This is a genomic window from Nocardia terpenica (assembly GCF_013186535.1).
GTDB classification, from domain to species: Bacteria; Actinomycetota; Actinomycetes; order Mycobacteriales; family Mycobacteriaceae; genus Nocardia; species Nocardia terpenica.
In genome coordinates this window covers 1757748-1815418 of record NZ_JABMCZ010000003.1, presented here as the reverse complement: position 1 = coordinate 1815418, position 57671 = coordinate 1757748, and the positions used below count along the sequence as shown (strand labels likewise).

Genomic DNA, 57671 nt, shown 5'->3' with positions numbered 1-57671 from the left:
GATGCCGTCGCGCCGCCGATATACACCCGCAATGACACCCCACTCGCGGGGATCGTGACGTCGCGCAGCCGGTGTACCAGGTTGTCAGTCGCCGGTGAGGACGGCGCATGCGCCGGAACGACCGTGAGCACCGCGGCCCTGCCGTCCGGGGCGATCTCGACCGGGGCTACCCGGGCGACGTCCGGTGCCGCGCGCACCGCGGCACTCAGCCGGTCGAGATCGGTGCCCTCCTGTCGGGCCCCGGTCAACCCGGTGACCAGCAGCAGCGGGCCGTTGGCGCCGATACCGAAGTCTCGCGCGATCAGATCGTAGGCGCGGCGCTGCGTCTGTGACTGCGGCTGGACCCCCGCGTCGGCGATGCCGAGCCGCAATGCGGCCGACGGCAGGGCCAGTACCAGCAGCGTAGCCACCGATCCAATCACGAAGAACCACGGCGACTTGCTGATTCGGCCGCCCCACCTGGCCCAGCCCGCGCCGCCACGGTCGGTGGTCACCGGTATCGCCAGCCGGTTCACCGCTGTCCCGATGATCGACAGCACTGCGGGCAGCAGGGTGAGCGCGGAGAGCAACGCGGCGCCGACCGCGATAGCGCATGCGGTGCCGACCGCACCGATCACCGGCAGCCGGGTGACCCACAGCCCTAGCAGGCTCACCGTCACCGTCAGCCCAGCGACGAGGACCGATTCACCCGCGGTGGCCATCGACTCGGTGACAGCGGCCGCCACGTCCGCCCCTTCGGCGAGGAACTCGCGGAATCGGGTCACGATGAGCAGTGCGTAATCGATCCCGGCGCCGAGTCCGATCATGACCGCGAGCGGCACGGATTGCTCGGGCATCTGCGGCAGCAGGCGGCTGGCCAGCTCGGCTGTCCCGACGCCGACCAGCAGCCCCGCCACCGCGGTCAGAACCGGCAGCCCGGCCGCGACCAGCGAGCCGAACGTGATCGTCAGAATCGCCAGCGCGGCGGTGACGCCGAGTACCTCCGAGGTGCGGGGTGCGTGCAACCCGGCCAGGTCCGCGATCGGGCCGCCGACCTCGACCTGCACACCGGCGGCGCGCGCGGTCGCGGTTGCGTCGATCAGCCGGTGCAGTGGCTCGGAATCCCCGGTGCTGAATCGGGTGTCGTACTGCACGGCGGCGTAGCCTGTCCGCTTGTCCTCGCTCAACGCACCGGCAGCGGCGAAGGGATCGATGACCCGGACGATGTGGGGCAGTCCGGCGATCCGTCGCACCGCGTCATCCACCAGCGTGGCCGACAGACGATCATTCGTGGCATGGAAGACCACCACACCGCTGGACCCGGCATAGACCGGAAACCGGGCAGCCAGCAGATCCTGAGCAACGCGGGAGTCGGTACCGGGAACCGCGCCGCCGTCGTCGTAGCGCGGCCCGACGGCATGCGCGGCCAGCGCAGTGGCAATGGCACACAGCAGCCAACCGATCACGACGAGGTATCGGTGCCGGACAATCCACTCGCCACAGCGCCGCAGGGTGGATCGCTCGACCGTGGTGTGAGTCCTATCGAACATGGGATTCTCCAAAAAACGGTGCCCTCCGGGCTAACCGGCTCTACGCAGCCCGCGCAGCCATACGATCGCACCCGCCGCCAGCGCGCCGAGGACGAGCGGCTTGGCCTGGCTGCCAATGGTCTGGGCCTTGAATACAGTTCTTTCGTCGATGCCGACCCGGATGCCGAACTGCCCACCGGACACCGAGTCCAGGATTTCCCTGGTCTGGCTGAGAAATGTGGTCCCGCCGAGATAGACGTCGATGGCGGAGCGCCCGAGCTGCTCCTTCGAGATCAGATCACTCGCCATACCGCGCAGCACATCGGTCAGCGTGTCTTGGAAGACGCCGACGACGGACAGTTCCGGGGTCAGGCAAGTGACGGAGCCTTCAATGTTGCCGAACGACTTGCCGACCAGGGCGACGAGCGGACTGGACCTGATACCGCGTTTGGCTGCTGCCCGCAGCAGTGCGGTGAGCGTCACGCCGAGACTCAGGTCGCCCATGGAACGTGAGCACAACTTGGGCACCAGCAGGCTCATATCGTCAGCGAAGCCGCGAACATCGGCCCATGGCATCGGATGCCCGAGTTCCATCCACGCCTTGGCCATGGCTATACCATCGTTCTGGGCGATGCTGCTGAGTACCAGCAGCATCGCCGAGCTCAGGTGGCGGTCGAGTCGGCCGACCATCCCCCAATCCAGGAGCCAGGCTCCTTGTCCGGGATGCACGAAGATATTGCCTGGATGCGGATCGGCGTGAAAGAACCGGTGCACGAAATACCCGTTGTACATGAAGCTCAGCAGATCTCGGCCGATCTGCTCGCGCTCCCTTCCGGTGAAAGCGGTGGGATCGGCTTCCCGAATGGATATCCCAGGCGCCATACTCTGAATCAGTACCCGAGGAGTCGCGTGTAGGACTTTCGGTATCGAGAGGCACGAATATTTGGCGACCATGGCTCGTGCCTCATTCATGTTGTTGGCCTCGATGGTGAAATCCAATTCAGATTCCATCGCATCGAATACGACACGTAGCGCCGTTTCCACGTCGAGCATGGCGTGGATCCTTGGGAAGATTCTGTTCAGCAGCTTCGCTATTCGCATCGTGATCGCCATATCTGCGGTGAACGTCTCACGTACGCCTTGACGCTGAACCTTCAGTGCTGCGACCTGACCCGCAGCTGTGGTGACCCGGTAGACCTGCGCGAGTGATGCCGAACCCAGTGGTGAATCCGGGTCCACGTCGGCGAACATCTGCCTCCATTGCGCCCCGAGGTCCTCGGTGAGCACTGTTTCGAATGATGAGAACGGGCTGATCGAGCAGCGATCCTGCAGTTTCTCTAGTTCCGTTATCATGATGGTGGTCACGAAGTCCGGCCTGGTCGCCATGACCTGGCCGAGCTTGGTGTAGAAGGGGCCGAGCCGATTCAGCGCCTTGCGGGTGGCAACGGCTCGGCGCTGCCTGCGCCGGATGGCCCGTGGTGTCGGCATGCCGCGATCCTGGGCGGCCAGGAAATCGGCGGCAAGATGGCCCATCACGACCGCAACGAGGTGCAAGTGTCCCGGTTTCACGGCTTTTTGTCACGGCCGAAGACCGCGCGCACAGTATTTCGCAACCCGCGCTCGACACCGTAGGTCCTATCCAATATATCGTCGGCGCAGTCCTTGCTCGCATCCATCGTATCCTTCGCGCTGTCGATCAGATCACCGACATATTTGCGAAAGCCAATACGCTGTTCTGACATGTCATCTCTACTTTCTAAGTTTTCCGGATTCCGCACCGGAGCTGTTGGAAAAAGACGCCGACACCACGCAACTCATATTCAACGCCCGCCAATCGTCACGGCCGCAAGGCACGGCGTTCCAAAAACCAACGCAAGGGCCGACCGCAAACAAATTATCTGCCCTCTCATGCAAATCCGACAACCGCGATATCCCCCAAGGCAGTTGGGAAACCCCGGGTACGAGCTACGTATGGTGGATGAACTCCCGCAGTACGCCCGATCATGCTCAAGGAGCGGTGGTTATGCCCCATGTGATCACGCAGTCCTGCTGCAATGATGCCAGTTGTGTATTCGAATGCCCGATCGACTGCATTCGCCCACATCCCGACGATCCCGCCTTCGCAACCGCGGATATGCTGTACATCGATCCCGATTCCTGCATCGACTGCGGCGCCTGTGTAGACGTGTGCCCGGTGGACGCCATCGTCTTCGACGACGAACTGCCCCCCGCCGCTGGTCGCTTCGCCGAACTCAATGCCGCGTATTTTCAGCGCTTCCCGCTCACAGCAGCCCTCGCCGCGGCGACCCGCGCTGTACCATGCCGGTCCCCTGCGCGCGCCCCGCTGTGGGTGGCGGTGGTAGGGTCCGGGCCCGCGGCGTGCTACGCCACCGAAGAGCTGCTTCGCCGCAGCACGGCGGAGATCGATATCTTCGAGCGCCAGCCCGCGCCGTGGGGATTGCTGCGATACGGCGTGTCGCCCGATCACCCACGTACCAGGAGGATGGCGAACACCTTCGCTGCACTGCTCGACGACGAGCGTGTCCGGTTGCATCTTGATGTTCAGATCGGCACGGACATCACGCACGACGATCTGGCACGCCGCTACCATGCCGTTGTCTACGCGACCGGGGCACCCGCCAGCCGTAGCCTCGGCATTCCGGGTGAGGACCTTCCCGGCAGTCATTCGGTGGCCGAATTCGTCGGCTGGTACACCGGCAACCCGGACTACGCCGACATGAGCTTCGATCTCTCCGGCGACACCGTCGTCGTCATCGGCAACGGAAACGTCGCGCTCGACGTTGCACGCATCCTGACCGCGGATCCGGATACATTGCCGGGCACCGACATCGCCGATCACGCGCTCGACGCCCTGCGCGCGAGCAACGTGCGTGAGGTCGTCATCCTCGGCCGCCGCGGGCCGACCGAGGCCGCGTACACGACCTCGGAGTTCCTGGAGCTCGGCTACCTACCGAACATCGACGTCGTCATCGACCCGGTTGACCTCGAACTGGGCCAGACCGCCGCGCGGGCACTCGATGACGACCCGGCTTCGGCCATGAAAATGGCGTTAGCCCAAGAATATTCACGACGCTTTCCTGGACCGGGGCACCGCAGGATCGTACTCCGCTATCGGGTCGCACCGATCGAACTGTTCGGTAGTGGTCACGTCGCGGGCGTTCGCGTGCGGCCCAACGGCTTCGGTGCGGGTGACGACCCCGCCGCAAACTGTAGACCGGAATCGATCGCCGGATCGCCGGTGCTGCGCTCGATCGGCTATCGCAGCGTGCCGATTCCCGGTGTCCCGTTCGACGAGCAGCACGGAATCATTCCCAATGAACACGGCCACGTCCTCGATACAAGTGGCTTGCCCGTTGCCGGGGTGTATGTCACCGGTTGGGCCAAACGCAGGCCGCGTGGCGGTATCGGCACGAATCGGATCGATGCCGGAGAGGTCGTCGACTGTCTGCTTTCCGACTTCGCAAACGGGCTGCTTGCGACACCGCAGTGCGGCCGCGACGACCTGACTGAGCCAACGGCCGCTCGGCGACCGAGAGCGCTCGAAGACCATCCCGGCTAATCGGCGGAACACGAACCAGCGCGGATCGGAGTACGATTCTCATGGCGACAACAACCAGCGGTACGGCACCCATCGACGTAGTCGGGTGGGAACAGACGTACAGCTCGGTGCCCACCGGCCTCAAACCGGTGGTGCTCAGTGTCGACGACGATCCTGTGGTATCGCGCGCGGTCGTCCGCGATCTGCGGCAGCGATACGGACGCAAGTATCAGATCATTCGTGCGGAGTCGGGCCGCCAGGGACTCGAGGTGCTGCGCGAAGTCAAGTTGCGTGGACAGCCGGTCGCGGTGATCATCGCCGACTACCGGATGCCGGAGATGGACGGCCTCGACTTTCTCGAGCGATCGATCGATTCGCACCCTCTTGCTCGCCGGGTGTTGTTGACCGCATATGCGGAAACCGCCGTCGCCATCGATGGCATCAATATCGTCGATCTCGACCATTATCTGCTCAAACCGTGGGATCCGGCGGAGGAGAAGCTGTACCCGGTGATAGACGGCCTGCTCGAATCGTGGTGCGCCGACGATCGCAAACCGGTTGTTCAGACCAAAGTGATCGGGAGCCGCTGGTCGGCGCGATGCTCGGAGGTGCGCGAATTCCTGGCTCGCAATCAACTCGCCTACCGGTGGTACCTGGTGAACGAACCGGAGGGCGATCGGCTGCTGCGCGCTGCCGGGGTCGAAGAGGACCGGTGCCCGGTGGTGGTTACCTCCACCGGCAAGGTACTCGTGCGCCCTGGCAATGCCGAGCTGGCCGAAGTGCTCGGCCTGACCACCTCGCCTTCGACGGGCTTCTACGACGCGATCGTCATCGGCGGGGGCCCTGCGGGTTTGAGTGCGGCACTCACCGCCGCCTCCGAAGGTTTGCGTACGGTCTTGATAGAACGCACGGCGCCGGGCGGACAAGCGGGGCAGAGCAGCCGGATCGAGAACTATCTCGGCTTCCCGGACGGGGTGTCGGGTGCGCAGCTGGCCGAACGTGCCCGCAGGCAGGCGCTGAAGTTCGGAGCCGAATTGGTGACGACACAGAATGCGGTGAAGCTCGAGGTGCGCGGAGGTGCGCGGCGAGTGCGTTTCACGGACGGGAGCATCATCGACGGGCACACCGTCGTGGTGGCGACCGGGGTGAGCTATCGCAGGCACCCGGCAGCCGGAATAAGCGAATTCACCGGTCGCGGTGTGTACTACGGGTTCGCGATGACCGAGGCGACACTGTGCAAGGGGATGAACGTCCACGTCGTGGGCGGCGCGAACTCCGCAGGACAGGCCTCGGTGTATCTGTCGCGGACGGCGCGCTCGGTGGCCGTAATCGTGCGCGCGGACTCGCTGCACAAGTCCATGTCCCACTACCTGATCGAACAGATCACCAACACCCCCAACATCCGCGTCAAGCTCAACACCGAGGTGGTCGAGGTCGGCGGCAACGCACATCTCGAGCGAATCCTCGTACGTAACGGCACTTCAGGTGAGGAGGAGGAGCTCGCCGGAGAATGCCTGTTCCTGTTCATCGGTGCTGAGCCAGGCACCGACTGGCTGGCTGACGTGTTGGTACGGGACGACCGGGGCTTCCTGCTCACCGGTCCCGACTTGCTGGCGGACGGCGGTCCTATACCCGGTTGGACACTGGATCGCCCGCCGCAACAGTTGGAGACGAATGTTCCCGGTGTATTCGTGGCTGGCGACGTCCGCGCCGGGTCGGCGAAACGGGTGTCATCGGCGGTGGGCGAGGGAGTCATGGCGGTCATGCTGGTTCATCGGTATCTGGCACAGAGTTGAGACGGGGGAAGACATCATGCGCAAGCCTGTCGACGACCCGGCCGGGCTGCGGAATCTGTTCCTCTTCGAGAGCCTGGACGAGGAACAGCTGACGTGGCTGAGCCGGGCGAGCACGACAACGACTTTCGCGCCAGGGGCGGTGTATCGCGAAGGCGAATCGGCCAAGGACTTCTACGTGCTGATAGACGGCGAAATCGTGCTGACGCATCGGTCCGAGGGCGAGGAAATCGTCCTCGCCCGGACCGAGCAGACCGGTACATACGCCGGGGCATGGGACTGTTACCTGCGAGACGCCGCCGAGAAGACCTACGGCGTATCGATGTACGCTGCCAGACAGTCGACATTGCTGGTCGCCGACGCCCGCGAATTCGCATCGATGGTCCGGGCCTGGTGCCCGATGGCGGTACATCTGCTGGAAGGATACTTCTTCGGCAATCGGCAGGCACGAGGGATCCTGGCGCGCCGCGAACGCGTTGCGGCGCTCGGGTCGTTGGCCGCGGGCCTCACCCATGAACTCAATAACCCTGCGGCCGCAGCGAAGAGCGCGACGCTGGCGCTATCGAAACATCTTGCCGGAATGATGTCGACGTTGCAGGCTGTCACAGAGAATCGTTCGACATCGGTAGATCTGAACCCAGTGCTGCGCCTATGCCACGACGCAATCCAGGCGCTGCGCGAATCGCTGGAACTGAAGCCGCTCCAGGAAACCGATCGTTTGGACGCGATCGAGGAGTGGCTTCTCGATCACGGTGTCGTAGACGATGCCGACCTCATGTCCGCGTTGGCCCGAGCCGGCATCGATACGGAGTGGCTGGCGCGCACTGCGTATACCACGGAGCCAGAGATCTTCGGGCACGTGGTCCGATGGATCGGGCACACCGTACAGGCGCAGCTGCTGATCGGTGAGATCAAGGAGTCGACGTCACGCATCTGCGAACTGGTGGCCTCGGCGCGGCTGTACGCACGACCGGATGAGGTGTCGAGTCTCGCCGATCTGCACGCTTTGCTCGACAGCACACTGGTGATGCTGCGCAGCCGGATCGGCGACCGTATCAGCGTGATCCGCGAATACGACAGGACGTTGCCGAAGATTCCGTGCCATGCGGCCGATCTCAATCAGGTGTGGACGAACATCATCGTGAACGCGATCGCAGCGATGCAGGATGGAGGCACACTCACCCTTCGCACAGGCCGCGACGAAAGTTATGCACGAGTCGAGATCTCCGACACCGGCCCGGGTATCCCGGCAAAGATCCGGGAGAAGATCTTCGAACCATTCTTCACCACGAAATCGTCCGATAGCGGAACAGGATTAGGCTTGAGCATTTCCGCGCAGATCGTCGCGGATATTCACGGCGATATCAGTGTCAAATCTTCCCCCGGCGATACTTGCTTCATCGTCCGAATTCCCCTGCACCACTTCAACCCTGACATCGACATCGCCGACTACTCAATATCACCTCGCGACGGTTGAGTCAATCGAGCAGGTCCTGTGGCTCAGGAACAAAGTTGGTGGCGCTTTGGGGGATTTGGAGTCGGTCAGATCCTGATGAGCATCCGGCACCGGGCTAGGTCGAAGTTCGCCCGCCCGTACATCGCCGTTTGACGGATTTCAATTTCGTGACGGTGCCCTCGACGGCGCCGCTGCTCCATGTGAGACACCTACGGCGACTTGGTGAATTACGCTGGAGTGTCCGGAGATCCGAATCCGATTCACTGGAACGATCGCGCCGCAAAAATGACCGGATTCGAACACGGCATTGTGGCACATGGCGCGTTGACTATCGCCCTCGGTGCCGGATTCGTCACCGCATGGCTCAAAGACCCTGGTGCGCTGCTGTAATACAGCGTGCGCATGACGAGCCGGCGTATGTCAAAGCAGACGGATCCAGCGAGATCCACTACACTGGCAAGATCGAATCGGTGGATCCCGCAGCAGGCACGACCACGATTGCCATCGGCGCAACCCATGCCGGGCTCAAAATCTTCGTCCGCGCCACCGCAACAGTGCAACTGTCCTAGCACTCCAACGATTATTACGACATCACGAATACAGCCCTGCAATTTCCATAGTTCCTTCCTTTGTCTCTGCTTGAATCCACCGTTGCCCAGATGCGCCCGATTACCGGCAACAAGCTAGGTGTCGAGCCTGTCGAAGAGACTTGTCAACCCTCTTTTCTTGTAGTTCTGAATGCGGCGGCACGGAGCACGCTCGTCGAATTCCCGGTATCACTGATTTTGCCGTCCCATTCGGGGTGGCTGCGCGCCAAGAAGGGGATTTCGAAGGTGCGGTCGAATTCATTGAGTATCTCAAGAAATTGAGAACGAGAGAGAAAGTCGTAGTGCCAAAGATCGTCATAGGGCCGGTGGCCGGCATGGGACAAGCGAGCGGCAGCAGCTCCAGCCCAAGGCCATGAACGCCAGAGCTCGCGAAGGCTGTCGGCAAGGGCTCGGCCAAGCCATTCCTCGGTTTGGAGGCAGCACTGCATGACGTGACCAACAGTATCTGGAGGGAGGTCGTGGGGGGTGACGTTCGGTCCGGCAGAGTCGGAGAGCACGTAGTGCCATATGCGTTCGCCAGTGAAGGTGTCCCTGGGGGTGTCGGACTTGATTGTGGTGAAGTCGGAGAGATCGTTACCGATACGGGTCCGATAGCAGGACAGACACGCGACTTCGTGTAGCAGACGAAGCCTTGTGGCGGTCACTTCCTGCGGTGGCGCATGCAGCTGGAGGCACTTCAGCCATGGGCCGGCGCCGATGGTGCATCCTTCTTCGGCCGTGCGTAGCAAAAGCAGCAGTCGATCTCGATCGTCCGGGTCGGGCGAGGCCATCAGTTTCGGCAGGTAGCGCGCGACTGCCCCGGGCATGGTGTATTCATATCGTTGTGTGATGCTGCGCATCGCAGCCGGTATGTCGGTACTGCCGATAGCGATAGAATTTACGATCTCGACGGGGAAGGTGCGGCGGGGGCGGCAGCGGTATCGTTCCATTCCTTCGAGAAGGGCGATCAGGTTCTTACGCCAGTCGTCCAGCGCCTCCGGGTGAGCTCGCAGGCCATGGCATCGGACTATATCCTGGTATTCCCGCCCCATGGCCGCTACCATTTCTCTACCGGCGAGATCGGGTACCACCTGAGGTATATCAGGATTACACAGGCAGTCTTTGAAGTATTGCGTAGCAGCGATAACTCGGGCACACTCGGCTGTTTCGTCCTCTGCATCCAGGACCGCGTCGTAGACCTCGTAGTCACCGATGCCGACCACGAGGGGGAACCTGGTCATGAGTATTGCGAACTCGCGCCAATTCGGGACGGGAGGGTGAGCCTCGCTGAAATGAGGATCGGCCACTCCATATCCCAGTACCACATAGTTTTCCAAAGCAGTTCTACCATGGCTATCGGGACCGAAAATGCCTGCTCGCGTGGCACGACATATCGCGTCTTTAACAAAATATTCCAGGTCGGTTGCACGGTTGGTAATCTTCGGCTCGATAGGCATGTTCATCCTTTGTATAAGGGATGGAAAATGACATTATTTCGATAATCAACCTTGGACATGACACGGAGCGTGGCAGTATTAAATCCCCCATCTAAATTTGCATGCACGAAGTCTGGCCTCTGTTTCTGACATTTGTTTCTGTCGCAAGATAAAATATCCACTATGGGCTTCATCCATGATCAAGTTCCGTCGGTTCCAAGAGGCCGAAACCTAGGTTTTAGCCCTGGCTTGATTAGCTTGCCCTGCCCCCACACGCCACCAGGGAGCAGTAAACCTCGGTGTCCACCGGAGCGATCAATCCCATCGTATACATCAGGTCGAAATGGTCGCTGCGTATTTGTTATAGGTGCTCATTCTTCTGCGATGGAGTGGAGATATCGAATTCTTTCTTCGGTATTGTTCTGCCCTCCTTCTATGCCTGGCTCAACCGGTTTTTTCGATAAGGCGCTTGATTTCGCAAGAGATTGCCGGTTCGAATCATCGGCCTTCGCGGCGGATGCGGCGTGAATAGTCCTGCATCGCGATAGTGAGATCGGATGGAGTGAAGTCGGGCCAGAGGATGTCGGTGAAGTAGAGCTCGGTGTACACGGTCTGCCACGGCAGAAATCCCGAGAGTCGCTTCTCTCCGGCGGTGCGGATCACGAGATCGGGATCGGATTGACCGGCGGTGTCCAAGTAGGTGTTGACATCATCCGGAGTAACGTAACGAGCCATGTGATCAAGGGTGCCAGCCGCTCGACGGGCCATCAGGAGCTTTCGTATACCACGTGTGATCTCGTCGCGGCCACTGTAGGCAATGGCGATGTTAACCGTAGAGTCGGTGATATCCAGGGTCTGTTCGACGGTGATGAGCAGTCTGCTGCGTATATCTTGTGGCAGGCGATTCAGGTCTCCGAGAAGCCGGATGTGCCACCGGCCTGTCGCGGCGATTTTCGCGATCGTATCGACGATCACAACGAACAAGGCGTCAAGTTCCGGTCTCGGTCGGTGCAGATTTTCAATCGAAAGCGGCCACAGGGTTACCGTCTCGAGCTCTGCGATATCTTCACACCATTTCAGCAAATCCAGAATCCGCTCTCCACCCCGCTGGTATCCATCGAGCATGCTGAACCCATGGCGGCAGGCCCAACGCCGGTTGCCGTCAGGAATCACCGCCAAGTGCTGCAACGGGTAATCAGCGTGGCAATCTTTTGTCGCTGACATGAATGACTCCCTGAGTTTGCCGACGGTTCGACTCTGAGGTTACAACGCCAGCAATCGGGGAGTACAAACTCTATCGGCGCTTGATATGAGTTCGGTTCACCAACACCAAGCGATCAATCAACCTTGCCCAAAGAAAAGAGGAACTCACATTCCCGATCGAACTTGGATCGACGTGGCCCGCAGTCCGTTACTGCTTCATTCCTCTTCGGGGTGGTAGATAATTGGGGTTGGAAGTCCTTCTCGATCCGGGCGGCGGCGGTCGTGCCCAAGCCGTTGTGTGCTCGTCCAGCGGCAGATGCGGTGGAGGAGGCGAAGATTCGTCAGTTGGCCGGGGCCGGGCATGCGCCCGCGGACTGGGTTCCGTGGGCGCGGATCATAGGATGCAGTTGGCAGGGCATGCGGGTGCCGACAATCGCCGGTACGCTGAGCTTTCACGAGAAGACGGTGCAGCAGCGGATAGTACGGTTCAACGACGGTGGCGTGAACGGGTTAGGTGATCGGCCAGGTTGTGGACGTAAGCGGCGGACCACCGAAACGCAGCGATCCCGGATCATCGCGTTGGTCAAGACGATTCCGCCGGGCCGGCTATCGCCTCGGTCCTGGGATGAGAGCTGGTGGCGACGACGAGGACGGCCCGGCGTACTGGACCCTGGACACTCTAACCGAGGTGGCTCGCGCAGAAGGAATCATGCTGGGGCGCAGCCAGGTTCGGCAGATTCTGCTGGCCGAAGGCGCGCGCTGGCGGCGCACTCGGTCCTAGATGACCAGTACCGATCCGGATTTCGAGGGAAAGGACGCGGATCGTCGGGCTCTACACCGCCCCGCCGCCGGATGCCACAGTTGTCTACGCCGACGAATTGGGCTCGGTGATCCCGCGCACGTTTCCGCCCGCCCCGGGGCTAGGGTACAGGCCGATATGATGACCGCCGCGCAGATGCCGGTCGATCACCTCATCGGTCAGCGGCAGATACGACGCGTCCGTCGCGGACATGCCCTTGTGCCACTGCCCGCGGATCGCCGAAACCCATCCCGATCGGCCATCCCGGTGGTTCTCCCAGCGCACGGCGTAGGTATCCAACCGGCACCGGAACAGGTCGAGGTAGAACCGGACCTTGGCCTGCGGCGTCGCCTGCATATCGACCGGCGTACCGGTAGCGGTCTGATCCGGTGCCGCGGCACGGCGCCTGGTCCTCGGTGAGCCGCAGCAGATTCCGCAACCGGAGGTTCTCTGCGCGCAGGGCATCGAGTTCGCTGGGAATTCCTCCACGGACACCCAGTGTGCACGGCCGAACAGGCCACGATGAACCGGGTCGGAGCAATCTCGCGCACTCGCCTGGACGCACCCATGCGGTCGGGTAGACACGGCCCAGACCGTGGACGTGTCAGCCGGGCAAGTGTGCCTCGGTAATGGTGTGCAGGGGGTTGCCCGGCAGGTATGGCGGAGGTTCGCGAGGGATATGCCGCGCCGGACGCTGCCCGGAGGTCCCCTATGAATGAAAACCGCCGCCCTCGCCGGAGTCGGTCGAGAAGCCGAACTTCTGCGGAAGCGTTCAACTTTCAGACCGATGGCGGCCGGGCTGAACCAGTTCTCGCCGCAACCGTCATGGACATCGAATTCGACGGCCTGTTCGGCCGATTCGAGCCGTCGCAGCCACCGTTTCGAGGGTTGCCCGGTCTCCGGCCCGAGCCGGTCCCCGAGGCACATATCGGTGAAATATACTGTGCCACAACGACTGTCGACATGCGGGGCAGGATCGGAGATCGCTCGGTCATCAACCTCCTGTCCTGGCATCCGGGCCACAAAGTCTCGTTTCAGGTCGAGGGTCATATCGCCGTGGTCCGGCGCACGGTCGACAGAGGCTGGTCGATCACCAAGAGCGGCTACCTGCATCTTCCCGCTGCGATCAGACGGGAATGGGACGTAGGGCCGAGTGATCGTGTCCTGCTGGCAGCGACATCCAAGCAGGACGCTCTCGTCATCTATTCGATGGCGGCAGTGAGCGCGGCCTTGTGGGCGTATCGCTCGACGGTGTGGTCCGGCGATGAAGAGTGAGGACGTCGACACGGCGCTGCACCTGCTGGCCAGGCTCGGACTGACGATCGAAGACCTGAATTCCGCACCGGCCGTCGCTGCACCGGTCCCCACCTTCGCAAGCTATATCCGCATCGTCTCGGCGGCGGTGTCGCCGAGCAGTCGGCGCAACTACGGCACCTACTGGCGCTATCTCGAAAAGCACTGGGGCAGTCGGCCTCTGGATGAGCCGACCGCGACGGAGATCGAGACGTTGGTTCAGGGGTACAAGCAGGGTGTCGCTCCGCGAGCCAACTCCCGCGACGGTCAAGGCGCTGCACGGATGTTCGTCTGCGCCATCCGTTGCCTGTACGGCCACGCCGAACGGGACGGCCTGATCTCTCCGCCAGCGAATCCGGCACGCCTGATCGACAAGCCCCGTCAACCCGACAGCGGCCGACATGCGCTCAATGTCGATCAGATCCTCGATCTCGCCCGTATCGCGGCGACCACCGGCGACGACCCGGAACTCGATGCACTCATCGTCCGCCTGCATCTCGAAACAGCGTGCCGCAGAGGCGGTGTGCTCAACCTCGACATCGACGACCTAGACGCCGAGTTCTGCCTGGTCAAGCTCCGCGAAAAAGGGGGAACCACCCGATGGCAACCGATCTCCCCACAACTCACACAGCACCTCCTCCGACACGTCCAGCGGCGCGGAGGCACGGCAACCGCTCATAGACTCCTGCGCTATCGCAATGGGCGGCCCGTCGGTCGCCGTCGCTACGACACACTCACCCAGCGCCTTCGTAGTCACCTACCGTGAGCTGCCGCGCTACAGGTCACGGTCCACTGGCTACGCCACACAACCCTCACCTACGTCGAACGCGAATTCGGCTACGCCATCGCCCGCGCCTACTCCGGCCACAAACGCCCCGGCCCGAGCTCCGGCAACACCCTCACCTACGTCGGCGCGAACCTCCTCGAAGTGGTCGCCGCACTCGAAGCGCTGACCGGAGAGCCACATCCGCTCGGAATCGGTAGACGAACCGCCACCACCGGAACACCGATCCCACAGTTGAGCGAGAAACGATTCCGTCCAGAGGATAGGTCCCCAGTTCCGATGCTGCCCGAAGCGACAGGCCATCGACGTCGCGGGCCACGCACCCGACCGCGGCCCACCCCGACAAAGCGACCGGTCACACGTGCCGGTAACAACCACCGTCGGCGACGCTCCTCCGCAGGAACACCGGACACACCCAAGCGAACACGGAGGCGAAACCAGCATAACCGCCGGTGACCGTAAGCACTGCGGCCGGTCACATCACTCATTCGGTCCGCATCACTCACACCGCCCCTGTGCCGGAGAAGGCGATACCCGATCAGCCCGGAGTCAACGACAGGCACCTGTCAGCATCAGACCGTCTGGACAAGCAGGAGTGACGTCATTCACCGACGAAACGTCGACGAGGTGATCAGCCAAGATCGGATCGCCGTCGGCTGATCCTGGCGGTAGCCTGCACGGCATCGGTTCCCCGACAGTAGATCTCAGCTCGACCGCGATCGGCAGCCACACCGCCGGATCCGATCCACGCGGCGGTCCTGCGCGGCCTCCGGATCTACCGCGTCCGAAGCACTTCGGCGCTTGTCGGCCTCCCACCGGCTTCGGTCTGGCTGACTCGACTCCGATGTTCGACTGTTCGCCGACGTTCCCGAATGGGGTAGCAGCCGTTGGATTGTCCGGATTGCCGGGCGATCAGACACCTCCGGTGATGCCGGGATCGGCGAGCCGTCTCAGGAGTGCGGGCCGACGGCGGTGGCGGTCGCGGATGCCCGCGATGCGCTGGTCGAATTCGGCGGTGCCGCCGCCGCGTTCAGCCAGCACCCGCAGGTCGGTCAGCAGGTCGGCGGCAGCGTCGTAGGAACCGGACCTGCCGGTCCCGGCCAACGCGTCCACCCGGTCCCACGCCTTCTCTCCCTCCGCGGCGAGGCCGCGCAGTCGTCGTTCGCGTTCACGGGCGCGCTCGGCCTGCTGCCGGGCGCGGCCACGCTCCCGGGCGGCGACCTCCGCGCGTTCGCGGTCGGCTCGATGTCGCGCCGCGCCGTCGAGCAGGTCGGCCACCGTCCGAGTGCCGGGCGCCGACTGTCCGGTGGCCGTGGCGCTGCGGCGGCGGCCCAGCAGTTCCGCCTGCACGGCCGCCGCCCCGCCACAGGCAACCCGCAGCAGTAGCCCGTGTTTCTCCCCCGCGTCCAATCCGGCGAGCCAGGCGCTCAACGCTTCCGGGTCATCGGCGGCGAGGGTCGACTCCGGGCTCACCGCTGCCGCGATGTTCAGCACATCCGGGTCCACGCGCAGAAAGTCGGCCAGCGCCCGCTGCGGGGCGGTCAGCGTGCGCAGACCGGGCGGCACCGGCGGCTCGCGCTCGTCGTCTTCCTCGTCGAAGGCGTCGCCGGGCTCCCCTGGACCCACTCCGGCCAGCCATGCCAGGTAAAGCGGGCGCAGATCACCGGCGACCAATTCGGAACGGACCCCGCTCAGCACCGACAGCGAATCCTGCGCCGACTCCTCCCAATCACCGTCGTAATCGTCGCTGGTCATGTCGATGAGCAGATGGTCACCGGTCGTCCGGACCGTCACCTGGCCACCGATGCGATAGCGGTCGACGACGTCCGGGTCCAGTGTCGCCCGCGGCAGCCTGAGCAGGAATCGGTGTGTGCCCCAATTGGTCACGTACAGATGCGCGTCGTAGTAGCGCTCCACCATCCGCTCCGGATCGCCTGTGAAGTTCCCCCAGTGGTACTCGTTGACGAACCGGGTCGCGGTGATCGGAGCGCGGGTGGACAGCTCACGGACCTGCGCCTGCTCGCGCCGGGTCAGCGGACGGTCGATCGCGACGAACTCGTAGTACTGGTATTCGCTCAATGTCGCCTCTCGGATGCCGTGGAGTCGAATGGGACCGCACGGAAACCTGATTCGTCACCGAAGTGGAAGTACAGGCGTCCGCGCGGCGCATCCTCGTCGGGCAGCGCCCAGCCGCGGCCACTCGCCGGGTCGCCGTCGTCGTCGCCTTCCCAGCTTAATCCGACACCGTCATGACCATCGTGCTGTCCGGACGGCAATCCATACCACCGTTCACCGCGATGATCGCGAACTCACCCGCGCCGTTCGCGCGGAACTCGATGTACCCGGGACCGAGCAGATCGATCGCGTCGCGGTCCCAGTTGTCCATCTCCACGATCCGCCAGCGGCCGAGCACGTCCCCCGGAACCAGAGTGCGCCGTCTGCGTGCCATCGCCGAAAACCATACTGCCACCACGACCTTCGAGCCAGAAGACCGCTCGCGGGCAGCAGCGACCGAAACCACCGCGTGGACCGGAAGCGGCGCGGCCTCGCTTCCACCGGCCACAGCCATCACGCGATCGCACCGATATCCGCGTCGATCCACATCCAGTGTTACACATTTTTGTGACACAATAAGCGTATGACCGCCATTCCGATCCGTGAACTGTCGCATCACACCGCACGGGCATTGGCGTTGGTCAAGGCGGGCGAGACAGTCGATATCACCGAACGTGGCACGGTCATCGGCCGGATTGTCCCGGTGGATCCGGCGCGGGATGCGCGGGCTCGCATGACGGCCGACGGGCGAATGCGTCCGGCCTCGAGAGGCCGCGCGGACCTGCTCGCCGACCTTCGCCGCCGACTCGATCGGGCACCCGCCGACGATGCGAGCCGCGTCGGCACGGCGTTGCAGGAACTGCGCGACGGCGAACGGTACTGATGCTGTATCTCGACACCAGCGCACTGGTCAAGCTGGTCCACCCGGAAGCCGAAACGGATGCGCTCGTGCGCTGGCTCGACGAACGACCCGACCTCCCCTGGGTCGCCTCCGCCCTGGTCGAAGTCGAACTGGTCCGTGCCGTGCGGGTGGCCGAACCGGCAGATCTCGTCCATGTCCCCGCCGTCCTCGCACGAGTGGATACGGTGGACATCGACGGCATCGTCCGGGCGAACGCGGCTGCGGTATCACCGGCAACAGTGCGCAGCCTGGACGCGATCCACCTGGCCACGGCCCTCGAACTCGCGGCAGACCTGACCGCACTGGTCGCCTACGACAAACGCCTGGGCGAAGCGGCAACAGCCGCAGGACTGACCTGGGTGGCGCCCCACTGACCATGCGGCACCGGTCGCCCCGATCCTGCGACGGCCAACTCGCTCCGACTCGGCCTCAGTGCCCGTGCCCGTGCTTATGCATCTCGAAACAGCCTGCCGCAGAAGCGGTGTGCTCGACCTGGAGATCAACGGCTCGGCCGCGGAATTCTGCTTGATCAAGCTGCGCGAGACGGGCTGAACCCTGCCGTGGCAGATCATCTCCCCATGACTCACACACCATCACGTCCAGCGAGACCGAGGCACGAAATCCACCAACGCCGCGCTCGCGCGCCGTCACGCCCGGATCAATACTGGAGATCAGGTCTTGCTCGCCGCCCGGCCCGCGCCAGCGTGTTGGTCGTCGTCGCCGTGTCGGCGGTGGACGAGATGGTCACCGACACGATGAGCGGCATGGAGAACGGGACCGCACGATGAGCACCCGGGTACCCGCCGCCCAGGCCGATATCATCGCCGCCGCAACGATTCTGGACCGGCTCAACGTATCCGTCGACGACCTGCCGGTCAGCCGTCGCGAACGACCACCCGCGCCGACGTTCACCGAGTACGTCCCGATCGTCTACCCCACCGCCACGGGGCTGGCGCAGCTGATCAACATCGTCCCGCAGTCAACGGTCCATCCACAGTACCGATCGCGGTAGGCAGGGAGTCACTCGCTGCCACGGACGCCCTGCGATGCCTGTACCGCCATGCCGAACGGGACCGCATCATCGACATCGACGACACCCCCGCGCGTCAGCTCGACCGCGCACCGCAACAGAAGTCGAGCCGTCGCGCGCTTCCCGACACGCTCCTCGGGCAGATGTACGAGGTCACCGCCCACGACCCGGACCCCGAATTACACAGCATCCTGTTCCGACTACACCTGGAAACCGCGTACCGCCGAGGCGGCGCACCGGCCCCGCAACCCGACGACGTCAACCCGCTCGAATGCCTCATCCGACTGCGAGAGAAAGGCGGCACCGAACGCTGGCAACCCGTCTCCCCCCCACCCTCATGGGCGAATTATGCCATCACCGCAACCAGCGCATACCCACGAAAGTGTTGCCGCACAAAGCCCGTAACGGCCGACCGATCAGCACCGCCGCCAACCGGCGACTGCTGCGTACCGCAACGGCCACCCGACCACTGTCGGCTGCTACGACGCCCTCTGGCGCCGAATCCGCGCCGAAATCCCCACCGCGGCAGCTCTTCACGCCAGCACACATTGGCTGCGATACACCACTTTGAATGGGTGGAACGAAATTTCGGCGTCTCGATCGCAAAAGCCTACGCCGGTCACGCGGAAAACAATCACCACGGCGCAATCACCATCTACACCGTCGCCGACATCGTCGCCGACATCGATGAAGTCGATGAAGCCCTGTCCTGGCTCACCCGCGAACAACATCCCCGCACCACCGGCGACTACAGCGCAGGACTGAAGACCGGATAACGCACTGGGCAAGCCCTGCTACACCGACGACCTGCGACCGAGGTGAATACTCGATCCTCGGCGGACTCGTGCTGTCCCCGCTACGATTCGGCTCGACGGCACTGCTCTCCGGCGACTCCGGTCCCGATCCCTTCGCTGGTCCTGGCGCGTATCGCGGTGCGCCGAGCCCGCCGCAACGCACGAATCGACCGGGGCCGACCGGCGGCACTGAAGGCGTGGCAGCACGCGTTCTACTGCGGCGGCTGCCACCACTGCTTCTGGGCCTGGCCGCCAGCACAAGGAATCGAAGTCCCCGTCGGCCAACCCCTGTCCCCCAACCAGTTCCGACAGATCGTCTGGAACCTGGGCGGCTACGCCTACCCGTCCCCCGCACCACATTCGAAGACCCACCAGACCAGCCGCCCGGACTGATCACTGTCCGCTGTGGCCGCGGTCCGCCTCGCCTTCCCCACTCGCTCCGGAACCATGCTCCTCACCGCCACCAGACTCCACGCTCCTCGGCACACGTCCTGTACCGTCAGCTACCTCAGTGGCCTGTTCCCGGACCGGCGGAACCCGACCCACACCCGTCGAAGGTTCGTCGGGCTGGTCCTGTTCTGATCGCTCACCGGCTCGAGCCGCGGCCAACAGCCGCCGCACATGTCTCGGGGTGATTTCCAGCAGATCAGCGATGTCGTCATCGGTGTGGCCCTGCGCATGGATCCGCGCCGCTGCGCGCGCTTGAATCACCTCGTGGTCGCCGATCCTTTCGTTCGCGCGTTGAGTGACCTCGGCGATCTGCCGGTGCAGCGCGTCGACGTCGCCGTCGCGACGCCGCTGCAGTTCCACGATCGCGGCCCATGCCGCAATATAGTCGCGCACTGCCCCGGTGACGATCTTCTCGCGCTCGCGCGCCGCCGTCCGCAGATCCCGGGTCTTACGGCGCGAGCGCTGAAGCCGCGCAGCCAATTCGGGAGACCGGCCCCTCGGTCGGCTGCGGCGAGGGCGGCGATTTTCATCCATCACTAACCTCCGGACAGCGTCCGGCGCGGCAGAACCCTCGCACCGACGAGTCTACCTTCCCTGCCAACCTCGCCCGCCGGACGACCGCCGAGCCAGGACTTCGGCGCTGCCACCACGCCAGCACATCCCCGACACCCGATCCTCTACTCGCTGAAGGGAGTACGCCGTGGGTTCACCATCACCCCACGTGCGAACAGGGCACGCCGACCGCCGTCGCGTCCTGCCCAACGTCGTGGCCGACGCGACCGACATGCTGTTCGACCCTCCCTCAACTGTCCCGCCGGACGATCTGGTAGTCCCTGTCGTCTGGTCGTACGGGATGGGGTCGAAAGCACCGCCGGGGTGATTCGTATGTTGCTCGAGCCCGCTGTCCGGCCGCCGGAACTGCTTGCCGATCTGTCGAATCTCATCATCCTGACGGCCCAGACCGGCGACGAGTGGGAGTCGACCTGTGATCTGGTCGCCCAGCATGTACTCCCGGTCTTTCGAGAATATCGGTGCCGCACCGTGGAAGTCGCGCGTGCTGGGCCGCGCCGCGCGGATGGCATTGTCGTGCTGCAGGACTCGCGGGAGCCGACGCGTATGCATCCGGATCCGGAGGAGTCGGGCTACTATGCGCTCAGTCGCGAGGGCCGCGACAACGGTGTGATGCCGGTCCTGAGCAGTCGCGCGTGTTCATCCAAAGCGAAGGGCTGGCCCCTGGATTACTGGCGCGACCGCGAGCTCGGTCCCGCCCCTACCTTCATGCGGTCGGGTTCAACGCCGACGAGGGCCGCCGCATCGTCCGCGACAACTCGGTGACGCTGGGTGGTCGCCGTCGCCCGATCTACCCGCTGCACGCGGCAGGGCGGAGCCGGCAGCGCTGTTCGGACTACCTGTACGGGTTATTCGGGATACGGTGGCCGAAATCCTGCTGCCGTCAGTGTTGTTTCGTGTCGGCGGTGTCGGGCTGGCCCGACCAGCTGGCGCGGTTCCGCGCCGCGCCACAGGAATCCTACCGGCATGTGGTCGACGAGTTCGTGACGGTGGCGCTCAACCGCAACTCGCCGTTGTTCGGACGCGCCGGGACACTGGCCGATCGGCTGGCACGCGGTAACGCCAATCTCGTTCTCGCGCTGGCCGATCGCGACATGGCTGCCGCCGAGTGGGCACTGTATCGGGTCCGGCGCCTGTATTACGGCCGCGCGCAGGCGATCCGATCGCTGCACATCACCTGCCGCGGCACCCGCCAGCAGATGGCCGACGCCCTCCGATCCGTCGCCGCCGCGCTCGACATCCAACCCCTCACCGAGGCCGGACACACGCGGCTATGGCTGGCTCGGCGCCCCGATTCCGATCGCTATCCGTAGTGGGAGGATTTCTCGTCGCCGCCCCGGCCACCGCACGCCCCAAGGACGGCCCGTCCTTCGAAACCCAATGGCACACCCGGGTTCCGGGCGACGTTGTCCACTTGGGCCTTGTGGCGGGCGACATCCTCGCCGCCCTGGCCAGCTCTGCCCGGGACGAGCAGTTGTCGCCGGTACCGATGGTTCTCACCGTCTCCTGAACCAAGAGCTCCTCGTCTCCGGTCTCGATGTCGAACGCTGCCACTGCTGATCCTGAACGCCGCCGGTACTCGATAGCCACTAGGGCGTGGTGAACACCGGCGACGCCGACGTGGTCCGCTACCTGCCAGGATCCTCCACCACTTGGCCGGGGTTCGTTTCCTTGGGCCTGCCGACCGGCCGGGTCTGCGGTGGCGCCGCACCGTTCGATGTCGCGTACACGCATCCGTTCCTTACTTGTACGTCTCTTCAGTGCTGTGACGGATTCGGTTCCGTCGCAGCGTTTTTCCATTTTTCTGCCATCTTGTGGGAGGTGATCGCCTGTGCCAGCCTCGGCTGCGGGCCGGACCTGGTGGTGCGTGGGCTGCCACGGTTTGATGACCGGTGGTGACCGCTACGACACCAGCGACGGCGGGTTCGTCTGTTTCTCGTGTTTCTTGAATGCCTCGACGTGTCATTCGTGTCGTCGGGTCAGCCTGGAGTTGACCGACACCGTGGGATTGGGTCGTCTGTGCCGAGATTGCCTGACACGCCGGGTCGAGTGTGTCCAGTGCGGTGCGCTGACTACCGCGGTGTTGCGCACCGACTCCGGTGGTTGTGTGTGCGCCGACTGCGCGAACCGGTACTTCGAGGTCTGCGACCTGTGCTCCCGTTTCACGACCGCGAGCCGTTATGTGTCGGGCGGATCGCGGGCCTGTGCCCGGTGCGCCCTACGTCTGAGTCGGTGCGCCGACTGCGGCACCCTGTTGGGCGACGACAGCGCGTGTGACGACTGCGATCCCGGCTCGCTGGTGCGCCGGTACAGCTACAAGCCCGACCCACGCTTCCTCGGGGCGGGGCCGCTGTATCTGGGTGTGGAACTCGAGATCATCGTTCCCACCGATCGGTTCGACCGGTGCGCCCGCGAAGCGGCCGACGCGACCCGGGGCACGGCGTATCTCAAACACGACACGTCGATCCAGCCCAACGGGTTCGAGCTGGTCACGCACCCCATGGACTACCCGTGGGCGATGAACCGGTTCCCGTGGCCGCTGCTCGACCGGTTACGGGAGCTGGGCTGCCGGTCCGATGACCGAGTCGGGTTGCATGTGCATGCCTCCCGAGCCGGATTCTCCTCTCCCGCACATATCTTCCGGTGGGCCAAGCTGATCTACCGCAACCAGGCCCAGACCACGGCCCTGGCGCGGCGCAACTCACCATATGCGCAGTTCTCCTCGCGGGCGCGGTCGCGCACGCGAGCGACCGCGAAGGGTGAGCTGCATCGGTTCGGGCTCGACCGGTATCAGGCGATCAATCCGCATCCGCGCCACACCCTTGAGGTGCGCGTGTTCGCCGGATCCCTGGATCCGTGCCGGGTGCAGGCCGCGCTCGGATTCGTCGCGGCCTCCGTGGAATACACGCGGGCACTGACCGCGGCCGAGATCGCGCGGGCCGGTGGCTGGCAGTGGTCGCGGTTCGCGGCGTGGGTGCACACGCATGCGGAGTACGCGCCGCTGGCGCGGGAGATGGAGGCGACAGCATGTGCCTGCTGACCTTCTACCCGGCCGGTATCGCGCCGGATGCGCACGCCCTCGAGGTCGGCGCGGTCGTCAACCCGCACGGGCACGGCTATGCCGTCGCCACCGATGCCGGGATCGTCACCGGGCACGGCATGGACGCGAGGCCGGTGATCGAGGAATTCACTCGGGTCCGGGCCCGCTATCCCGATGCTCCGGCTCTGTTCCACAGCCGCTACGCCACCCACGGCGTCGTCGGCTTGAGCAACTGTCATCCGTTCCGGCTCGGCGGTGATCGGCGAACGGTGCTCGCGCACAACGGTATCCTCCCGAAGCGCGTGCACCCGGGCCCCTACGACCGGCGCTCGGACACCCGCATCGCCGCCGAGGAGTACCTGCCGCGCCACCCGTTCGGGTCACTGGACACCCGGCAAGGACGCCGGGGGCTGGAATCCTGGCTCGGCACCAGCAAACTCGTCGTGCTCACCGTCGACCCCGCCTACCAGCACACCGCGTACCTGTTCAACGAACAGGCCGGGATCTGGGACGGCAGGATCTGGTATTCCAACACCGGTTACCGGCTCGGTCTCGGCCACGGCGCGTGGTGGGATTTCGTCTGCGCGCATTGCGCCGCAGTGGATCTGCGTCGCCGGGGCCGGTACTGCGGGCGGTGTGGCTGGTGCTTCGCCTGCACCGAACCCTACCCCGACTGCACCTGCGCCCAGCCCGCCCTGCTCACCACCGCACACTCCGCCACCGCCACACCGTCGCGGGTACGAGCGCTACACGCCGCACCGTACGGGTCGGCCGACTTCGACTACTAACGCCCGGTCTCGGCAGCGCGGCCGGCGGTCGACGCCGATCCGGGATGGCCGCCAACGTCTTCCACCGACCACCGCGCCTGGCTTGCCGGGCACCGTGCGCGTCCCGGATTCATCCTCGGCAGCTCCTGAGCCCCCGGGCTGCCTTGTTCGTGTATGCCGCGCCCCGCCGATCCGACCGCTCCGGCGGTCGGGTGTCCGGGGCGTTTCCTATTCCCCTCGACCGGAAGGCGACCATTCATGCCTGCTGTGTCTGCTTGCGCCCCATGCTCGGTCTGCTCGGGCCCTGTCACCGATGACCCGCCCGTGTGTGCCGACTGCGCGTCGCTGCCGCTGTGTGATAGCTGCGGCCTGCCCGCCGCCGAACCGCGCCTCACCGTCGACGACGGGATACGCTGCCCGGACTGCCTCACCGGCTGGCACCGCTGCGAAAGCTGCGACCTCTACACCGACCACACCGGCACCCCGACCGTCGACGACGGCTACGTCTGCGACTCCTGTCGCCGCTGCAACTACCGTGAATGCGCCGACTGCGGCTTGCTCACCATCGAAACCCGCAGCCTCGACAACGGCAACGTCGTCTGCCCCGATTGCGGTACCGACTACTCCGCGTGCCCGGACTGCGGCGACTTGATCAGCGGCGAGGGTAGGTATTGCAGCTGGTGCCGAGACGACGACGCCGATGATCGTCTGCACGAATACTCCTACAAACCCGATCCCGAATTCCACGGCAGGGGCCCGCTGTTTCTGGGCATGGAGCTCGAGATCAAAACACCCCAGGCGGTATTCGGCGACTGTGTCGACCTCGCCCTCGACCGGCTCGGTGACCTGGCCTACCTGAAGGAGGACGGGTCGATCGGCTGCGGGTTCGAGTTGGTCACCCATCCGATGAGCTACGCGTGGGCGATGCGGCGGTTCCCGTGGCCGCTGCTCGGACAGCTGCACGCGCTGGGCGCCTACACCGATACCGGGGTGGGCCTGCACGTGCATGTCTCCCGCGCCGGGTTCTCCTCCCCAGCGCACGTGTTCCGGTGGATGAAGTTCTTCTACCGCAACCAAACCCACGCCACCACGCTCGCGCGCCGCGATCCCGACTATTGGGCCAGCTTCAGCCCCCGCGCGCGGGCCCGGGTCGCCGATTTCGCCAAGGGCGAGCGCTGGGCATTCGGTCGCACCCAGGCGATCAACGTGCAACCCGAGCACACCTTCGAGGTGCGGATCTTCGCCAGTTCCCTGGTCCCGCAACAGGTGCAGGCCGCGCTCGCGTTCGTGGCGGGCTCGATCGAGTACACCCGCCACCTCACCGCAGGCGATATCGCGCGGCGCCGCGGCTGGGAATGGCCCGCGTTCGTCGCCTGGATCCGGTCCCATCCCGAATACCGGCCTCTGCTTGCCGAGATGGAGGACCTGGCATGTGCATCCTGACCTTCTTCCCACCCGGTGCCACCCCGAATCTGGACGCCCTGGCCGGCGGCGCGATCGCCAACCCGCACGGCCACGGCTACGCCGTCCTCGCCGACGATGCTCTAGTCGTCGGTCACGGTCTCGATCCCGCCACGGTCATCACCGAATTCGCCGCCGTGCGAGCCGAATTCCCCGACACCCCCGCCTTGTTTCATTCCCGCCTGGCCACCCACGGCCGAGTCAGCGCCGACAACTGTCACCCCTTCGCTCTCGGCGGGGACAAGCGAACCGTGCTCGCGCACAACGGAATCCTGCCCGCCACGGTCCACCCCACGCTCGGTGACCCGCGCTCGGACACCAGGATCGCGGCCGAGGACTACCTGCCCACCGCGCCGTTCGGGTCCCTGGATTCCTGGACCGGCCGCGCCGGGCTCGAGCACTGGCTCGGCACCGACAAAATGGTGCTGCTGACCGTCGACCCCGCCTACCGGCAGCGCGCCTACCTGTTCAACGAACACCACGGCCATTGGCACAAGGGCATCTGGTACTCCAACCACAGCTACCGCTGGGCCAGCGCAGGATTCGACTACACCGATACCGACTACTGCCTCAACTGCGGCGAATTCGAGCCCGAATGGTTCGGCGCGCACTGCACGTTCTGCGGCTTCTGCCAGGACTGCCTCGCCGAATACCCCGACTGCCAGTGCCCGCCATTCGAGGGCACCGCTGACCGGTACGCCGACCTGCAATACATCCTCGACCTCGACGACTCCGAGGCCGCCTGACCGCCAACCCAGGCAAGGGGCCCCTCGCGTGCCTGCACCGACACCCAACCACCGGGCCCCGCGGACTTCCGCCTCTGGCCATCCCGAACAACCCGTTTCTCGTCGTGGAGAGGAACCGTTGCCATGAACCATGTTGTGCCCCTGCCCGATCCGGGACGATTGCCGGTTCTGGCCCGCCTGCATCATCTGCCGACCGCGGCCGGGATGACCATCCCGTTCGTTACCCGCACCCACCGCGACCCGCACCACCCCGTGTGGGGAGCCGTCGATTCGGTCCGCCACCGCGCCGCCTTCGAACGCGGTCTGTGTCAGGTGTGCGGGCTCCCGCTCGAGCACCGCGTCGTGGTCTTCGCGCGCCCCGACGACTGGCTGCGCGGCGTCGCGCTCGAACCCGGATTGCACCCCGAATGCGCCTGGTATTCCAGCCGGGTGTGCCCGATGCTCGCCACTCGCCTGTACCGGTATCGATCCAATGCGTCGACCGCCCACTACCGGCACTGCGACGACCCCGCCTGCCATTGCCGCCTCTGGAAACCACCGGACCGCGATCCCCGGCAAGCCTCCCGCGAGGGCAGACCCGCTGACGCCTGGTACGCACTGTGGATCGCCCGCGACCACTACACCGTCGTCCGCCACCCCGGCGACGAACGCACACCCCCGCACATCGGCATTCTGCTCGAAGGCGTCCCCGTTCTCGCAGTCCGCAAGATCCGCGACGCCACCGAACCCACCGACCGCACGGTGCTCGATGCCCTGGCCGCTCAGATGGCCATGACCCGCTTGCTCACCAGAGAGTGACCCGCCGTCCCCGATTCCCTTCTGCCGCACTCACTCTTCCTCACTCCCGCGCGGTCTCGCCGGACTCGGGCACGCCCGCGCTGGTTCCCCGTCACTCCATCAATTCCGCAGTGGCAGCCGTCCGTAGCCCTACGAAGTCCCGGTCCTTCTCGACGCGACCCGAATCCGGTTCCGCGCCGGTGAATCCCGGCGCCGGGCGCGCGTAGCTCGTGCCGTCACCACACCGTTGTTGTCGACCATGCGAAGGAGGTTCGGCTGTGTTTCCGCTCGAGGATCCCGGTGCGGTGATCGCGTCGCTGCCCCGCTGGATAGGTGCCATTCCGCAGCAGGCGTTGCTGCTGGTGTGGATGCGACGGGCCGGAGGGTGGCCGCGTGTATGGATGAGCGTCGAGGGCGTATCCCGCTTCGATGTCCTGGGGTCCCGCGATCTCGCCGCGCTGGCAGAAATCGCCGAGGTTGTGCGCGAGATCTGCGTTACTCGGACTCCCGACGCGGCGTGTGTCCTCGTCGTCGACGCCGAGGTCCCCGACAGCCCCATCGGCGCGTACCGCGATCTGGTGAGCGTGCTCGACGAGCAGTTGGCGCACAACAATGTGCTCCTGGCCGATGCATGGCTGATTCCTACGTTCGACCCCGGCCGACGGTGGTCGAGTCTGCGCGGCGACCGCCACGGTGTCCTGCCCGCCGTGACACCGGAGTACCGGCCGCATCCGAGTGGTCCACTGGCCGAGCAACTCGCCCACCACCTCACGCGGCTGTCGGTTACCGACAATGCGCCCGCCGACGCGGGCGAGGCCCGTGACTGGCTCCGTGGCCGAGTCGTGTTCGTCCTGCGGCGGGTGTACGAGTTGCATGCCGCCTTCGAGGTGACCGCCGCCGATCTCGCGGAGGTCGCCATCGCGTTGCGCCACACCGCGGTTCGCGACTGCTGCTATGGGCTCGCGGTCAGCTCCTACGCCGAGCCCGCCTTGGCGATGTGGCGGCTGCTATGGCAGACCCTGCCCCACGGTCACCGCGCCGAAGCCGCCTTGTTACTGGCTGTATCGGCCTACCTCGCCGCCGACGTCGCCCTCGCGACAGCCGCCATACAGACCGCCCGCATCGACAACTCCGATCCGCTCGCCACCCGTCAGATCGCCGACGCCATCGACCACCGGCTCCCGGCGCACGTGCTACGCGTCGTCGCCCAGGCCGGTGTCCGTCAGGCCGCCACCCTCGGCATCGACCTCGTCTAACCCCATCTCGACATCGTCGCCCACCTTCACCCCACCGCCGCAGCAACCGCACCGCCCACCGCCGCGTCGGATACACGACACAAGGGCGCTGTTTCGGTTGCGCGAGAAAAGGATTCCCGCATGTGCGTACCGGCCCTGCGCGTCACCTCACCGGATCAGTTACTCGCCGCCACCCCGCGATGCTCGGATATTATCCGGCCGACTCGCTGCTGCTCATCGTATTGACTCCCATCGCGGAGGCCGACGCTGTCCAGGTGCGTCTGGTGGCTCGGACCGATTTCCACGTTCCCGACGATCAACGCTCCCACACCCTCCGCGCAGCCGCGCAGGTCTGCACACGAGAGAACGCGACGGCCGCGTTGGCGGTGATCATCGACAGTGCCCTCATCCCCGACCCGACGGACCTGCTGCGCGCCCACCGTCGCCTCGCCACGGATCTTCACCGCGAACTCACCGCCGTCGACGTGCAACTGGCGTCTGCGTGGGCCACCCCAGCGATCGAACGTGATGCCCCCTGGTGGGATCTGCTCGATCCGGGCATCCGCGGGGTGATCGCCGATCCCGATGCCTCCGTGATCGCCGCCGCCCAGGTACTTGAGGGAAACCCGATCTACCGATCTCGCGCTGAGATCGCCGGTCTCGTCGAGCCCGACCCGGCTCTGCTTCGGACCGTCTCGCTGTTGCTGCCTTCCGCCGACACCCTGCCACGCTGTGTCGTCGACGACTCGGTCGATGTCGTGTGCGCCATGATCGAGCGGCTACTGGTCCACATCGACGCCGTCGCCGCGGGCATTCCGCTCACCGCGGCCGATGTCGCCGAGCTGGGTATGGCGTTGCGGGACAAACGGGTCCGCGATTGAATGCTCGCACTCGCTGTCAGCCCCCGCGCGGACGCGGCCCGGCAGCTGTGGGCGGCCGCGACGCGGGCGCTGCCCACCGGATACTGCGCCGACCCGGCCGCGCTGCTCGCCTACAGCGCCTACCTCACCGGCGACGGTACCCTCGCCGGGATCGCCCTCGACGCCGCCCTGACCGCCGACCCACAGCACACGCTGGCACTCGAACTGCTCTCCGCCCTGCACCTCGGTATCTCCCCTGACAAGCTCCGGCACCTCGCCACTTCGCTGGCCACAATCGCCGCTGACCTCGGCGTCGACCTCGACCGGGGGTGATCGCCCCCGCCGACATCTCCCGACGCGCCGCCGCGACTGTCGGTCACTGCCCCGTGCGGCGCACCGCCCATCCCCATCCGGGCGACCCGTGCCGCTCCGGATTCGTCGTCCATCTCCGCTGAAAGGACATCCCGTGAATCCTGGTGTGCCATACCGTCTTGCCCCCTGCGGGGATCGAGAGCTGGCCTGGGCGTTGCTGTCTCGCGCCGCGATGGCGGCTCCGCAGCTGGTGCGGGGGCTGCTCGCCGTCTATGGCCCGATGGAGGCGGCCGACCGGCTCGCCAGCGGCAGCGCCGATCCCCGGTTCGGCGAGCACAACCGCGGCCACGCCCGCGAGGACCTGGCCCGCATCGCCGCCCTCGGCGGCCGGTTGCTCACCCGCGACGACGCCGCCTGGCCCGCGGACCGGCTTGCCGATCTCGACACCTTCGACGCCGCCGCTATGGCGCCGCTTGCGTTGTGGACCCGCGGTCTCGGGGTCACGTGGTTGACTGCCGACCGGGCTGTCGCGGTTACCGGCTCTCGCGCCTGCACGCCCTACGGTCTGGCGGTCACCGCCGATATTGTGTCCGATCTCGCGCGCCACAAGTGGACGATCGTCAGCGGCGCGGGATATGGGGTCGATGCCGAGGCGCATCGCGTCGCGCTCGACGCGTCGGCTCCCACGATCGCTGTGCTGGCCAACGGATTACACCGTCCGTTCCCGCCCGGTAACGCCGACCTGATCGCCCGCCTCGCCGCCGACGGGCTGCTCATCAGCGAATACCCGCCCGGTGTCGAGACCGCCCCCGACCGGCTCCGGGCCCGCCAGCGGCTCATCGCGGCGCTTACCGCGGGAGTCGTCGTCTGCGAGACCGGGATCCGCGGCAGCACCCGCGGCACCGCGGCCTGGGCACAGCGTCTGGCCCGACCGCTGTTCGCGGTTCCCGGCCCGATCACCTCGCCCGCCTCGTCCGGCTGCCACGACCTGATCCGCGCCGGGCACGCCCGGCTGGTCACCACCGGCCAGCACATCCACGACGCCCTCACCCGCTGACCGACACACTAAGGTCCACGTGCCCGACCCGCCGCCGTTCCTGCTGGACGGGGCCTTCATCGCCCGCGCCGCCCACCACGCTCCCCGAACAGTCCGCACGACCAGGACCCTCACGGCTTTGCCCAATGCGTCCGCTCTGGCCGCGGCGATCGTCCACCGTCTGTCTCGTCTTGGCCCGCACGGTTGCCTGCCCGCAATCATCCCCGTCGGCCGCTGCCGGGTGACCGCCTGAGCTCCTATCATCCCAATCCCCTTCTCTGTCCGGAGGTTTCGTCATGTCTGCTGCTGTGTCTGTTGTCGAGACGGTGTCGCGTGCGGAGTACGAGCGCCTGGTGTATCGGGGGCTCGCGGGCGAGGCACCGGCGATCGAGTCCTCGGCGGTGCTCGACCGCTGGCGGGCCGACCACCCACAGTGGCGTCGCCGGTACTGGGCCTACACCCCGGACGAGCATGGTGTGCTGCGTCTAGGGCCGCTCAACGTCGGTCGCACCAGCCATGCCCACGCCGCCGCCTGATCCGAATAGGCGTGGCTTGCACCATGTTTCGTTCCCCTATTCACGGCGGGGTCACCACACGACGTCTCACCCGGGGCGCTGCGGTGACCCCGCCGCCGTATGTGATGAGGAGGACCATCCATGACGTCGTCGCAAACAACCACGAACACACCGGTTGTCGACCCGGCAGAGAAGGCGGGCGATATCGGTGATCACGAGCCGGGTGGGTTCGCCGCACGGTCGGCGCCCGACGCCCCACCGCCGCGGGCGGAAGCGTTGTACTGCAACCCGTCCGAGCTGGTGATCGCCGAGAATGTCCGCAAGTCGATCGATGTGGCTTCGGTACCCGGAAGTGCGTGACTCGATTCGCCAGTTCGGTGTCAACACACCGATCCCGCCGTGCGCCAGCCCGATGGCGGCCTGCATGTGGTCGAGGGGCAGATCCGCACCCTCATCGCACAGAAGCTCGAGCTAGAGCGGGTGCCGGTCTGGGTGACCGACGCCGATCCCGATGTCGCGGACAACGAGCGCCGGATCGCGACCACGCTGATGCAGCTGAACTGCAATCATCGCCATGTTCCGATGACGCGTTCCGACGATGCGGCGGCGGTCGCATTGATGCTGGATCTGGGAGCGTCGGTGACCCGGGTCGCCCAGGGGCTGCAAAGCAGCCGGGCGGCGGTCAAAACCGCCGCGAAGATCGGCAAGTCGCCTACGGCTCGACAGCTGCTGGACTCCGGGCCCGACTCGATGGAGCGCCTGGAGGCGATCGCGCACTTCGAAAGTCTCGGCGACACCGACGCGGTCGAGCAGCTGCTGCACGCCTCGCAGTACGGTCTCGCCCGCACCCGCAAGCGGATCGAAGCCGACCGCCGCGAAACCCGGGAGCGGTTGCAGGCGTCGCTGCTCTACGCGGCGCTCGGGTTCGGAGTATTGACCGAGGAACCCTCCACCGGCGGGGTTGATCCGGAATTCGTTCCGCCGCAGTTGCTCACCACCGCCGACGGCGGCTCGGTTACCGAGCAGATGATCCGTGAGGACGCTACACGCTGGCTGGTGTGGGTCGAGGTCACCGAGCACGGGCAGATCCTCGACACCAGCACCGGCGAGGTCGTCAACCCCGCCAGCGTCGACTGGGATACCCAGGGTGACCCGGAAGCCGTACCGGGCGAGGGATTGCGCCACGCCGACACCGTGCTGGTGCGCGACCTGTGGACACCGCGGTATTTCCTGCCCGCCGCCCAGCTCAACGCCAGCGGCCTGCGTCGGTGCCCACCCGAGCCCACCGGTTCCGACGCCGAGGTCGCCGCGCAGCGGGAGGCCGAACGGGTGGCGCGGCGGCGGGTGCGGGAATTGAACAAGCGTGGTGCGGTGGCCAAGGAGCACCGCGTCGAGATCGCGACCACGCTGCTGGCGCGACGGACCCCGCCCGCGCAGGCTGCCCGGTTCGTCGCCGAAGCGCTGGCACAGGACCCGGACCTGCTCAGCTCCCATCACGCGCGGCCGACCGCGCTCACACTGCTGCGCGAGGAACCACGCACCGAGGCCCTGGTCAAGACGATCCAGCACGATAGCCCGAGCCGGGCGTGGGTGGTCGTGCTCGGCATGGTGCTGGGAGCGCTGGAGGCTCGCACCGGCAAGGACGCCTGGCACTACCGCGAACCTCGCGTGCAGCGGTACCTGACATTCCTTGCCGGGGTGGGCGAACCGCTCGGCTACACCCTCAGCGATGTCGAGCAGGCCGCGGCCGGGCTCATCGACCCCGCCGATATCGACATCCCCGCCTGACCCCCCACCATTCCCGCACTCGCCCACGCCGGGCCGCACCATCGTGCCCGGCCCTGGGCGGGTGTGCAGTCCGAACACGGTGTCTGTCATTCACTTTCGAGCGAACAGGGAGGCTGCCATGGCCAACGAAATGACGATCATCGGGAACCTGACCAGTGACCCGGCCCTGCGATACTCCCCGGCGGGGGACTGCGTGGTCAATTTCACCGTCGCGTCGACGCCACGCTACCTCGATCGCGACACCGGGCAGTGGCGCGACGGCAAGGCGCTGTTCCTGCGGTGCAGCCTATGGCGGCAAGCGGCCGAGAACGTCGCCGAGACCCTGACCCGGGGAGCCCGGGTGATCGTCACCGGGCGGCTCACCCAGCACACCTTCCAGACCCGCGAGGGCGACAACCGCACCGTCGTGGAGCTCGAGGTCACCGAGGTCGGGCCGTCGCTCCGGTACGCGACCGCGAAGATCACCAAGAATCCGCCCGCCGGTGCCCAGGGGACAGACCGACCCGCGCGCGGTAACGGATTCGGCCGGGCCACCAGCGGCCGCGACAACGCTGCCGCCGACGGGTTCGGGCGAGACCCGGGGACCGCGACGGAGCTCGCTGGTGTCACCGCCGCAGCACCCGACGGTGAGGGTGCACCCACCTTCTGACCATCCACCTGCCGGGCCCAGCTCCCTGTGCATGCTCGCCTCCGTCGTGGGGCGGGTGTGAGGGGGCTGGGGTGGGCGGGATGTCCGGCTCGGTCGGACGCCCAGCCGTCCCGGTGGCTACCAGCTCGCGCGCCGCCGCGCGGCAGGGCCCGCGCCCGGCACGACCGGATTTCCCCGGCACGGCGTTCTCGCGTTCACCGCATCGCGAGGGTGGTCAGTGCGGGAAATCCGCTCGTGCACGCCCCGGCGCGTTCCCTGCCGCGCGTCGTCACGCGAGCTGGTCCTCGCCCCGCGGCTGGTCGTCCGACCGAGCCGGACATCCCTTCCGGACGTCGCTTTTCCGGCGGTGGTCTGTCCCGAACTCCTCGCACAGACAGGAACCGATTCCAGTGACCGAGAACAGCGCTTTTCTGCACGCCCTCTACCGTGTCGATCTGACCTACGCCACCGACCGCGCCGCCGCGCGCGCCTGTTTCCTCGAGGCTCTGTGCTTGGCGACTCCTGAGGAGTGGAAGGTCCTCGACGCCCTGACCGAGCACTTCACCGTCTACCCGTACCGGCAGGCGCTGGGACGGCTGCGCGCCCTGTGGCACGACGACCCGGCCTCCGACGCGTTGGCGCAGCGGCTGCTGCCTCCGGCCGATCCCGGCCTGTACCCCGAGGACCGCGCCGATCTGGTTGATCGCCTCGAGCGGCGGGCCGTGCTCAACAACACCAGCCTCGAGGAGGAGTACGCGCAGCTGCACACCCAGCTTCAGGTGGCGGAGCTGCCGCGCCAGTCGATCCGAGCCTGGCGCAATCCGCCCGCCCGCCTGTACGCCGCCCCGCAGGAGCCCACCGACCTGCCCTACCGGATGGCTCCCGACCAGATCGCCTACCGCGTCCGGCTGCGCGCCAAGCGCCGCCCCGCCGTGGTCGAACCCGCGGTCGTGACCGGCTATGTCCGCGACAGCCTCTACGCCGACACGATGGCCCGTGAGATCGCGGCTGCCCGTGCGCGGCGGGATCGGTTGATCGCCAAGGGACTGCTCGCCGACCCCGCCCCCCTCGAGTGGCGGCTGCGCTTTCCCGGCGACAAGCCGCCGCTGCCCGCCGGGTATGCCCGGCGGATGTGGGATTTCCAGTACGTCGCCTACGTCGCCGAGCAGCACCAGCATGCTTACGCGATGGCGGGCAGGTCGCCGATCTCCGAGGAGCGGGCCTTGGACTTCGCGGGTGAGCACACCACCCTGCGCGACAGCACCGACCACCGGCCCGGCGTCCCGTACCAGGGCAATGTGCTCGACGACGACCGCGAAGCCATGATCGAGGTCAGCGGCTGGCGGTGCGTGTCCTGCTTCATCGAACGCGCAGTCGTCGATCAGGCCCGCGTCCACGCCCACCACGGACCGGCCCGCAGCGACGACGGCCTGTGCGATACCTGCCGCGAAGACGGTAGCCCGGCGCTGCCCGCGCTGCCCGTCGGGTTCACCGGTGCCGATCTGGCACGCACCTACTGTCGCTTCCTGATCGAGCACCCCGGCGTCCATCCCGACTCCGCCCGCGCGATCCTGACCGAGGCGCACCGGCGCGCACCCAGGTGGCTGGCCAGCATCATCGGTGGCTTCCTCGGCCAGCCCGACCTGCCCGGCGCACCCGCCGCCCTCGTCCCCGAACCCGGCGATGCGCCCGCACGGCCGAAACGCTCCCGCGGTCCGGTCGCCGGGGCGGGTCAGCACATCAGCCGCTGCGACGGCTGCACCCGCTTCCGGGCAGTCCAAGACGACCAGTTGTGCACCGAGTGCCGGGTCCACCTCGGCATCCCGGTACCCGCACGCCGCGCCGCGTGACCGACACCGCCGCTGCGGCCCTCACGCCGCACGGCTCCGGTCACCGCGATCCACACCGCTAGTCCCCGGCCCGCCGCCGTGCCCCGTCCGGCGGCGGGCCGGTCTTCCACAACCCCTCACCCAAGGAGCCACCGTGATCGGACTGGTCGTCACAGTCATCGGCGACGTCGTAGTCACCGCCGCCGTCCTGTTCGTTGCCCTCACCGTCGTCTACTGGTTCGGCCACCTCCACGGCTGGCGTGCCGCCGCCCGCCACCTGCGCGCCCACAACCCCGACGCATCCACCGTCCTTCCCGACCTCCCACCCCTCCCCCTCAGGCTCCGGCCCCTCCCTCTCACCCTCACCCAGCCGCCCGCCACCGACGACGAACCCAGCTAGCCGCCCTCCCGGCGGGATCGACAGGCCACACCCCATCCACTCCTCTGCCGATCCCGCCCCGCCCCACACTCCCATCGCCCACCACCTCCACACCCACCTCACCTCCACATCCCTTCTCACCCGCACTCACCCCTTCTCACCCACCCACTGCCCTCACCCCCACCACCCCGCCACTCATTCACCACAGGCAGACCTCTTGCATCCGAGGACCTTTACGGCGTATACAGGGAAATGCGACAGTTTCCCATATTCGAGCCTCCCTGTTGATCATTACGATTCTATAACTTCCTGGGGGTTCGCGAGCAGTATCCGTTGTTCTCGTCTTCAGCCCTGGAGAACTGGCCGGTTCGGAGTTTTGATGGATATGTGACGGCGACACTGCACAAGGTGTTGGCCGGTACCGGATATCAGTATTACCTGAAGCAGGTAGCTGCCGGGGATTCCACCGAACTGGGCGCGTCCAACCTGGCCGACTATTACACCGCGCACGGCGAGGCACCGGGCACCTGGCACGGCTCCGGGCTCGCCGCTTTGGGCATTACGGCTGGTGAGAAGGTTACCGAGAGCCAGATGGAAGCACTGTTCGGGCTGGGGATACACCCGAACGCCGAACAGATCGAGGCCCACATCATCGACAGGGAGATGATGCGCGGAGCGACACCGAAAGACGCGGTCCGCGCCGCCGAGAAAGCGTCGCGATTAGGCAATCGATTTCGCATCTATGACAGCGACAACGAGTTCAGAACACGGTGCGGGCACGCCTTCGCCGCACACAATATCGCGCACGGATTAGACCCGCATGCCGCACTCTCCGACGACATTCGCGCACGGTTGCGCACCGAAGTAGCGACCGATATGTTCGTCGCCCGCTACCGTCGACCACCCCTGGATGAGCGCGAGTTGTCGGGGTGGGTGGCCCGGATCTCGCGCCCGGCGTCGGCGGCGGTGGCCGGGTTCGACATCACCTTCTCCCCGGTGAAGAGCGTGTCCGCGTTGTGGGCGATCGCCCCGAAACACGTCGCCGACCGCATTCATGCGGCGCACCTGAAGGCGGTCGATGACGCGCTCGCGTGGCTGGAGCAGCACGGCACCTACACCCGTCTCGGCCGTAACGGGGTGCGGCAGGTGGAGGTGGAGGGCTTGGTCGTGGCCCGGTTCACCCACCGCGAATCCCGCTGCGGCGACCCCGATCTGCACACCCACGCGCTGCTCGCGAACAAGGTCCGCACCCTCGACCGACAGTGGCGCGCCCTGGACGGCACCCCCATCTACCGCCTGCTGGTCACGGTCTCGGAGATCTACAACACCCGCCTGGAACTGCATTTGGAAGCCGATATCGGGGCCCAGTTCACCGAACGCACCACCGGTGTCGACCCGGGCAAGCGGCCGATCCGCGAAATCGTCGGCGTGCCCTGGGCATTGATCGAACACTGGTCGCGCCGCGACGCCGCCATCACCACCCGCCTCGGCGAGCTCACCTCCACCTTCCAGCAGCTGCTCGGCCGCGAACCGATGCCGCACGAAATGTACGGGCTGGCCGAACGCGCCACGCTGGAAACCCGCCCCGCCAAGCATCGACTGCGCAGCTACGCCGAACAGCGCACCGACTGGCGCACCCAAGCCCAGGCTGTACTTGGCGGCCGAAAAGCGTTCGCGGACACCGTCTCCGCGATCCTGCAACGCTCTCCCCAACCCCGGCCACGCGTCGATGCCGAGTGGATCGCCCGCACCGCGCAGCAGGTGCTGGCGACCGTGTCGGCCGAGCGGTCGAGTTGGCAGCGTCACCACATTCGGTCCGAGACCGAACGCCGCCTGCGCGGCCACGTCTATCGCGACCAGTGGGCGGTGGTCGCTGAAGCCGTTGTCACCGAAGCACTCTCGCCCTCCCACGCGGTCATCCGCGGGAACCCTGATATCGCCGCGGAACCCGTCTTACGGGCTGTCCCTGCCGTGTTCGCGCGCCGCAGTGGCGCCAGCGTCTACACCTCCGCGGGCACCCAGCACTACACGTCGGTGCGCGTTTTCACCGCGGAAGCACGGCTGGCCGAGCTGTCGCTGCAGCCCGGTGCGCGCACGATTGCTGCCGAGACCCTCGATGCGGCGATCCGCGCCTACAACCAGCATCCGGCGCACCGTGATCAGCAGTTGAACGCCAGCCAGATCGCGATGATCACCACCTTCACCCGATCCCCGCTGCGAATCACCACCGCGGACTCCCCCGCCGGGACCGGGAAGACCACGGCCATGGCGGTTTTGGCCGACGCCTGGCACGACAGCGGGGGCACCGTGCTCGGGTTGGCGCCGACCGCCGCCGCGGCGGCCGAGCTCGCGGCAGCGACCGGAGACCGCGTCGAAACCGTCGACCAACTCCTCACCATCCTCGACAACCACACCCCCACCGCCGAGCAACTCGCCCACCAGGACGCCGAGCGGGTGCCGCGCCTGCCGCGCTGGGTGACCCAGATCGACGCCGCCACCCTCGTCATCGTCGACGAACACGTAACCCTCTCCGACACCAAACGCCTGCAGTTGATGCGGTTCCTCACCGCCTGCGGCGCGACCATCCGCTGTGTCGGTGACACCCGGCAGTTGCCCGCGATCGAGGCCGGTGGCACCGCCACCGATCCCGGCCCGGACACGGTCACGCTGACCCATGTGCTGCGCTTCGCGGCGAAAGCCGAAGCCACCGCCACCCTCGGGGTACGCGACGGCGACCCGACCGCGCTCGGCTTCTACCTCGATCACGGCCGTATCCACGCGGGCGCACCGGGCACCGTCCTCGATGACACCTACACCGGCTGGGTCGCCGACTACACCGCCGGACGCGACACCCTGATGCTGGCGGCCACCCACGACATGGCGCGCGAGCTCAATGCCCGCGCCCGCGCCGATCGTCTCGCGCGCTCACCGCACCCGGGCGGGCGAGAAACCCGGTTGTCGGATGAGCTTTGCGCCTCCGCCGGGGACACGATCTGCACCCGCCACAACGACCGGCGGTTGCGTCTGGGTGCCACCGATTGGGTGCGTAACGGGTACCGGTGGCGCGTCGACGCCGTGCACGACGACGGCAGTATCACCGCCACGCATGTGCGGTCCGGCGGTGACTGCGGTGCCACTGTCCTGCTTCCGGCCGCGTATGTGCGCGCCTATGTGCGGCTCGGGTACGCCGCCACCATCAACTCCGTCCAGGGCATCACCGTCGGCACGTGTCATGTTGTGGTTACCGGCCGCGAGTCCCGGAACCAGTTCTATGTCGCCGTGACTCGCGGTAGGGACGCCAATCACGCCTATGTGGTGACCGCGCTCGACGGCAGCGAAACCTCCTTCTGGACCGAACCCGCCCTCCTGCCCCGCACCGCCGCCGAGGTCCTGTTGCGTGTTTTGGGGCGAGACGCCACCCAGAAATCCGCGCACACCCAACTCCACGATGCGTTGAATCCGTTTCGGCGGCTGGGTCGCGCGGTCGACATCTACCTCGACGCCATCGGCGTCGCCGCCGAAAACGCGGTCGGCCCCGAGACACTCGCGGCCTTCGATACGGCCGCGGACGCGTTGTATCCGGGCCTGACCGACGCACCCGCCTACCCGGTGTTGCGGCAACACCTGGCGACATTGGCGCTGTCGGGTGCCGATCCGATCGCGGAATTGGGGGAGGCGATCGCGGATCGGGAACTCGATACCGCCCGCGATGCCGCCGCGGTGCTGGACTGGCGACTCGATTCCTCCCGCACCCACTCCACCGGCACCGGACCGCTGCCGTGGCTGCGGGGTCTCCCCCCGCAACTGCCGCTGCTCGACGAGGTCGTGGCCGAGCAGTTGCACGCCCGCGGGCGCATCATCACCGCCCTCGCCGACCAGATCCGCACCGAGATCGCCGCCTGGACCCCGGCCACCGCACCGATGTGGGTACGCCCACTCCTCGGCGCAAACCCGTTCCTGGTAGCCGATCTCGCGATTTGGCGGGCCGCGCAGCACCTCGACGACACCGACCTACGCCTCACCGGTCCCGCCCGCAACCCGGTCCGCGAACACGAATACCAGCAACGGCTCGACGCCCGGGTGACCAACCAGCTCGGCGACCTGCATGCCGCCGCCCACACCTGGGGGCCACTGGCCAAACAGCTCGACACCCGCATCATCGACGACCCATGGTGGCCGGTACTGGCCGACCGCCTCGATATCGCCGCCCGCGCCGGACTCGACATCGACACCCTCCTCACCACCGCGGCCGGGGGGCGTCCGCTGCCGGACGAGATGCCCGCCGCGGCCCTGTGGTCGCGGCTGGAACTGGATCCGTCCGCGCTCGAGGCCGACGCCGCCGCGCACCGGCTACGCCCGGACTGGACACCGCACCTGACCGATCTACTCGGCCCCGCCACCGCCGACCGAGTGCTCGCCGACCCCGCCTGGCCGCGCGTCGTCGCCGCCGTCGACCGCGCCACCGGCACCGACTGGACACCCCACGACCTCCTCACCACCGCCCACGAACTACTGCTCAGCGCACACCCCGACACCCACCGCCCACCCCGCGACGACCAACTCGCCACCGCCCTCGCCTGGCGCATCGAAGCACTCCTCGCCCACCCCACCACCCCACCACCACCCATCGACACCCCCGACAGGAGCACCACCATGAACCCCGACACCCCACAAACCACACCCAGTGACCCGGACATGCCCGGCCCGGCGGTGCCGCCGCCCGAACACTCGGCACCGGCCGACACGACGAATCCCGGGCTGCCCGAGCATGTTCAGGCCGTCGCCGCCCTGTTCCGCAACGGCGAGGTCGACGCAGCATTGCGTGTCTGCCGCGACCGGCGCCGCGAGTTCACCACCGCCGAGCTCGATGTCATCGCCCGCGTCACCCGCACCCTCTACCGCCACAGCTACCCCGTCGCCCGCGCCCGGTTGCAGTGGGCCGCCACCAACATTCCCGCCCACCGCCGCCTCATCACCGCCTGCACACCCGCCACCGACCCCGGCCTCTACCGACCCGCCCCCGACCCGTCGCCGATGCCCGACCGCCGTGCACCCGCCCGCGATCACCGCGCATGGATCGACCACACCCGCCGCCGCCCACCCGCACCACCGGACACCACCAGCGACCTCCTCGACGCCTACCACCACGCCAACACCGACACCGACGACCCACCCCAGCACACACCGCTGCTCGCCGACGCCCAACCCAACCACATGCCCATCCCCGAAGGCACCGGTCAAACCCGCTACACCCTGCCCGGCCGTGACACCACTCCGGACGACACCTACCCCCTCGATTACGACCTCGCCGCGATCCCCGACACCCGCAGATTCGCCTGTGTCGACTGCGGAATCGAACGCCACACCACCGCGAGCACCCCACCCCCAGGCCGACGCAGCGACGACGGCCTCTGCGACGACTGCCGCGCCGACGGACGCCCCGCCATCCCCGACCACGACCCCACCGACCACATCCAAGCCCGCTGCACCCACCTCACCACCACCCGCCCCGCACCCGCCGCCCTCGCCGCACTCCGCGCCGACTGGCGCGCCGCACACACCCCCACCGACCGCGCCACCATCGAAAACTGGGTCCACCACCACCTCACCGACGACACCGCCGCCGACCATGCCCTCGGCCGCGACCCGACGCGGATGCTCACCGACACCGAACTCGCCCAACACATCCGCGACCTGCACCAGCAGCTCGCGAGCACCGACACCCGCGCCCAGATCTTCGGACCCGCCCCAGGACACCGTGACGACACCACTCAGGTCGACGACGCCCTCGCCGCCGATACGGCCTACTTCCGCGATCGGTTCGACCAACTGCGCGCCGAACAACAGCGACGTATTCGTCTCACCCCCGCCCAGCGGGTGGCGGAAGATCGCATGCGTTCTTGCACACAATCTCCCGGCATGCTCGATACCACCGAGACCGACGCAGTGATCCATGCCGTCGACCCCGACCACGGGCTCGACCTGTAGACAGACAAGCCACCACCTGGACACGGCGGTAGTCCAGCGTCGCTCGGCGAGTAGGTTGCCGTACGTGGGTCATGACGACCGCCCGACACAACCCCCGGCCGTGCTCTATCGGGTCAGTTGATCAATCTGCGTGGTAGGTGGCTCGGCGGCCACCCATTGCCGTCGTTCGGCATCCCAGCCACCAGCACCTTGCCCGGCAGCCCAGGCTCTGTCGGGTCGAGATCGATCAGCGCCACGCGCGCTTCGTCCGGCAGGTCCGCGGTCACCAGAATGGCTGCGGCGCTGACATTCTCGATGTCCAGTACGGCAGCGAGCCCACCATCGGAGATCCCGGCCTCGCTACCTGTGGGACGATTCCCCAGTGCCGAGCATGACCCACAACTGCTCGCGGCGCACCGGACTACGGCAGGCGCGGACCCGGGCGAAGAACGCGATGGTCGCATGCCCCGGCCGGGCTTGTATTCGCTGCTGGTGAGCTACCCGGCGAGGTGACCTGATCCGGCTTGGACGGCGGCCGACGCGTTGTTCGTGACACGTGGTGTCCCTCCTAGCAGGTCACCTTGCCGTTATGGAGGTAAACGACCTTTTTGGTTTCGCGTGCCTGGAGTGCCGCTTGGACGCGCGACCACATGTAGGTTCGTAGGCGTTGTTCGGCTTGTTCGGCAGTACAGAATTCGAAGGCGTCGAGTTCGTGGTCGGTAATTTCGAGTGTGTCGATCCGCTCGGCGCTGAGTGTTCCCGTGTCGAAGATGAACATGATGGAGTCGTCCCACGGGCCGTGTGGTGATACCCAGTCGACGCACAGCAGAGCGAGATCGGTGTCGAGGTGGAGTCCGAGTTCTTCGCGGAGTTCGCGACGTACGGCTTGGTCGGGTGCCTCGTTGGCTTCGGCCATTCCGCCGGGCAGGTCCCAGTCAGGTTTGTAGTTGGGGTCGACAAGCAAGATGCGGCCCTCTCTGTCGACGATGAGGGCGTCTGCACCGACTCGCTTGCGCGCCTGTCGGGCGTTGCCCTGGGCCAAGTGCGCGCGGTAGCCCTCGGGGTCGCGTTCCCACTGTGGTTGTTGCACAGAGTTCATGAGATCACCGATCGGTGTCGCGCGGGATTTGGTTGCTGGCGGTGTGGGAGCCATGTCTGGGCCCTAATGGTGTGGTCGAGGTAGTCGAGGAATGCATTCACGGTCGAACTGGTGTGGTAACGCAACAGTCGTGCGCGCAGGTCGGCGAATTGATGTACGACCAGGTAGGAGGCCAGTTCGCCGGTTCGGTTCAGGACATCGGTAGCGAGGGCGCAGGCGTGGTCGGGGTGGCCTTGGTCGGTGAGGATGGCGGCGAGGGTGAGTTGGCCGAGGGCGCGACTGCGAGTGCGGTCGGGTGGGCGGAGATCGATGATGCGCTGCGCGGCCTTCGCCGCGTGGGTGAGGTCGCCGAGCTGACGAAAGCTGCGAGCGGCTTCGCTGGCGAGGGAGCCGAGATCGAACTGGCTGATCCAAGGCGATATCACGTCAGGTGTTCCGCCTCCGAGGCTATGTTCAGCGCGGTCGAGCAGCGTGCGGACCTTCCGCGTTTCGCCCAGTACAGCGAAACAACGAGCCTGCATCGCGAGCACGCGGGCGGTGAGTTGGGGGTTGAACGGCGCCTTGGACAGCGCCATCTCGGCGTCGTATGCCTCCCGGATTGCTTCGACGGGGTCGCCCTGGTGTAGTTCAAGGTGCGCTCGGCTGGCGTGTATGTGGATGGTGAGTTGGCGATCGCGCCCGACCTTCGACAGGTCCAGGGCGCGACGGAATTGCTGGCTGGCCCGGTCGTGGTGGCCGGCGTCGTGGCTCATCCAGCCCGCCATCTCCACGATCCCGGCCGCGGCGGCGAATACCGTCGGCGTGGGGTCGTCGTCGCCGCTGAACAGCCTTGGTGCGAGCCGGGTGTTCCAGTAGTGGAGCACCTCCGAATACAGGTGCCCGCCGCCGTAGGTGCGGTCGGCATCGCGGAAGATCTGCATGGCGGCGATGTCGGCCTCGTTCGGGGGGAGATGGTCATCGAACCGCAGCAACCGGTAGCGGCCACCGTCCGGTGGCACGACGGGCTCCGATCGCGCCGCGAGGGGCGGGGGCGAGGTGCCGGGCAGCTGGAACCACAGCAACCGGGCAGGAATGTCGAGCAATCGGGCCCAGAACGCTAGGTCGTCGAGATGTTTGGTGGGTGGCCCGGTTTCGAGGCGGCTGAGCCGGGCTTGGCTCAGCCCTGCCCAGCGGGCGACGTCGGCTTGGCGCACCACGGTTGCGTGGCTGGGATGGTGTCGATAAGCGGCGATGACCCGGCCCATATGTTGCTCGGCGAGCGCGGAACGGATGGCAGCGTCGTCCCAGAACTCCGGCGGCATCGCAGGTGGCCGGTGCAGGTTGCCGCGGGCGCTGGTCACGCAGGTCGCGCAGTGGCCGGCGGCGTTGTCTCGCGCCAGAGGGGCGCCGCAGCCGCGGCAGCGCCGCCCAGCGTCGTGACCCATCGCCGCTCACCCTTGTCTGCGATATCCGGTCGAATTCACAGTGCGTGGTCAGCCGAGTGTATGCGCGGAAGGGTGATTCGGGCTGGGCGTATTACCGCACACGCATATCGAATAACCGATCGGGAGTACGCCGTCGCCCTGTGCTGGCGCATGGTGATCCATGGCACATCATCGTGTGAGAGCAAAGGGGAGAGGCCGTGAATCATTTGCCCACCAAGGCTATTGGCACCAGTGAGACCCGCGCTGAGGAGTTCTATCGGGGCCCGTCCGATGCCGTGTTCGATGTGAACTTGCTGAGGCAGGCGTGTGATCAGGTGATGGAACGAGTTGGGCTGCTGGTCACCGACCGCGCCGGGGACTCGATGACTTGTGTGTCGCTGACCCACCGTCCCGGTGCGGTCGATCCACTGGCCGACGGGTTGGAGTCGCAGTTCGCACCCGATGGCACACTGCGGTATCTGGAAAGCGAATTCTGCTGCTTCAACGACGATTTCGCAGATACTTACTTCGCGACAGTTTGGCGGTCGGTGAGGGCACTGTATCCGGTGGGCCGGATGCGGCTAATGATTGTGGGCCCCCAGCAGATCTACCGGATGCACGCGGATGCGACCAAACGCGCGCATCTGGCAATCCATACCGACCCGGACGCCTTTCTCGTCGGCCCGGATGGGCACGGCCATCACGTACCCGCCGACGGGCGGCTGCGAGTGTTCGACACTCGGCTGCGGCACACCGCATTCAACGCCGGTACCACGCAACGGGTGCATCTGACGATCTCGATGGCCAGCACCGAGCGCCGCCACCACACCGCATTGCTGCGCCGGACGGACGAGGCCGACCGATGACAATCCTGACCGGTGAGGAAATCCGCCGCCAATGGCAGCGCGGCGCGATCCGGATCGACCCGTTCGACGAGTCACGACTTAATCCCAACAGCTACAACTTCACCCTCGGTGACACCGTGCGCGTGTACAGCTCGCCGGAGCTGGACGCGCGGGTGGACAACCCGACCACCGAGATCCTGATCCCCCACGAGGGATTCGTCCTCGAAGAGGGACGGCTGTATCTGGCTGCGACGGCGGAAGTGCTGGGCGGCGCCATGTTCGCACCGACATTCTCCGCCCGGTCGAGCATCGCGCGGCTGGGTCTGTCGATCCACCTGTCCTCGGGGCTCGGCGACATCGGCTACGTGGGCCACTGGACGCTGCAACTGCTCGCCACCGCACCGGTGCGGGTATATCCGGGGATGGAGATCGGGCAGATGATGTGGTGGGTGCCGTCGGGAGACATCATCTGCTACAACGGCAAATACCAAGGCGCGCAAGGCCCTCGCGCCAGCGAGAGCTGGCGCACCCTCGACCGCGATGTCGCCCGCATCCGTTTCCCCGGCACGGATGGACCAGGCATGGATCCGGCCCGCGTGGGCGCGAAAGCCGCCACCCTCGCGCGGCTCGCGCCCCGGGTACCGGTGCCGGATCTCGTCGCGGTGACGGCAACGGAATTCACCGACGCGCTAGCACCGCAGACAGTCGAGCAAATCAAAGCTATCTTCTCGGATCTGCAGGCCACCGTCGGGGCGAATATCGTCGAGGACGCGGCCCGTCTCGCCGAATTGCTCGCCGATATCGCGCTACCGGTATATGGTCGGGAACTTCTGGCGCGGCGGCTGAGTGAAGTGTTCACCCCGCAGACCCGGTTCGCGGTGCGGTCCTCGGCAGCCGGGGAAGACTCGACCACAGCCTCGCACGCGGGCGTCTACGACAGCGTGCTGGACGTCGCCGCCGCCGATGTGCCTGCCGCCGTGGCTGCGGTCTGGCGCTCCTACTACTCACTGGCGGCAGTGACTACCCGATTGCGGGGCGGAGATCTCGACCCGGCACCGCGGATGGCAGTCATCGTGCAGGCCATGATCGAACCCGACATCGCGGGCATCGCTATCACCGGCCTGGACCCCACAGACCCCGACCGAGTGCATATCGAGGCCGTCCGCGGCCGAGCCGACGCGCTCGCGGGTGGTGTCGCAACCCCGGACCACAATCTCCTGTCCGCCAGTGACGCCGCGCGTATCGGCCAGCTCGTCGATGCCGTACGCACACAGCTCGGGCGCCCGGCGATGGATATCGAGTGGGTGCGCGCGGGTGATCAGCAACTGTATGTGGTGCAGGCGCGGCCGAACACCGCCCGCCACACCGGCCGCCGCACCGAGCCTGCGGTTGTCCGGCTCTACGACGAGCCGATCCCAGCCGATATCCCGCTTGGACCGATCGGCCCGGCCGTGGCGCACTTCATCGCCAAACGCCGCATGGCCGTCCAACTCGCCACCACACTGGACCTCAGCACAGGCGTCGCCTTCGTCGTGTACGTCCCCGCCGACCCCGAATCCAGCTGGTACAGCGCGTTGGCCACAGTGCTGGATCCTGCGCTCGACGGAGCCCGGGTGATCGTGGACGCCAGCGAGTTCGAACGCCAGACCATCATCGACTACGCACACCTGCACACCCACCTCGAGCGGCTATTGGCCACCACTCCGGTCGGCGAACCGCTGACACTGCTGGTGCGTCAGTACGTCACAGGGCACCGGGGCGTGATCAGCCGTCACACCGGCGGGGAATACTACGCCGAGACGTCTACCGACGGGCTGCTGGCGATGAACCGCGGCACCGCCGCCTGCACGGAAATCCGTTTCACCGCCGACATGCCCGCCCCTGCCGCGAGCATCTTCGGCGGCACCGCCAACGTGCGCCACATGGTGGAGTTCAGTACGCGGCTGGAGCAGCAGTTGGGCCCGGTCACCGTGGAATGGGTGGTCGACCCGGACGGCACCGTCCATTACATCGACCACACCGTGCTCGGCACAGGCCACCCCCACGCCTTCGCCCAACCCGCCGCCGATGACGCGCTCATGCTCGCCGAGGGCCGGTGCGTCGGCCGGGTAGTGCGCGTCACCGATGACGCTGTCCTGCAACGGTTGTCGGTGGCCCCGGCGGTCAGCGTCAGCGGCGGTGTCGACGTCAGCGGCCACCGTGTCATCGCCGACGCCGTGGCCCGCGCCCGAGAGATCCGCGCCGACGGCGCGCAGGTGATCATCTCCGCACGCCACCCCTACGCGATCCTCGCCGCCCTCGTCGGCCACGTCGACGGCTTCCTGTTCGACTCGGCCTCTCGCTTGTGCCACCTCGCAATCATCTTGCGGGAGAACCACATTCCCGCCGCCGTGCACCACGCCCGCCACGGCACGCTGGTGATGCTCGACGACGGCGCGGTCTACACCCTCACCCCGTCCGGAGACGATCGACCATGACTCCTACTCCTGATCCCACACCGCCGCTAGCCCGTGTATGCCTGTTGGGTCATTCCGGCGCAGGCAAATCCACCACTGCGGTGTTCATCCGCTCCGCAGTCTCCCGTCGGTCGATGTCGTGTGCGGTGGTGAAGGTCGCCGCGCCGCTGTATGAGCTGCAACAGGCGTTCTACACCCGGCTGGGGCAACCATTGCCCGCCGGGCAGCAGGACCAGCAACTGCTCGAGGCGCTCGCCCGCCTGATCCGCAGACGTCACGCCCGGTTCCTCGTCGACGACTTCCTCACCCGCGCCGCGGCAGCTCACGCCGACGTGCTGGTCAACGACGACGTGCGCTCCTACGACATCGACTACCCCGAGTTGCGGCGGCGTGGCTGGACCGCCGTGCGGATCTCGACGTCGGATGACCTACGGGGCAAGCGCCTGGCCGCCCAGGGCTACGTGAGCCTGTCCGACGCCAGCACCACCGGTGTCGACGCCATCGAGGTTGACTACGAGATCCGCAACGACGGCACGCTCGCCGATCTGGAGACAACGGTGTCGCACCTGATGAACCAGGTCCTGTCGTGCTGACCGGGCCCGCCATTCACACCGCGCTACGCCGCGGCGACATCGTGATCGACCCGTTCGACGTCACCGGGCTGTGTGCTAACAGCTACGCCTTCCACCTCGGCGACGACCTGCTGCGCTATACCCCACCAGTAGATGGTGTCCTCGACCCACGCATCGACATCCCGGCCGTGTCGACCCCGTTGCCAGGCACGGGGTATGTGCTGCGGCCGGGCGCGCTGTATCTGGCGGCGACGCGAGAAGCGATGGGCGCCACCTGTTTTGCCGCGACCCTGCACGCCTGTCGATCGGTGTCCTCACTCGGATTGCGAATCCAACTGTCGGCGCCGCTGGGGCACTGCGGCGCGGTGATCCCCTGGACACTCGAACTGCGGGCGGCGATGCCGGTGCGTGTATATCCCGGCATGACGATCGGCAAGATCGCGTTCTGGCCGATGTACGGTCATCCCCGCCTGTACACCGGCCGCTACACCGGATCCGGCGGGGCGGTTCGGTCGCTGCTGGCTGCCGATTGCCCCGCGTCGGACCAGCCGACAGTGATACCGTCCGCCGGACCCGATCCGGCACCACCACCGGTCAACCATGCGCCCAAGCGAGAGGTACCACAGCGATGAGCAGCATCGATGTCATCATCCTCACCTACAACAGCGCCCAGCTGCTGCGCGAGGCCGTCGCCTCGGTGCGCGCGCAAACCATCGCCGACCAGGTGAGGATCACCGTCATCGACAACGCCTCCGGAGACGACACCCTCGCCGTGGCCCGCGAGCTCGGCATCGACCCCATCGCCAATCCAGTCAACATCGGATTCGCCGCCGCCATCAACCAGGCCGCCGCCACCAGCCACGGCGACTACGTCACGATCCTGAATCCCGACGCGGCACTGGGTGATCCGAAGTGCCTGGAAGCGCTGCTTGCCACCCTCGATGACGAACAGATCGGCGTCGTCGGCACCCGAATGCTCACCGACGGCAAACCGTACCCCAACGGCCGCCGCTTCCCGTCCACCACAACCGCCGCCCGCCACGCTGTTATGGGCATCCTGCGCCCCGGCAACACCGCCACCCAGGAATACTTCGGCGACGCGTTCGGCCGCGCCGACGCCGACCAACCCGTCGACTGGGTGTCGGGCTGCTGCCTGATGATGCGCCGTCCGCTGTGGGAAGAGATGGGCGGGTTCGACGAACGATATTGGATGTATCTCGAAGATTGCGACCTGTGCTGGCGGCTGCGCCAACGCGGCTACCGGACCGTGCTGTCCGGACCGGCATGGGTCATCCACCGCGGCGGCCAATCCAGCCGCACCCGCAAAACCAAATCCCTGTGGCACCACCACCGCAGCGCCCTCATCTTCTACGCCACCACGCGCTCCGGCTGGAAACGCGCCCTCCTGCCCGCCGCCGCAGCCTTCCTCACCGCCCGCTTGGGCGTGCTCGTCGCAGTGAACACCGCACGCCGCGTCATCGCCCGCGACTGATCGAATTCGCCTGAACAACACCATATCTGGGGGACTCTTTGCCATGCCTGAAAACCCACGCTGCTGGCTGATAATGGGGCCGTGGCACAGCCGCTACGGCCATCCCACCCGCACCACCGCTGATGCCGCCGACCGCGCCGTGCACCGCCTGGTCGACGTCCACACCGTCGGCGGCCACGCGACTCGCGTCCTACGGTGGGATCAGTTACGCGACAGCCGATCCGTACACCACATCACCGGCACCGGCCGCGTCGTCGCAGCCGACGAGACCATCACCTACACCGACCTCACGCTCACCGTGCACGGCAGCCGACCGATACCCGACGCGATGCCGCTAACCTTGCTGATGCCCGACACCGGCGGATGGCTGGCATACCTACCCATCCGGCTCGGTCCTGACGACGCCCTCTTCCACCACGTCGACACCATCGACGCCATCACCCGCCGCCGATACACACCGCCGCCCGCAGTCCTCGCACAAACCCTCCAACGGCTACCGATGTACTCGAAAATGGTTGGCAGCCACGAATGCTGGTACTTCACCCAAGACCCCGACATCGAGTACGAGCACAAGCTCACCCTCGACTCCGACACAGACATCTACGCCCTCGCCCGCGACATCAACAACCAGATCGGGCGCGGCAAACTCAGCCACTATCGCCCCGAATTCCGCAACGACTTCGAACTCTGGCAATTCGGCAACCACATGTTCGCCATCACAGGACCCGACAAGTCCGATGCCGGCTACGCCTCCTTCATCCCTCACATCAACGGCGGCTACACTCTCAAACGCAAACAGTTCCATCACGACGGATTCGCCCGAATCGAACGCAAAATCGACTGTCCACACGAATTAGCCACAAATGCCGATATGCACGCCTACCTCACCCACCAACTCGGCCTGGACGCTCACCACCTCGGTAGCTTTGACCGCATCCGCTTCGACAACATGCTCGAAAACAACGAAACCGGCCACATCTATTCAATAACGACCGATAGATGCATATTCGGCGAATATCACGCTGCCCTACAACAGCTCGAAATCGAGTACATCCGATCTCGGGGCAACACCCGAGAATGCCGCGACGAAATCATCGACGAACTCAACCACTTGAAAACATGGACACAGACATTCCTCAACGGGCGTAACATTGTGTTCCGTTCGGACTACACCTCCAAATACACCAGTCTTCTCCAATTGGCCGACAAGGCGGCATCACACTAATCGCGCGATGCTGCGAAAAACCGACAACTCAAACAATATAATGGCAACCACAGCACTGGTATACAGCGGCCCGCCCCACATCAAAACCTTCGGAGGCACGGTGAACGCACCGGTCCAAATCCTTGACCAATCCCCGGACACCACACTCTCCGATGTGGAAACCGCCTGCACCATCTCGCCGACCATCGCGGACGCGGCAGACCTCCACCCCAGACGCCGGAGCACCGCCGACTCGAAAATGACTCACCGGTGATCCACGAATTGCTCGAACACGGTCGCGCAGACGCCGACTCGGTCATCGAGCTGGCGTCCGCGTTGATCCGCCAACCCTCGCGCGGCGGGATCGATGACTACGGACCGGTCCTCGCTGTCGCACAGACATGGCTGACCGAGCACGGTTTACCGTGCCGACGGCTGCACGGACCGGACCGCAACGTCGTCGGACTGGCGTGCGAGATCGTAGGAGCCATTCCGGGCCCGACCTGGGTCTTGGATGCCTGCCTGGACACCGCACCATTCGGAGACGAGCGCGCTTGGTCGTTTCCACCGACAGCAGGTGATGTGGTCGACAGCTGGTTGCGCGGCCGAGGGGCCGCCGATTCCAAAAGCGGCGCAGCGCTTTTCTGTCACATCGCTGCCGCAGTGGCCCCCCACGCCGATCAGCTCACGGGAACACTCACCGTGCTGCTCGACGTCGACGAACACACCGGCGTGTTCGGGGGTGCGCGAGCATTCCTCACCGATCACGGCACAGCGCCGATCGGCGGCGTATTGATCGGATACCCAGGAATCGACGACGTTGTCGTCGGAGGACGAGGTATGCTCCGGGCCCGCCTGCACGTACACGGTGTAGCCGAACATTCCGGCGCATCCAACTCCTCACCGATCAACGCGGTAAGCCGGGCCGCGTGCCTGATCACGGCGCTGGACGCGATCGAACTTCCCGCCGCCGAGACAAGCAGGTTTCCTCTGCCGCCGAAACTGACCGTGACCGGCGTGCACGGCGGTGAAGGATTCAGCGCGGTACCCGACTGCTGCGTGGTCAGCGTGGACATCCGGCTCACCGATGCCCTGGACGCCGATTCCGCGGCAAAGCTACTGCGACAGGTGGTCACCGAGTTCGATCACGATCACCCGGCGCCCAGACCGACCACGATCGAGACGGTCATGACGTGGCCACCGTTCCTGCTCAGCGAGCGCGATCAGCCTGCGGCGGCGCTGCTGGCCAGCGCACGAGAAGCAGGAATCAACGCCCGCCCGAAGGTCGCCGGCCCATCCAACATTGGAAATCTGCTCAGCGGCTACGGAATTCGCGCCACCGCAGGATTCGGTTTGCGCTACCGGGGCCTGCACGGCATCGACGAATGCGTCGACCTGGACATGCTGCCAGCAGTTCACGCCGCCTACCACCGCTGTGTGAGGTCGTTGATGGACGCCGACTCGTAATGTCACCACCGCTCCCCGAATCCCGTACTCGGTGGAGCAACACGGTCGACACCGGATCGGCGAAACCCAACGGTCCGACGTCTGTCCGTGTCTGCCTGAGATCATCACGGGTGGTTGTGGTTACCCTGTAATCTGCTGCCTTCTGCATCTACTCCCGTGCTGATGCAGGCGAGTCTATTCTCATGTGTCGGGCATCACTCGACGGAGGTGAACCTCGATGGGAGACGGTTTGTCGCGTAGAGGCTCGGCATGGGGGCGTCAACTGCGGGCCTACCGAAGAGATGTGTTGAGGCTGAAGCAAGAAGAATTCGCGGCAGCCCTGGTACAAGCGGCAGCGCAGCGTGGTCTGTCGTTGGCCTGTAGTCAGGGGCACGTCTCGCGCTGGGAGCGTGGCATCGTCAAGCATCCGTGGCCTACCTATGTCGATGTTCTGCGTGACCTGGGTGCGCCGGTCCCGGACGCCGTAGTCGATGCGGAGGACGCCGTATCCGATGCCGAGATCGCGCCGTATGCTTTACCACCCGTCGCGGTTACCGTGGAGGATGTGGAGCGCCGAACTTTTTTAGCCGCTATCGCCGCGGCGGCGACTGTCGGTTCCACGGCCGACTTGCGGCCGTGGTTCCCAGAGTTCGTCTCTGCTGGCCGTATGCCGATTCCGGGCAACGTCGGGATGGCGGATGTTGAGTTCGTCCAGCGTGTCACGGCGAGTCTGCGCGGGCTGGACCAGCGGCATGGCGGTTTCGCGGTGGTGGACTCCGCCTCGGGATTGCTGAGTTGGAGTCGCGGCCTGTTGCACAAATGCGAGGACGACTCCATCGCTACCGAGATGGCGACGGCATTGGCTGACCTCGCGCGTCTGACCGGGTGGGCGTACTACGACGTAGGCCAGCACAGCCGCGCTCGCAGTTACCTGACGCTGGGACTGTCGTATGCACGTGGCGCCAGCGCGGATAGCCTCGCCGCGTCGATTCTGTACGTCTTGGGTCGTGTCAGTTTGGTCGAGCGTCAGCCACGAGAAGCGTTGCGAATCTTTCAGCTTGGGCAGATCAGTGCTCAGGATGCCTCGAACGCTGCCGAATCCGCTCGGCTGTACAGCAACGAGGCGTGGGCACACGCCATGATGGGCAACCAGCAACAGATGAACGATGCGCTGGCGAGAGCCGAGCACGAGATCGCCCGCGCCGACAGGGCGAAAGCCGATCCTTGGAATGCGTTCTTCTTCACTGCCGGAGAACATGCCGGCCTCACATCAGCCATATTCAATGAACTGGCGGTCGCCAGCGACGATGCCAGCACCGTCGAACGCTACACACTCCGTGCGTTGGAGCAGATACGGGACTCGCTCGTGTCGGCCGGACCCGATCGACCAGCCCGCAGCGTGCTGTTCGACCACACCCTCGCCGCGAGCTGTCAGTTCCGGCTCGGGGACGTTGCATCGGGTGTGGTTTCGGCCGCTACGGCGCTCGCGATGACCAGCGAGGTACTGAGCGCTCGTGTCGTCGGTCGACTGCAGACGATGAGTAGCGCAGCGGAACCGTTTCGGAGGCACGCGGATGTGCAGGAGGTGCGCTACCAAGTCGGGCAGCTGGCGTTGCCTGCACCGAAACCCCTCCCGAGCTGACTGCCCAGCACGATCGAGGGTGTCGACGTGACGACCAAATTGTCGCCTGACCGGGCCGCGGAATTGCATGCGGCAGTGGTCGATGCCTGCGAACGGATGGGCCTGTCCTCCGACGGGGCACAGTTGATCAAATACACGGTCAACGCTGTCTACCGACTCGACATCCCCGTCGTCGTCCGGATGGGTTCGGGCAATGTCGGACAGGTGCGCGGGCATCGACTGATCGAGACTGCCCAGTGGCTGGCCGCCCGCGACGCGCCGACCGTCCGTCTTCTCGACGGCCACCAACCGGTCATCGTGGACGGGTACACGGTGACCTTCTGGCATGAGCTTGAGACTCGAACGGATTGGACGGCACGGCATCTGGCCCAACCGCTGCGTGCACTGCACCGGTTGTCCCCGACTGCTTCACTGCCTGCCTGGAATCCGTTCGACATCGCCCGACGTCGGCTCGACGCGGCCGATTCCAGTCTGCCGTCCGACGATCTCCGATGGTTACGCGATCAGTGGCGAGCTGCCGAACAGTGCTACGCCGAGACGAAGTCGACGATGCCAATGGGCGTCATCCACGGTGACCCGCACACCGGCAATCTCCTCCTCGACGAATCCGGGCGCATCGTTCTGTGCGACCTCGACGAGACCGGTGTCGGACCACTCGCATGGGACCTGGTGCCACAGGCAGTCGGTGCCGCGCGCTTCGACCGCGCCGACTTCTACAGCGAGTTCGTCGAAGCCTACGGATCCGACGTTCGCGAGGAACCGTATTGGCCTGTGCTGGAACGAATCCGCGAACTGATCATGGTCACCGGGGTTGTGCCGGATATGGGCCACCGCCCCGAGATCGCCGCAGAGCATGCACATCGACTAGCGTCCCTGCGTTCAGGTGATACGTCGGCGATCTGGCATCGCTACCAGTAGCCCCGACAGCCAGCCAGTCTTGAACATTCGAATACGTGCGCCGCATGCACAACACTGCGCGAACCCCGAAAGTGCCATATTCGTCCCCCGTCTGCGTGCCTTATCTGCCGTATTTTCGTGCCATTGAAGTCACATAGCGCCGAGGCTTGACTCGATGCATGACCGCAGCGCGAACTCAGCTCGACCCGAGTCGCTGAGACGCACCGCGATCACCAGTACCGGCGCAGGCTCACAGCGTTAGCCCGCCTGTCACCGGAGGACGGATCGGCTCGAGGCCACAGAGGTGACTGCGATGCAGGTAATGCCACGCGTTGACAACACATTGCCGACGAGGCGAATGAGATACACGCTTTGGACACATATTGGTGAGTCGCGAGGTGCATCGTGACAGCCATCGACCAGTACGCTGCGGCACGCACCACGACGCTCTTCCCGGCGACGGGGACGATGGTCGCGGCGCTCCGCGGCTCCATGAACGTGCCGCTCTCACCGCTGACGCAAGCGGCATACGAGTTGGCCTCGAAATACCGCGAACTCATTAGGGATCCGTCAGCGAACGAATTGATTCACGCGCAGATCGCTGAAATCGAAGCACGCATTGATCAGTTGGTCACAACGCAGCTGCCGCGATCCGCGGCTGATCAGGTACCGCCAACTGTTGGTGCGGTGATCAACTCACTCGCGATGCTGTGGCCGCTGGCCGAATGGGCCCTCCAGCGCCACCCATCAACAGACGGTCGCCTGCACCGAGTTTGGTTCCGCTTGGCCGAAGTGCACAACCTCTACTCCGATTTCGTGAGCAACGACCCGATGGAACCGGTGCAGCTGCCGACGTGGAGCGTGATCGAAGCGATGAGACGGGAGCTTGAGAAATGACTTACGGATGGAAAATGGTAAGCGCTCGTCTGCTTGGGACTGGCGCTGGCCTGTTCGAGACACTGGTGGGAGCTGAGTGCGGCTGGCCGCAGGCAGGCTTTCGCTCCACGCGGGCTGGGCTAGCGGTGATGCCCCAACCGCTGGACCCAGATCTCGGCTCCGCTGACACGCGCCGTGCCGCCTGCTCTTCGCGATCCGGAGGGGTGGTCATGATGACAAGACCTCAGTCGAAGGTTGGCCCGTGCTGGGTTTCCAATCATGGTCTCGCACAGAGCATCTTGAGAACTGCGTTCTGCAATTCCGAGTGGCGGAGCCTTCCCCTGGTCCACCAACCGCTACAGACACATCGGCACTCAGTGCTCACTCCCTCTCACCCTCGAAAGCCCCCGATGGACGAAGCCGTTTGGGCACTTGGTTTTCCTCACGATGCCCCCGATGAATCCTTCAATGTGCCCGCCGCACTCATGGCGATGAGGCTCCATGCTGGGTGCCCGGACTCGTGCCTGCGGAAAACCGCTGCGGCACAAGCCTTGCGGGAAGCGGGCTATTCAGAATCGATGGGCATCCGATGACCGCTGCCATCGGGGCAGCGCTGCTTGCCCTCGTGATCACGCTCACCGGCTACTGGATGCTCAACCGCCCCAGGACGATAGGAGCGCACAGCGCCCATCACACGCGGCCTTACACGCACGCCGCGCCACCCCGGCCATTCGTCCCCGAACAAGCCCGGCGTGCCCTGCGCGAGCACCGAACCTGTACGGATTGCCCGCGCCGGGCCGCCGCCGAGCGCGCCTTGCGCAGAGCGAAGTTCTCACGATGAGCTCGGCAACGATCCTTCTCAGCGAGGCAGATCAGTGGCGCTTGCGGTACGGCGATTGCCGTTGGTCGCCACCGGACATTGAGTCTCTGCAGTTGGCGCGATTCATACTCTCGCTCCACAGCGGCCACGGCCCGGACTGCCTCCCCTTCGCCGCCGCACTGCGCCGAGCATCGGAACCGGTCGAATGAACTGCGAACGCTCGATACGCACGCACATCTGGACGCCCCCGCCCAACAATGCGCTCGACTTCCCCGGCACGGCCGCCGCCATCCTCGACGGTCACCGAGCCTGCCGAGCGGGCACGGACGGCACCGCCGCCTCGTGCAGCACCAAGCTCGCCGTGCTCCTGATCTGCGCCGACAAGGGCTGGGACATCGGCACCTGGACACCGGAAATCCAAGCCCTACGTGCGGATCTCCGGCGACGCCGAGCACCACTACAACTACCCACCCCACCGGAACAAACGCTATAACTCGGCGGCGCTCGGGCCCAACGCGGAGGCACCTGCCGCACACTCTCGACGAGCTCACCACCAGGGCCACACCCGAGGCCATCCGCCGCGTTGATAGCAGGGAATCCCTGCCTATCCGAAGGCACCCCGAGGTCGTGGCCGCAAATACCGTGTCCCCGTTAACGTTTCAGCGCAATGACATTGCTGGAGGCATCCGACGCCGTCAGATACACGGCATCGGTCAGATCAAGACCGCAGCAAAGAATTTCCTCATCGTTTGGAGGCGAACCCATTGCAAGACAACCGAATTGACAACAGACAGCCTCAGGGTGAGGCAGCGCCCGACCCCGACACCACGGCCCCGCCCGGCGCCGAGGCTCCGATTCACCCTGAGCACGCCATCAACGGCTGGCAGTACGGCAGCGACGGCGCGAAGGCGTGGCTTCAAAAGAAATACGCCAACGGGTGGGGAACGATCCAGGCAGCCGCGGGATCGAGTTGCGCCTGGACGATCCTCGATTTGGGCGGGCAGACGGTGCGCGAAGCCTCCGCTGCTTCGGCCGCGGCCGCGGTCGCCGAGGCCGATGCCTGGGCTGTCGAGTATTTCGGCGAACCCCGGTGACTGCGTCGATGTCGGCCGACGACGATCCCGGCCAACCATCGACTACCCGCGACGGCGGCGGTAGCCAGCAGAACCCACCGACGCCGCTAGGTCCTCGATCCGGTTCGCGCACAGCCGAATCCGGGTCCGGCGAATCGTCCGCGGTGCGCCCGCTCGACGACCTGCTCCACGAACTCCGCCACGCGGCGGGCCCTTCACCCATCCGGACCGTCGAAAGCCCTGCACCGATGAACCCCCTTCCCGATTCGGTAGCCATTCCATCCAGTC

55 protein-coding genes and 2 pseudogenes (2 of these 57 cut by a window edge) are annotated in these 57671 nt (G+C 66.0%); 45 read left to right on the top strand and 12 right to left on the bottom strand.

Annotated elements, in window-relative coordinates:
* The 3 genes in view from HPY32_RS30070 to HPY32_RS30060 are tightly spaced (at most 32 nt apart) and all read right to left on the bottom strand, a layout consistent with a single transcriptional unit that may run on beyond the window.
* Positions 1–1529 carry the 5' portion of an MMPL family transporter gene (locus tag HPY32_RS30070; RefSeq protein ID WP_067577864.1) on the bottom strand. 1102 nt of this gene lie to the left of the window's left edge, so the window shows 1529 of its 2631 coding nt (coding positions 1–1529); the start codon lies at positions 1527–1529; its stop codon lies off the left edge, out of view.
* Between the two features lie 30 nt (positions 1530–1559).
* Positions 1560–3041, bottom strand: coding sequence for an ABC1 kinase family protein (locus HPY32_RS30065; RefSeq protein ID WP_067584336.1), 1482 nt, complete (start codon positions 3039–3041; stop codon positions 1560–1562).
* A gap of 32 nt (positions 3042–3073) precedes the next feature.
* A complete protein-coding gene (locus HPY32_RS30060; protein WP_171983112.1) occupies positions 3074–3250 on the bottom strand; it encodes a hypothetical protein in 177 nt (58 codons plus the stop codon).
* A gap of 281 nt (positions 3251–3531) precedes the next feature.
* On the opposite strand from HPY32_RS30060, the gene HPY32_RS30055 reads away from it, so the two are divergent.
* The 4 genes from HPY32_RS30055 (at position 3532) to HPY32_RS45000 (ending at position 8706) form a co-directional block, all read left to right on the top strand.
* A complete protein-coding gene (locus HPY32_RS30055) occupies positions 3532–5088 on the top strand; it encodes an FAD-dependent oxidoreductase (protein WP_067577862.1) in 1557 nt (518 codons plus the stop codon).
* A gap of 41 nt (positions 5089–5129) precedes the next feature.
* Positions 5130–6863, top strand: coding sequence for an NAD(P)/FAD-dependent oxidoreductase (locus HPY32_RS30050; RefSeq protein WP_082870536.1), 1734 nt, complete (start codon positions 5130–5132; stop codon positions 6861–6863).
* Positions 6864–6879: 16 nt separating this feature from the next.
* Complete coding sequence (locus HPY32_RS30045) at positions 6880–8337, top strand: ATP-binding protein (protein ID WP_067577858.1); 1458 nt, start codon at positions 6880–6882, stop codon at positions 8335–8337.
* A 201-nt stretch (positions 8338–8538) separates the two neighbouring features.
* A complete protein-coding gene (locus HPY32_RS45000) occupies positions 8539–8706 on the top strand; it encodes a MaoC/PaaZ C-terminal domain-containing protein (RefSeq protein WP_309247552.1) in 168 nt (55 codons plus the stop codon).
* 322 nt (positions 8707–9028) lie between these two features.
* On the opposite strand, the gene HPY32_RS30035 is transcribed toward HPY32_RS45000, so the two are convergent.
* Both HPY32_RS30035 and uppS read right to left on the bottom strand, forming a co-directional pair.
* On the bottom strand, positions 9029–10360 hold the full coding sequence (locus HPY32_RS30035; protein WP_156673844.1) for a hypothetical protein: 1332 nt from the start codon (positions 10358–10360) through the stop codon (positions 9029–9031).
* 477 nt (positions 10361–10837) lie between these two features.
* Positions 10838–11563 carry a polyprenyl diphosphate synthase gene (gene uppS / locus HPY32_RS30030; RefSeq protein WP_082870535.1) on the bottom strand — a complete coding sequence of 242 codons (726 nt, stop codon included), beginning with the start codon at positions 11561–11563 and terminating at the stop codon, positions 10838–10840.
* 396 nt (positions 11564–11959) lie between these two features.
* On the opposite strand from uppS, the pseudogene HPY32_RS46960 reads away from it, so the two are divergent.
* A pseudogene (locus HPY32_RS46960) lies at positions 11960–12148 on the top strand (helix-turn-helix domain-containing protein); the annotation flags it as partial.
* 19 nt (positions 12149–12167) lie between these two features.
* The gene (locus tag HPY32_RS44055; protein WP_197696324.1) at positions 12168–12323 is read left to right on the top strand and encodes a hypothetical protein; all 156 of its coding nucleotides are present in this window, start codon (positions 12168–12170) and stop codon (positions 12321–12323) included.
* A gap of 84 nt (positions 12324–12407) precedes the next feature.
* Here HPY32_RS44055 and HPY32_RS30020 read toward each other — a convergent pair whose 3' ends face one another.
* Positions 12408–12698, bottom strand: coding sequence for a TOTE conflict system archaeo-eukaryotic primase domain-containing protein (locus tag HPY32_RS30020; protein ID WP_067577854.1), 291 nt, complete (start codon positions 12696–12698; stop codon positions 12408–12410).
* Positions 12699–13166: 468 nt separating this feature from the next.
* On the opposite strand from HPY32_RS30020, the gene HPY32_RS30015 reads away from it, so the two are divergent.
* Together HPY32_RS30015 and HPY32_RS30010 are read left to right on the top strand one after the other, a co-directional pair.
* Complete coding sequence (locus HPY32_RS30015) at positions 13167–13616, top strand: hypothetical protein (protein WP_067577852.1); 450 nt, start codon at positions 13167–13169, stop codon at positions 13614–13616.
* A complete protein-coding gene (locus tag HPY32_RS30010; protein WP_067577850.1) occupies positions 13606–14400 on the top strand; it encodes a site-specific integrase in 795 nt (264 codons plus the stop codon). The genes HPY32_RS30015 and HPY32_RS30010 overlap by 11 nt, the downstream gene beginning before the upstream one ends.
* A gap of 930 nt (positions 14401–15330) precedes the next feature.
* Here the strand turns inward: HPY32_RS30010 and HPY32_RS30005 are convergent.
* Positions 15331–16497 (bottom strand): hypothetical protein, encoded by a 1167-nt coding sequence (locus HPY32_RS30005; RefSeq protein WP_067577848.1) that lies wholly within the window; start codon positions 16495–16497, stop codon positions 15331–15333.
* A 154-nt stretch (positions 16498–16651) separates the two neighbouring features.
* On the bottom strand, positions 16652–16867 hold the full coding sequence (locus HPY32_RS44995) for a hypothetical protein (protein ID WP_231951295.1): 216 nt from the start codon (positions 16865–16867) through the stop codon (positions 16652–16654).
* A gap of 189 nt (positions 16868–17056) precedes the next feature.
* Here HPY32_RS44995 and HPY32_RS29995 point away from each other — a divergent pair, with 189 nt between their 5' ends.
* From HPY32_RS29995 to HPY32_RS29975, 5 genes are all read left to right on the top strand, one after another.
* Positions 17057–17356 (top strand): type II toxin-antitoxin system Phd/YefM family antitoxin, encoded by a 300-nt coding sequence (locus tag HPY32_RS29995; RefSeq protein WP_067577846.1) that lies wholly within the window; start codon positions 17057–17059, stop codon positions 17354–17356.
* Positions 17356–17748, top strand: coding sequence for a type II toxin-antitoxin system VapC family toxin (locus HPY32_RS29990; protein WP_067577844.1), 393 nt, complete (start codon positions 17356–17358; stop codon positions 17746–17748). The genes HPY32_RS29995 and HPY32_RS29990 overlap by 1 nt, the downstream gene beginning before the upstream one ends.
* Positions 17749–18158: 410 nt before the next feature.
* A complete protein-coding gene (locus HPY32_RS29985; protein ID WP_067577842.1) occupies positions 18159–18386 on the top strand; it encodes a hypothetical protein in 228 nt (75 codons plus the stop codon).
* A gap of 161 nt (positions 18387–18547) precedes the next feature.
* A complete protein-coding gene (locus HPY32_RS29980) occupies positions 18548–19180 on the top strand; it encodes a hypothetical protein (protein ID WP_156673843.1) in 633 nt (210 codons plus the stop codon).
* 156 nt (positions 19181–19336) lie between these two features.
* A complete protein-coding gene (locus HPY32_RS29975; protein ID WP_156673842.1) occupies positions 19337–19591 on the top strand; it encodes a hypothetical protein in 255 nt (84 codons plus the stop codon).
* On the opposite strand, the gene HPY32_RS29970 is transcribed toward HPY32_RS29975, so the two are convergent.
* A complete protein-coding gene (locus HPY32_RS29970; protein WP_156673841.1) occupies positions 19592–20182 on the bottom strand; it encodes a hypothetical protein in 591 nt (196 codons plus the stop codon).
* A gap of 351 nt (positions 20183–20533) precedes the next feature.
* Between HPY32_RS29970 and HPY32_RS29965 the strand changes: the two genes are divergently transcribed.
* The 19 genes and pseudogenes from HPY32_RS29965 to mobF all read left to right on the top strand — a co-directional run bounded on the left by HPY32_RS29965 (position 20534) and on the right by mobF (position 41579).
* Entirely contained in the window at positions 20534–20983 is a 450-nt protein-coding gene (locus HPY32_RS29965) for a hypothetical protein (RefSeq protein ID WP_067577836.1), read from the top strand.
* A 131-nt stretch (positions 20984–21114) separates the two neighbouring features.
* Positions 21115–21531 carry a hypothetical protein gene (locus tag HPY32_RS29960; protein ID WP_067577833.1) on the top strand — a complete coding sequence of 139 codons (417 nt, stop codon included), beginning with the start codon at positions 21115–21117 and terminating at the stop codon, positions 21529–21531.
* On the top strand, positions 21531–21728 hold the full coding sequence (locus HPY32_RS29955) for a hypothetical protein (protein WP_067577831.1): 198 nt from the start codon (positions 21531–21533) through the stop codon (positions 21726–21728). Before HPY32_RS29960 ends, HPY32_RS29955 begins: the two co-directional genes overlap by 1 nt.
* 86 nt (positions 21729–21814) lie before the next feature.
* Complete coding sequence (locus HPY32_RS29950) at positions 21815–22117, top strand: hypothetical protein (protein WP_156673840.1); 303 nt, start codon at positions 21815–21817, stop codon at positions 22115–22117.
* A gap of 355 nt (positions 22118–22472) precedes the next feature.
* A complete protein-coding gene (locus HPY32_RS29945) occupies positions 22473–23258 on the top strand; it encodes an amidoligase family protein (protein WP_231951294.1) in 786 nt (261 codons plus the stop codon).
* Entirely contained in the window at positions 23246–24046 is an 801-nt protein-coding gene (locus HPY32_RS29940; protein ID WP_067577829.1) for a class II glutamine amidotransferase, read from the top strand. The genes HPY32_RS29945 and HPY32_RS29940 overlap by 13 nt, the downstream gene beginning before the upstream one ends.
* A gap of 303 nt (positions 24047–24349) precedes the next feature.
* On the top strand, positions 24350–25468 hold the full coding sequence (locus HPY32_RS44990) for a hypothetical protein (protein WP_231951293.1): 1119 nt from the start codon (positions 24350–24352) through the stop codon (positions 25466–25468).
* On the top strand, positions 25456–26232 hold the full coding sequence (locus HPY32_RS29930; RefSeq protein ID WP_067577824.1) for a class II glutamine amidotransferase: 777 nt from the start codon (positions 25456–25458) through the stop codon (positions 26230–26232). Before HPY32_RS44990 ends, HPY32_RS29930 begins: the two co-directional genes overlap by 13 nt.
* Positions 26233–26355: 123 nt before the next feature.
* Positions 26356–27030, top strand: a complete 675-nt coding sequence (locus HPY32_RS29925; protein ID WP_067577822.1) for a hypothetical protein — start codon at positions 26356–26358, stop codon at positions 27028–27030.
* A gap of 257 nt (positions 27031–27287) precedes the next feature.
* Complete coding sequence (locus HPY32_RS29920) at positions 27288–28265, top strand: DUF4192 family protein (RefSeq protein ID WP_067577820.1); 978 nt, start codon at positions 27288–27290, stop codon at positions 28263–28265.
* 179 nt (positions 28266–28444) lie between these two features.
* Positions 28445–29437: pseudogene (locus tag HPY32_RS44985) on the top strand (DUF4192 domain-containing protein).
* A gap of 145 nt (positions 29438–29582) precedes the next feature.
* Complete coding sequence (locus HPY32_RS29905) at positions 29583–30473, top strand: DNA-processing protein DprA (protein WP_197696323.1); 891 nt, start codon at positions 29583–29585, stop codon at positions 30471–30473.
* 275 nt (positions 30474–30748) lie between these two features.
* Complete coding sequence (locus HPY32_RS29900; protein WP_156673837.1) at positions 30749–30988, top strand: hypothetical protein; 240 nt, start codon at positions 30749–30751, stop codon at positions 30986–30988.
* A gap of 120 nt (positions 30989–31108) precedes the next feature.
* Positions 31109–31327: a hypothetical protein gene (locus HPY32_RS29895; RefSeq protein WP_067577810.1), complete on the top strand. Its 219-nt coding sequence runs from the start codon at positions 31109–31111 to the stop codon at positions 31325–31327.
* A 39-nt stretch (positions 31328–31366) separates the two neighbouring features.
* Positions 31367–32755 (top strand): hypothetical protein, encoded by a 1389-nt coding sequence (locus tag HPY32_RS29890; protein ID WP_067577808.1) that lies wholly within the window; start codon positions 31367–31369, stop codon positions 32753–32755.
* A 118-nt stretch (positions 32756–32873) separates the two neighbouring features.
* The gene (gene ssb, locus HPY32_RS29885; RefSeq protein WP_067577806.1) at positions 32874–33404 is read left to right on the top strand and encodes a single-stranded DNA-binding protein; all 531 of its coding nucleotides are present in this window, start codon (positions 32874–32876) and stop codon (positions 33402–33404) included.
* Between the two features lie 389 nt (positions 33405–33793).
* The gene (locus HPY32_RS29880; protein WP_067577804.1) at positions 33794–35233 is read left to right on the top strand and encodes a hypothetical protein; all 1440 of its coding nucleotides are present in this window, start codon (positions 33794–33796) and stop codon (positions 35231–35233) included.
* A 133-nt stretch (positions 35234–35366) separates the two neighbouring features.
* Positions 35367–35612: a hypothetical protein gene (locus HPY32_RS29875; protein WP_171983111.1), complete on the top strand. Its 246-nt coding sequence runs from the start codon at positions 35367–35369 to the stop codon at positions 35610–35612.
* Between the two features lie 366 nt (positions 35613–35978).
* Positions 35979–41579, top strand: a complete 5601-nt coding sequence (gene mobF / locus HPY32_RS29870) for a MobF family relaxase (RefSeq protein WP_171983110.1) — start codon at positions 35979–35981, stop codon at positions 41577–41579.
* 113 nt (positions 41580–41692) lie between these two features.
* Here the strand turns inward: mobF and HPY32_RS29865 are convergent, their stop codons facing one another.
* From HPY32_RS29865 to HPY32_RS29855, 3 genes are all read right to left on the bottom strand, one after another.
* A complete protein-coding gene (locus HPY32_RS29865) occupies positions 41693–41845 on the bottom strand; it encodes a hypothetical protein (protein ID WP_156673836.1) in 153 nt (50 codons plus the stop codon).
* A gap of 281 nt (positions 41846–42126) precedes the next feature.
* Complete coding sequence (locus HPY32_RS29860) at positions 42127–42657, bottom strand: NUDIX domain-containing protein (RefSeq protein WP_067577796.1); 531 nt, start codon at positions 42655–42657, stop codon at positions 42127–42129.
* Complete coding sequence (locus HPY32_RS29855) at positions 42654–44081, bottom strand: helix-turn-helix domain-containing protein (protein ID WP_067577794.1); 1428 nt, start codon at positions 44079–44081, stop codon at positions 42654–42656. The genes HPY32_RS29860 and HPY32_RS29855 overlap by 4 nt, the downstream gene beginning before the upstream one ends.
* A gap of 284 nt (positions 44082–44365) precedes the next feature.
* Between HPY32_RS29855 and HPY32_RS29850 the strand changes: the two genes are divergently transcribed.
* The 13 genes from HPY32_RS29850 to HPY32_RS29790 form a co-directional block, all read left to right on the top strand.
* Positions 44366–44926, top strand: coding sequence for an aspartyl/asparaginyl beta-hydroxylase domain-containing protein (locus HPY32_RS29850; protein ID WP_156673835.1), 561 nt, complete (start codon positions 44366–44368; stop codon positions 44924–44926).
* Complete coding sequence (locus HPY32_RS29845) at positions 44923–47382, top strand: PEP/pyruvate-binding domain-containing protein (RefSeq protein WP_067577789.1); 2460 nt, start codon at positions 44923–44925, stop codon at positions 47380–47382. Before HPY32_RS29850 ends, HPY32_RS29845 begins: the two co-directional genes overlap by 4 nt.
* Positions 47383–47495: 113 nt before the next feature.
* Positions 47496–47954: a hypothetical protein gene (locus HPY32_RS29840; protein WP_156673834.1), complete on the top strand. Its 459-nt coding sequence runs from the start codon at positions 47496–47498 to the stop codon at positions 47952–47954.
* Entirely contained in the window at positions 47948–48565 is a 618-nt protein-coding gene (locus tag HPY32_RS29835) for a dCTP deaminase (RefSeq protein WP_067577785.1), read from the top strand. The genes HPY32_RS29840 and HPY32_RS29835 overlap by 7 nt, the downstream gene beginning before the upstream one ends.
* Entirely contained in the window at positions 48562–49425 is an 864-nt protein-coding gene (locus tag HPY32_RS29830) for a glycosyltransferase family 2 protein (protein ID WP_067577782.1), read from the top strand. Before HPY32_RS29835 ends, HPY32_RS29830 begins: the two co-directional genes overlap by 4 nt.
* 139 nt (positions 49426–49564) lie before the next feature.
* Positions 49565–50650: a hypothetical protein gene (locus HPY32_RS29825; RefSeq protein ID WP_156673833.1), complete on the top strand. Its 1086-nt coding sequence runs from the start codon at positions 49565–49567 to the stop codon at positions 50648–50650.
* Between the two features lie 249 nt (positions 50651–50899).
* Positions 50900–52096, top strand: coding sequence for a M20 family metallopeptidase (locus tag HPY32_RS29820; protein WP_067577776.1), 1197 nt, complete (start codon positions 50900–50902; stop codon positions 52094–52096).
* A 217-nt stretch (positions 52097–52313) separates the two neighbouring features.
* Positions 52314–53717 (top strand): NsdA family TPR-like regulatory protein, encoded by a 1404-nt coding sequence (locus HPY32_RS29815; RefSeq protein WP_507236516.1) that lies wholly within the window; start codon positions 52314–52316, stop codon positions 53715–53717.
* Between the two features lie 96 nt (positions 53718–53813).
* Positions 53814–54635, top strand: coding sequence for a phosphotransferase enzyme family protein (locus HPY32_RS29810; RefSeq protein WP_216676389.1), 822 nt, complete (start codon positions 53814–53816; stop codon positions 54633–54635).
* Between the two features lie 384 nt (positions 54636–55019).
* Positions 55020–55511 (top strand): hypothetical protein, encoded by a 492-nt coding sequence (locus HPY32_RS29805; protein WP_067577766.1) that lies wholly within the window; start codon positions 55020–55022, stop codon positions 55509–55511.
* A gap of 1004 nt (positions 55512–56515) precedes the next feature.
* Positions 56516–56803: a hypothetical protein gene (locus tag HPY32_RS29800; RefSeq protein ID WP_156673832.1), complete on the top strand. Its 288-nt coding sequence runs from the start codon at positions 56516–56518 to the stop codon at positions 56801–56803.
* 256 nt (positions 56804–57059) lie between these two features.
* Complete coding sequence (locus HPY32_RS29795; RefSeq protein ID WP_156673831.1) at positions 57060–57404, top strand: hypothetical protein; 345 nt, start codon at positions 57060–57062, stop codon at positions 57402–57404.
* 227 nt (positions 57405–57631) lie between these two features.
* Positions 57632–57671: the 5' end (the start) of a nucleoside hydrolase gene (locus tag HPY32_RS29790; protein WP_067577764.1), read on the top strand. The gene runs 962 nt beyond the window's last position; only the first 40 of its 1002 coding nucleotides appear in the window; its start codon is at positions 57632–57634; the stop codon falls past the right edge of the window.

Coding starts and splice junctions, on each gene's coding strand:
- HPY32_RS30065 (WP_067584336.1), bottom strand. CDS start 3,041: ATGGGCCATCTTGCCGCCGATTTCCTGGCCGCCCAGGATCGCGGCATG.
- HPY32_RS30060 (WP_171983112.1), bottom strand. CDS start 3,250: ATGTCAGAACAGCGTATTGGCTTTCGCAAATATGTCGGTGATCTGATC.
- HPY32_RS30055 (WP_067577862.1), top strand. CDS start 3,532: ATGCCCCATGTGATCACGCAGTCCTGCTGCAATGATGCCAGTTGTGTA.
- HPY32_RS30050 (WP_082870536.1), top strand. CDS start 5,130: ATGGCGACAACAACCAGCGGTACGGCACCCATCGACGTAGTCGGGTGG.
- HPY32_RS30045 (WP_067577858.1), top strand. CDS start 6,880: ATGCGCAAGCCTGTCGACGACCCGGCCGGGCTGCGGAATCTGTTCCTC.
- HPY32_RS30035 (WP_156673844.1), bottom strand. CDS start 10,360: ATGCCTATCGAGCCGAAGATTACCAACCGTGCAACCGACCTGGAATAT.
- uppS (WP_082870535.1), bottom strand. CDS start 11,563: ATGTCAGCGACAAAAGATTGCCACGCTGATTACCCGTTGCAGCACTTG.
- HPY32_RS44055 (WP_197696324.1), top strand. CDS start 12,168: ATGAGAGCTGGTGGCGACGACGAGGACGGCCCGGCGTACTGGACCCTG.
- HPY32_RS30020 (WP_067577854.1), bottom strand. CDS start 12,698: ATGCAGGCGACGCCGCAGGCCAAGGTCCGGTTCTACCTCGACCTGTTC.
- HPY32_RS30015 (WP_067577852.1), top strand. CDS start 13,167: ATGGACATCGAATTCGACGGCCTGTTCGGCCGATTCGAGCCGTCGCAG.
- HPY32_RS30010 (WP_067577850.1), top strand. CDS start 13,606: ATGAAGAGTGAGGACGTCGACACGGCGCTGCACCTGCTGGCCAGGCTC.
- HPY32_RS44995 (WP_231951295.1), bottom strand. CDS start 16,867: ATGGCACGCAGACGGCGCACTCTGGTTCCGGGGGACGTGCTCGGCCGC.
- HPY32_RS29995 (WP_067577846.1), top strand. CDS start 17,057: ATGACCGCCATTCCGATCCGTGAACTGTCGCATCACACCGCACGGGCA.
- HPY32_RS29990 (WP_067577844.1), top strand. CDS start 17,356: ATGCTGTATCTCGACACCAGCGCACTGGTCAAGCTGGTCCACCCGGAA.
- HPY32_RS29985 (WP_067577842.1), top strand. CDS start 18,159: ATGAGCACCCGGGTACCCGCCGCCCAGGCCGATATCATCGCCGCCGCA.
- HPY32_RS29980 (WP_156673843.1), top strand. CDS start 18,548: ATGTACGAGGTCACCGCCCACGACCCGGACCCCGAATTACACAGCATC.
- HPY32_RS29970 (WP_156673841.1), bottom strand. CDS start 20,182: ATGGATGAAAATCGCCGCCCTCGCCGCAGCCGACCGAGGGGCCGGTCT.
- HPY32_RS29965 (WP_067577836.1), top strand. CDS start 20,534: ATGTTGCTCGAGCCCGCTGTCCGGCCGCCGGAACTGCTTGCCGATCTG.
- HPY32_RS29940 (WP_067577829.1), top strand. CDS start 23,246: ATGTGCCTGCTGACCTTCTACCCGGCCGGTATCGCGCCGGATGCGCAC.
- HPY32_RS29930 (WP_067577824.1), top strand. CDS start 25,456: ATGTGCATCCTGACCTTCTTCCCACCCGGTGCCACCCCGAATCTGGAC.
- HPY32_RS29925 (WP_067577822.1), top strand. CDS start 26,356: ATGAACCATGTTGTGCCCCTGCCCGATCCGGGACGATTGCCGGTTCTG.
- HPY32_RS29900 (WP_156673837.1), top strand. CDS start 30,749: ATGTCTGCTGCTGTGTCTGTTGTCGAGACGGTGTCGCGTGCGGAGTAC.
- HPY32_RS29895 (WP_067577810.1), top strand. CDS start 31,109: ATGACGTCGTCGCAAACAACCACGAACACACCGGTTGTCGACCCGGCA.
- ssb (WP_067577806.1), top strand. CDS start 32,874: ATGGCCAACGAAATGACGATCATCGGGAACCTGACCAGTGACCCGGCC.
- HPY32_RS29860 (WP_067577796.1), bottom strand. CDS start 42,657: ATGAACTCTGTGCAACAACCACAGTGGGAACGCGACCCCGAGGGCTAC.
- HPY32_RS29855 (WP_067577794.1), bottom strand. CDS start 44,081: ATGGGTCACGACGCTGGGCGGCGCTGCCGCGGCTGCGGCGCCCCTCTG.
- HPY32_RS29845 (WP_067577789.1), top strand. CDS start 44,923: ATGACAATCCTGACCGGTGAGGAAATCCGCCGCCAATGGCAGCGCGGC.
- HPY32_RS29840 (WP_156673834.1), top strand. CDS start 47,496: ATGTCGTGTGCGGTGGTGAAGGTCGCCGCGCCGCTGTATGAGCTGCAA.
- HPY32_RS29830 (WP_067577782.1), top strand. CDS start 48,562: ATGAGCAGCATCGATGTCATCATCCTCACCTACAACAGCGCCCAGCTG.
- HPY32_RS29815 (WP_507236516.1), top strand. CDS start 52,314: ATGGGAGACGGTTTGTCGCGTAGAGGCTCGGCATGGGGGCGTCAACTG.
- HPY32_RS29810 (WP_216676389.1), top strand. CDS start 53,814: ATGGGCCTGTCCTCCGACGGGGCACAGTTGATCAAATACACGGTCAAC.
- HPY32_RS29800 (WP_156673832.1), top strand. CDS start 56,516: ATGAACTGCGAACGCTCGATACGCACGCACATCTGGACGCCCCCGCCC.